The sequence below is a fragment of the Trichocoleus sp. FACHB-591 genome (assembly GCF_014695845.1).
In the GTDB taxonomy this organism is placed as follows: Bacteria; Cyanobacteriota; Cyanobacteriia; order FACHB-46; family FACHB-46; genus Trichocoleus.
The window spans coordinates 1-56,663 of sequence record NZ_JACJPA010000110.1; the positions used below are offsets into that span (position 1 = coordinate 1).

The 56,663-nt window shown below is 49.9% G+C and carries 56 protein-coding genes, 2 tRNA genes, 1 other RNA gene and 1 riboswitch (1 of these 60 running past the window's edge); of the genes, 28 read left to right on the top strand and 31 right to left on the bottom strand.

All coding sequences use genetic code 11. The features are described 5' to 3' along the window. Positions 1–239 precede the first annotated feature (239 nt). Entirely contained in the window at positions 240–575 is a 336-nt protein-coding gene (locus tag H6F90_RS23380; protein ID WP_190434141.1) for a DUF2605 domain-containing protein, read from the top strand. 146 nt (positions 576–721) lie between these two features. Then, entirely contained in the window at positions 722–1,045 is a 324-nt protein-coding gene (locus H6F90_RS23385) for a DUF2973 domain-containing protein (protein WP_190434139.1), read from the top strand. Between the two features lie 29 nt (positions 1,046–1,074). Here H6F90_RS23385 and H6F90_RS23390 read toward each other — a convergent pair whose 3' ends face one another. Continuing rightward, positions 1,075–1,482 (bottom strand): hypothetical protein, encoded by a 408-nt coding sequence (locus H6F90_RS23390; protein WP_190434138.1) that lies wholly within the window; start codon positions 1,480–1,482, stop codon positions 1,075–1,077. Positions 1,483–1,780: 298 nt separating this feature from the next. Between H6F90_RS23390 and H6F90_RS23395 the strand changes: the two genes are divergently transcribed. Then, entirely contained in the window at positions 1,781–2,383 is a 603-nt protein-coding gene (locus tag H6F90_RS23395) for a thioredoxin family protein (protein WP_190554535.1), read from the top strand. 40 nt (positions 2,384–2,423) lie between these two features. On the opposite strand, the gene H6F90_RS23400 is transcribed toward H6F90_RS23395, so the two are convergent. The 8 genes from H6F90_RS23400 to H6F90_RS23435 all read right to left on the bottom strand — a co-directional run bounded on the left by H6F90_RS23400 (position 2,424) and on the right by H6F90_RS23435 (position 10,874). Continuing rightward, positions 2,424–3,233, bottom strand: coding sequence for an FHA domain-containing protein (locus tag H6F90_RS23400; RefSeq protein WP_190554536.1), 810 nt, complete (start codon positions 3,231–3,233; stop codon positions 2,424–2,426). 352 nt (positions 3,234–3,585) lie between these two features. Next, positions 3,586–4,461: an alpha/beta fold hydrolase gene (locus H6F90_RS23405; protein ID WP_190554537.1), complete on the bottom strand. Its 876-nt coding sequence runs from the start codon at positions 4,459–4,461 to the stop codon at positions 3,586–3,588. A 154-nt stretch (positions 4,462–4,615) separates the two neighbouring features. After that, positions 4,616–4,960, bottom strand: a complete 345-nt coding sequence (locus H6F90_RS23410) for a DUF1815 family protein (RefSeq protein ID WP_190434131.1) — start codon at positions 4,958–4,960, stop codon at positions 4,616–4,618. A gap of 429 nt (positions 4,961–5,389) precedes the next feature. Next, positions 5,390–5,602, bottom strand: a complete 213-nt coding sequence (locus H6F90_RS23415; protein ID WP_190434128.1) for a DUF2839 domain-containing protein — start codon at positions 5,600–5,602, stop codon at positions 5,390–5,392. 120 nt (positions 5,603–5,722) lie between these two features. Then, positions 5,723–7,330 carry an ATP-dependent DNA helicase gene (locus H6F90_RS23420; RefSeq protein WP_190554538.1) on the bottom strand — a complete coding sequence of 536 codons (1,608 nt, stop codon included), beginning with the start codon at positions 7,328–7,330 and terminating at the stop codon, positions 5,723–5,725. A 166-nt stretch (positions 7,331–7,496) separates the two neighbouring features. Then, on the bottom strand, positions 7,497–8,378 hold the full coding sequence (locus H6F90_RS23425; protein WP_199296125.1) for a hypothetical protein: 882 nt from the start codon (positions 8,376–8,378) through the stop codon (positions 7,497–7,499). A 105-nt stretch (positions 8,379–8,483) separates the two neighbouring features. Next, on the bottom strand, positions 8,484–9,083 hold the full coding sequence (locus H6F90_RS23430; RefSeq protein WP_190434124.1) for a DUF1517 domain-containing protein: 600 nt from the start codon (positions 9,081–9,083) through the stop codon (positions 8,484–8,486). A gap of 201 nt (positions 9,084–9,284) precedes the next feature. Continuing rightward, positions 9,285–10,874 (bottom strand): pentapeptide repeat-containing protein, encoded by a 1,590-nt coding sequence (locus tag H6F90_RS23435; protein WP_190554539.1) that lies wholly within the window; start codon positions 10,872–10,874, stop codon positions 9,285–9,287. A gap of 120 nt (positions 10,875–10,994) precedes the next feature. On the opposite strand from H6F90_RS23435, the gene H6F90_RS23440 reads away from it, so the two are divergent. After that, positions 10,995–11,834, top strand: coding sequence for a prephenate/arogenate dehydrogenase (locus H6F90_RS23440; protein ID WP_190554540.1), 840 nt, complete (start codon positions 10,995–10,997; stop codon positions 11,832–11,834). Between the two features lie 5 nt (positions 11,835–11,839). On the opposite strand, the gene H6F90_RS23445 is transcribed toward H6F90_RS23440, so the two are convergent. After that, positions 11,840–12,289, bottom strand: coding sequence for a hypothetical protein (locus tag H6F90_RS23445; RefSeq protein ID WP_190554541.1), 450 nt, complete (start codon positions 12,287–12,289; stop codon positions 11,840–11,842). A 69-nt stretch (positions 12,290–12,358) separates the two neighbouring features. Then, the gene (locus H6F90_RS23450) at positions 12,359–12,937 is read right to left on the bottom strand and encodes a peroxiredoxin (RefSeq protein WP_190554542.1); all 579 of its coding nucleotides are present in this window, start codon (positions 12,935–12,937) and stop codon (positions 12,359–12,361) included. 263 nt (positions 12,938–13,200) lie between these two features. On the opposite strand from H6F90_RS23450, the gene H6F90_RS23455 reads away from it, so the two are divergent. Next, on the top strand, positions 13,201–14,739 hold the full coding sequence (locus H6F90_RS23455) for a DUF697 domain-containing protein (RefSeq protein ID WP_190554543.1): 1,539 nt from the start codon (positions 13,201–13,203) through the stop codon (positions 14,737–14,739). A 4-nt stretch (positions 14,740–14,743) separates the two neighbouring features. Here the strand turns inward: H6F90_RS23455 and H6F90_RS23460 are convergent, their stop codons facing one another. The 3 genes from H6F90_RS23460 to H6F90_RS23470 form a co-directional block, all read right to left on the bottom strand. Beyond that, a complete protein-coding gene (locus H6F90_RS23460) occupies positions 14,744–15,853 on the bottom strand; it encodes an S-(hydroxymethyl)glutathione dehydrogenase/class III alcohol dehydrogenase (RefSeq protein WP_190554544.1) in 1,110 nt (369 codons plus the stop codon). A 40-nt stretch (positions 15,854–15,893) separates the two neighbouring features. Next, positions 15,894–16,253 carry a cupin domain-containing protein gene (locus H6F90_RS23465; RefSeq protein WP_190554545.1) on the bottom strand — a complete coding sequence of 120 codons (360 nt, stop codon included), beginning with the start codon at positions 16,251–16,253 and terminating at the stop codon, positions 15,894–15,896. A gap of 106 nt (positions 16,254–16,359) precedes the next feature. Then, a complete protein-coding gene (locus tag H6F90_RS23470) occupies positions 16,360–16,680 on the bottom strand; it encodes a hypothetical protein (protein ID WP_190554546.1) in 321 nt (106 codons plus the stop codon). A gap of 203 nt (positions 16,681–16,883) precedes the next feature. Between H6F90_RS23470 and H6F90_RS23475 the strand changes: the two genes are divergently transcribed. From H6F90_RS23475 to sipA, 10 genes are all read left to right on the top strand, one after another. Then, on the top strand, positions 16,884–17,837 hold the full coding sequence (locus H6F90_RS23475) for a DMT family transporter (protein WP_190554547.1): 954 nt from the start codon (positions 16,884–16,886) through the stop codon (positions 17,835–17,837). A 102-nt stretch (positions 17,838–17,939) separates the two neighbouring features. Continuing rightward, entirely contained in the window at positions 17,940–18,575 is a 636-nt protein-coding gene (locus H6F90_RS23480) for a peroxiredoxin (RefSeq protein ID WP_190434103.1), read from the top strand. 151 nt (positions 18,576–18,726) lie between these two features. Further along, the gene (locus H6F90_RS23485; protein ID WP_190554548.1) at positions 18,727–19,716 is read left to right on the top strand and encodes a cysteine synthase A; all 990 of its coding nucleotides are present in this window, start codon (positions 18,727–18,729) and stop codon (positions 19,714–19,716) included. A gap of 223 nt (positions 19,717–19,939) precedes the next feature. Then, positions 19,940–20,416, top strand: coding sequence for a tryptophan-rich sensory protein (locus H6F90_RS23490; protein ID WP_190554549.1), 477 nt, complete (start codon positions 19,940–19,942; stop codon positions 20,414–20,416). A 127-nt stretch (positions 20,417–20,543) separates the two neighbouring features. After that, positions 20,544–21,017, top strand: a complete 474-nt coding sequence (locus tag H6F90_RS23495; RefSeq protein WP_190434095.1) for a TspO/MBR family protein — start codon at positions 20,544–20,546, stop codon at positions 21,015–21,017. A 143-nt stretch (positions 21,018–21,160) separates the two neighbouring features. Beyond that, complete coding sequence (locus H6F90_RS23500) at positions 21,161–21,586, top strand: peptidylprolyl isomerase (RefSeq protein ID WP_190554550.1); 426 nt, start codon at positions 21,161–21,163, stop codon at positions 21,584–21,586. A 301-nt stretch (positions 21,587–21,887) separates the two neighbouring features. Next, positions 21,888–22,051: riboswitch (cobalamin riboswitch) on the top strand. 33 nt (positions 22,052–22,084) lie between these two features. Next, positions 22,085–23,158, top strand: a complete 1,074-nt coding sequence (locus tag H6F90_RS23505) for a sirohydrochlorin chelatase (RefSeq protein ID WP_190554551.1) — start codon at positions 22,085–22,087, stop codon at positions 23,156–23,158. A 61-nt stretch (positions 23,159–23,219) separates the two neighbouring features. Beyond that, the gene (locus tag H6F90_RS23510) at positions 23,220–24,503 is read left to right on the top strand and encodes a glycoside hydrolase family 10 protein (protein ID WP_190554552.1); all 1,284 of its coding nucleotides are present in this window, start codon (positions 23,220–23,222) and stop codon (positions 24,501–24,503) included. Beyond that, positions 24,504–25,118, top strand: a complete 615-nt coding sequence (locus H6F90_RS23515; RefSeq protein ID WP_190554553.1) for a hypothetical protein — start codon at positions 24,504–24,506, stop codon at positions 25,116–25,118. 38 nt (positions 25,119–25,156) lie between these two features. Beyond that, positions 25,157–25,456 (top strand): regulatory protein SipA, encoded by a 300-nt coding sequence (gene sipA / locus H6F90_RS23520; protein WP_190554554.1) that lies wholly within the window; start codon positions 25,157–25,159, stop codon positions 25,454–25,456. 62 nt (positions 25,457–25,518) lie between these two features. Here the strand turns inward: sipA and H6F90_RS23525 are convergent, their stop codons facing one another. From H6F90_RS23525 to H6F90_RS23540, 4 genes are all read right to left on the bottom strand, one after another. Beyond that, the gene (locus tag H6F90_RS23525; RefSeq protein ID WP_370588076.1) at positions 25,519–26,838 is read right to left on the bottom strand and encodes a M16 family metallopeptidase; all 1,320 of its coding nucleotides are present in this window, start codon (positions 26,836–26,838) and stop codon (positions 25,519–25,521) included. Positions 26,839–26,954: 116 nt separating this feature from the next. Continuing rightward, positions 26,955–28,211 carry a pitrilysin family protein gene (locus tag H6F90_RS23530; RefSeq protein WP_199296126.1) on the bottom strand — a complete coding sequence of 419 codons (1,257 nt, stop codon included), beginning with the start codon at positions 28,209–28,211 and terminating at the stop codon, positions 26,955–26,957. 194 nt (positions 28,212–28,405) lie between these two features. Beyond that, a non-coding RNA gene (gene ssrS / locus H6F90_RS23535) (6S RNA) lies at positions 28,406–28,593 on the bottom strand. Between the two features lie 64 nt (positions 28,594–28,657). Next, positions 28,658–29,827 (bottom strand): 5-(carboxyamino)imidazole ribonucleotide synthase, encoded by a 1,170-nt coding sequence (locus H6F90_RS23540; RefSeq protein WP_199296127.1) that lies wholly within the window; start codon positions 29,825–29,827, stop codon positions 28,658–28,660. A gap of 181 nt (positions 29,828–30,008) precedes the next feature. Between H6F90_RS23540 and H6F90_RS23545 the strand changes: the two genes are divergently transcribed. Continuing rightward, the gene (locus H6F90_RS23545; RefSeq protein WP_190554556.1) at positions 30,009–30,869 is read left to right on the top strand and encodes an FkbM family methyltransferase; all 861 of its coding nucleotides are present in this window, start codon (positions 30,009–30,011) and stop codon (positions 30,867–30,869) included. A 114-nt stretch (positions 30,870–30,983) separates the two neighbouring features. On the opposite strand, the gene H6F90_RS23550 is transcribed toward H6F90_RS23545, so the two are convergent. After that, the gene (locus H6F90_RS23550; protein WP_190554557.1) at positions 30,984–31,478 is read right to left on the bottom strand and encodes a pentapeptide repeat-containing protein; all 495 of its coding nucleotides are present in this window, start codon (positions 31,476–31,478) and stop codon (positions 30,984–30,986) included. Between the two features lie 66 nt (positions 31,479–31,544). Between H6F90_RS23550 and H6F90_RS23555 the strand changes: the two genes are divergently transcribed. Beyond that, the gene (locus H6F90_RS23555; RefSeq protein ID WP_190434076.1) at positions 31,545–31,892 is read left to right on the top strand and encodes a phage holin family protein; all 348 of its coding nucleotides are present in this window, start codon (positions 31,545–31,547) and stop codon (positions 31,890–31,892) included. Here H6F90_RS23555 and cobJ read toward each other — a convergent pair. Together cobJ and H6F90_RS23565 are read right to left on the bottom strand one after the other, a co-directional pair. Then, positions 31,876–33,855 (bottom strand): precorrin-3B C(17)-methyltransferase, encoded by a 1,980-nt coding sequence (gene cobJ, locus H6F90_RS23560; protein ID WP_242024608.1) that lies wholly within the window; start codon positions 33,853–33,855, stop codon positions 31,876–31,878. The two genes, H6F90_RS23555 and cobJ, sit on opposite strands and share 17 nt — an antisense overlap. A 107-nt stretch (positions 33,856–33,962) precedes the next feature. Then, positions 33,963–35,567, bottom strand: a complete 1,605-nt coding sequence (locus H6F90_RS23565; RefSeq protein WP_190554558.1) for an NAD(P)H-quinone oxidoreductase subunit N — start codon at positions 35,565–35,567, stop codon at positions 33,963–33,965. Positions 35,568–36,214: 647 nt separating this feature from the next. Between H6F90_RS23565 and topA the strand changes: the two genes are divergently transcribed. Further along, positions 36,215–38,938, top strand: a complete 2,724-nt coding sequence (topA, locus tag H6F90_RS23570; RefSeq protein ID WP_190554559.1) for a type I DNA topoisomerase — start codon at positions 36,215–36,217, stop codon at positions 38,936–38,938. A 58-nt stretch (positions 38,939–38,996) separates the two neighbouring features. On the opposite strand, the gene ald is transcribed toward topA, so the two are convergent. Next, positions 38,997–40,085 (bottom strand): alanine dehydrogenase, encoded by a 1,089-nt coding sequence (gene ald, locus H6F90_RS23575; protein WP_190554560.1) that lies wholly within the window; start codon positions 40,083–40,085, stop codon positions 38,997–38,999. A 286-nt stretch (positions 40,086–40,371) separates the two neighbouring features. Here ald and H6F90_RS23580 point away from each other — a divergent pair, with 286 nt between their 5' ends. The 4 genes from H6F90_RS23580 to H6F90_RS23595 all read left to right on the top strand — a co-directional run bounded on the left by H6F90_RS23580 (position 40,372) and on the right by H6F90_RS23595 (position 42,613). Then, complete coding sequence (locus tag H6F90_RS23580; RefSeq protein WP_190434067.1) at positions 40,372–40,542, top strand: chlorophyll a/b-binding protein; 171 nt, start codon at positions 40,372–40,374, stop codon at positions 40,540–40,542. Between the two features lie 299 nt (positions 40,543–40,841). Next, positions 40,842–41,138, top strand: a complete 297-nt coding sequence (locus H6F90_RS23585; RefSeq protein WP_190554561.1) for a hypothetical protein — start codon at positions 40,842–40,844, stop codon at positions 41,136–41,138. A 184-nt stretch (positions 41,139–41,322) separates the two neighbouring features. Continuing rightward, positions 41,323–41,535: a hypothetical protein gene (locus H6F90_RS23590; RefSeq protein WP_190554562.1), complete on the top strand. Its 213-nt coding sequence runs from the start codon at positions 41,323–41,325 to the stop codon at positions 41,533–41,535. Further along, on the top strand, positions 41,516–42,613 hold the full coding sequence (locus H6F90_RS23595; RefSeq protein ID WP_190554563.1) for a WD40 repeat domain-containing protein: 1,098 nt from the start codon (positions 41,516–41,518) through the stop codon (positions 42,611–42,613). Before H6F90_RS23590 ends, H6F90_RS23595 begins: the two co-directional genes overlap by 20 nt. A gap of 258 nt (positions 42,614–42,871) precedes the next feature. On the opposite strand, the gene H6F90_RS23600 is transcribed toward H6F90_RS23595, so the two are convergent. The 3 genes from H6F90_RS23600 to murA form a co-directional block, all read right to left on the bottom strand. Then, positions 42,872–42,953, bottom strand: a tRNA-Leu gene (locus H6F90_RS23600). Then, on the bottom strand, positions 42,932–43,969 hold the full coding sequence (locus H6F90_RS23605; RefSeq protein ID WP_370588077.1) for a M48 family metallopeptidase: 1,038 nt from the start codon (positions 43,967–43,969) through the stop codon (positions 42,932–42,934). The genes H6F90_RS23600 and H6F90_RS23605 overlap by 22 nt, the downstream gene beginning before the upstream one ends. 22 nt (positions 43,970–43,991) lie before the next feature. Continuing rightward, complete coding sequence (gene murA / locus H6F90_RS23610; RefSeq protein ID WP_370588086.1) at positions 43,992–45,383, bottom strand: UDP-N-acetylglucosamine 1-carboxyvinyltransferase; 1,392 nt, start codon at positions 45,381–45,383, stop codon at positions 43,992–43,994. Between the two features lie 195 nt (positions 45,384–45,578). On the opposite strand from murA, the gene H6F90_RS23615 reads away from it, so the two are divergent. Both H6F90_RS23615 and H6F90_RS23620 read left to right on the top strand, forming a co-directional pair. Further along, positions 45,579–45,662 (top strand) — tRNA-Leu (locus H6F90_RS23615). A gap of 330 nt (positions 45,663–45,992) precedes the next feature. Further along, positions 45,993–46,796, top strand: a complete 804-nt coding sequence (locus H6F90_RS23620; protein ID WP_190554564.1) for an RNA methyltransferase — start codon at positions 45,993–45,995, stop codon at positions 46,794–46,796. 30 nt (positions 46,797–46,826) lie between these two features. On the opposite strand, the gene H6F90_RS23625 is transcribed toward H6F90_RS23620, so the two are convergent. Then, entirely contained in the window at positions 46,827–47,072 is a 246-nt protein-coding gene (locus tag H6F90_RS23625; RefSeq protein ID WP_190554565.1) for a hypothetical protein, read from the bottom strand. A gap of 386 nt (positions 47,073–47,458) precedes the next feature. Here H6F90_RS23625 and lpdA point away from each other — a divergent pair, with 386 nt between their 5' ends. From lpdA to H6F90_RS23645, 4 genes are all read left to right on the top strand, one after another. Continuing rightward, positions 47,459–48,892, top strand: coding sequence for a dihydrolipoyl dehydrogenase (lpdA, locus tag H6F90_RS23630; RefSeq protein ID WP_190554566.1), 1,434 nt, complete (start codon positions 47,459–47,461; stop codon positions 48,890–48,892). A 96-nt stretch (positions 48,893–48,988) separates the two neighbouring features. Further along, positions 48,989–49,906: an indole-3-glycerol phosphate synthase TrpC gene (trpC, locus tag H6F90_RS23635; RefSeq protein WP_190554567.1), complete on the top strand. Its 918-nt coding sequence runs from the start codon at positions 48,989–48,991 to the stop codon at positions 49,904–49,906. Between the two features lie 166 nt (positions 49,907–50,072). Beyond that, positions 50,073–50,324, top strand: coding sequence for a DUF5340 domain-containing protein (locus H6F90_RS23640; RefSeq protein WP_190434051.1), 252 nt, complete (start codon positions 50,073–50,075; stop codon positions 50,322–50,324). A 177-nt stretch (positions 50,325–50,501) separates the two neighbouring features. Further along, complete coding sequence (locus H6F90_RS23645; RefSeq protein ID WP_190554568.1) at positions 50,502–51,737, top strand: hypothetical protein; 1,236 nt, start codon at positions 50,502–50,504, stop codon at positions 51,735–51,737. Between the two features lie 220 nt (positions 51,738–51,957). On the opposite strand, the gene H6F90_RS23650 is transcribed toward H6F90_RS23645, so the two are convergent. The 5 genes from H6F90_RS23650 to H6F90_RS23670 all read right to left on the bottom strand — a co-directional run. Beyond that, positions 51,958–52,149, bottom strand: a complete 192-nt coding sequence (locus H6F90_RS23650; protein WP_190434047.1) for a DUF2949 domain-containing protein — start codon at positions 52,147–52,149, stop codon at positions 51,958–51,960. Positions 52,150–52,733: 584 nt separating this feature from the next. Beyond that, positions 52,734–53,420, bottom strand: a complete 687-nt coding sequence (locus H6F90_RS23655) for a DUF192 domain-containing protein (protein WP_242024609.1) — start codon at positions 53,418–53,420, stop codon at positions 52,734–52,736. Beyond that, positions 53,401–54,096, bottom strand: a complete 696-nt coding sequence (gene nblR, locus H6F90_RS23660; protein WP_190434045.1) for a response regulator transcription factor NblR — start codon at positions 54,094–54,096, stop codon at positions 53,401–53,403. The genes H6F90_RS23655 and nblR overlap by 20 nt, the downstream gene beginning before the upstream one ends. A 279-nt stretch (positions 54,097–54,375) precedes the next feature. Beyond that, positions 54,376–55,293, bottom strand: coding sequence for an NAD(+) kinase (locus H6F90_RS23665; RefSeq protein ID WP_190554569.1), 918 nt, complete (start codon positions 55,291–55,293; stop codon positions 54,376–54,378). A gap of 402 nt (positions 55,294–55,695) precedes the next feature. Further along, positions 55,696–56,663 carry the 3' portion of an SDR family oxidoreductase gene (locus H6F90_RS23670; protein WP_190554570.1) on the bottom strand. Its footprint extends 22 nt past the window's final position, so the window shows 968 of its 990 coding nt (coding positions 23–990); the start codon falls outside the window, past its right edge; the stop codon is at positions 55,696–55,698.

Below are 56,663 nucleotides of genomic sequence, written 5' to 3' on the forward strand. Positions count from 1 at the left end.
GCAAAGCTTGCAGGCTTTGACGTTGGTAGGGAGTCGGCATCCCATCGAGCAAGTGATAGATTAGTTCTTGGGCGTGGGCAAGAATGTCCATTGTTCTTGCGGTCTATTAGTTTCACGCCCTTTCTGCCACCTTTTAAGCCTTGGTGCAAGATCTGAGGAAAGAAATTCCAAAAAATATTACAAAACGTAAATGAAATTAAGATTATTATGGTTAATAAGATAGAAATCTCTTTTCATACATGTTTAGTTCCAACTTGCCTGAACCGAATTTATTAAAAACTGTTCTACAACCGCTATTGGAAGACTTTCAATACTGGTTTGAGCGATCGCAAGTGCTGCTCGAAACAGAGGAAATTCGATTTTTAGGCGCAGAGAAGCAGGCTGATTTGCTAGCACGAGTCAAGCAGGCGCAACAGGAAGTTCGCACGACTCAAATGTTGCTTCAGGTGACAGGTGGTCAGGTGGGCGTAGAAACAACAGTCTTGATGCCGTGGCATCAGCTTGTCACTGAATGCTGGCAAACCACCATCCGTTTCCGTTTGGAACGCTCTGCTGGCTACGAAGGAGTAGATTAAGCTGCAAAAAATCTGAGAAACTATTGGCAATGAAGCTCAACATTGCCTGGGACCAACTGCTGTCTGCTCCACTTTCCAGCTTGGTTCCATTTCGAGCAAAATTTGCGAACTTGCTGGTGAGCTATTAGGCTGGGAGGACCAAAATTATGTTGCACCTGCTTTACGTTATTGCTTTTACCATTCTGGCGTTTTTGGCGATCGCGAATCTAATTCGCAACATGCTGACCCTAGGAATGGAATCTCAACGGAGTTATGCTCCTGCCGGATGGTCTGCTGGCAATGGTGCAGCGACTTCACGGCCTCGACCTGTACCACACCCAGAGTTTCTAGATGATGCGGGCAACGTGATCAACGAGCCGCTACTGGTCATGCGTTCTATGTCTGTAGAGGATGCCCGTGAGCATTTAGATGCACTTTATGATTCTTCCCCTGGCAACAGCAATAGTGGCGACACTCGGGAAGAGAGTTAGAAACCAGGAACCACCCTAACCCAGCTTTTTTAGGCAGCCCTAAAGCGAGGATGGGTTTTCAAAACGCTTGGTTCAAATCGCTGTACCCACTGCACAAAGGACTCCGTCATGGTGCTGGTGGGTTCTGCTTGCTGAATTAACAAAGCCATGTAGCGAGCTGGCTGCTTCACCACAACGGCACAACAGTCAGGCCCTTGAATGACCGCATGATGGAATCCTTCTAGCTGGAGCGAAGACATCAGCAGCGATCGCAAGCCAAGGGCTTGAAAAATAGTCTGCACCCAACTCATATTGCTGCTCTCTCCAGCCGTAAAATATTCCTTGGGTAGACCGTTTAAGTCAAAAATGGCCGCCCCAACAATACTGTTGCTGTAAGCAGCATATTCATCTTGATCCGGTGGGGTCGGTTTGGCTCCAGATGCAGGATTGGAAGACATAGTGAGCTCACTTGGGCGATCGGTGACTGAAACTGAAAGACAAAATCAACAGCAACAATTTCAGGATGCCCCTTAATTGAGTTGTAACGGTGGGCTTGGAAGCGCGGCGAACTACCTCTGCACTTCGCGCCTAAGCTTAGGTTACAAAATTTGGCTCTGTTGAGACGACCGTAAAATTGCTCACTTCCAATTTTGACACTGTAGCAGTTCGGTGAGCCTGCCTAAGTTTTTAATCAATCAGTTGCCCTGCGTGGTTCAGTTACACTAAGAGCATCTAGCAATCCTTACATATCCTGCAATGGCGGCGAATTTACCTGATCCTACTGGTACTTCCCCAGCAAAGCCGAACTCCACAGTCGGTACCCGCATTCGAAATTTACTCATTGTTCTAGTCGCGATCGCTCTGAGCGTTGCTGTTTTCTTTGGGTTGCAAACTCAAACCACCTCAGTTTCACTCAATAGCTTGGCCGAGGAAGCAACTCCCCTAGAAGTAGCCCTCAAAAATGGCAAGCCAACCTTAATGGAGTTCTACGCCAATTGGTGCACGAGTTGCCAGGCGATGGCTCCAGAAATTAATGCTCTAGAGCAGCGATATCAAGGCCAAGTTAACTTTGTCATGCTCAACGTAGACAACACGAAGTGGCTGCCAGAAGTCTTGCACTATCGGGTAGATGGCATTCCCCATTTCGTGTTCCTCAACCAGGATGGTCAAGCCATTGCCAACGCCATTGGAGAGCAACCTCGTACGATCATGGCCGCTAACTTAGAAGCCCTAGTTGCAGGATCTTCACTGCCTTATGCTCAAGCTAGCGGTCAAGTTTCAGCTTTTAGCACAGCAGTCAAACCAACTAAACCTGCTGGTGATGATCCTCGCAGTCATGGCAGTCAAGTTGTAAACTAACTGATTTAGCGCATATTCCTAGAATCTCGCTTGGCAGCCTCTAGTTGCAGTCGCTGAGCTTTGGCTTTTGGCTGAGCAACTGCTCTAGCAGGCTGGCAGGCTGGGGTGGATTTTGTATAGGCTCTGTAACAACCTCTGTTGGTTCGTAGTCAGACCAATGGGATTGCAGAAAGCGGGAGGTTTCGTGTACTTCGGGTGGCAAAGGCTTTTCCCAGTTTTCTGAGTGAATCTCTGCTTCTGGTTCGGTCTTTGTAATCTTAGCTTCACCATCGTGAGTACAACGTGTCGCTAGCTGCTCTAGAACCTGCGATGGCACAGAGCCTAAGGTCTGAGACGCATGACAGATAAAGAATGTAAACGTCAAACTGCCCAGACGGACGCGATCGCCTTCTTTGAGCAAGGCGCAGTGCCAGATGCGTTCACCATTGATGAAAGAACCATTAGTACTATCGAGATCGATTAAATAGAACCCTTGGCCTGCCACATATTGAATGACAGCATGACGCCGAGATAAGCGCTCATCCCGAATTGGTATTGCGGCATGGCGATCGCGTCCAATAATCCAAAGCTGTTGTGGCTGAAGTAAGGCTTGAGTATTTCCTTGAATTAAGTTCGTTACTAAATGAACCTGATCATCACTCACCACCCCCTGAACATATTGGAGCGTGACTTGATAGGGATGGCTCTTACCAGAGTTCTCCAGTTCTAAAATCTCATTGAGCAAATCACGATGATGCTCATAAAGCTTGAGAAAAACCCGATATAAGCCTAAACGTTGTTCTAACTCTGCCTCGGTGAAAGGGGTCATCATTCCCAAGGATTGTGCAGCCCAAGAGCGTGGATCAATCATAGTTGGCTGTAGAAATTTAGACAGCGCACAACGTAACCTGTCGCCTTATAGAGTTACAAGGTGACGTTCGAAATATAACCAGCCGAAATGTAGGTAGGCTGCAAAATTCATGTCAGATCGGGTCTAACTATTTAGTGCTGATTCTCACAGCAGTAGAATTTTGCATTAAAGACGCGCTTAGTAAAATTGTCCTCGTGGCTGAATCAGCCCTTAGTAAAAATTACACCTTAGTCTCTAGATTAGAACGCCTAACAGCCCGAGATAACCGCAGTATTACTTAGTTCTCATTAGTCACGGCTTTAGAGAAAACTCTGGAAGACTTAGTTTTACGGAGACATCCTGCTTAAAAAGCTTAAGACTGTTGCAGAAAGCTCAAAAGCTCCCGGTTCACAGTTTGGGGTGCTTCTTGTTGAATCCAATGTCCACAGTGAGGAACGAACTTCAGCTTGAAGGGTCCTACCATAAACGCCTCTAGCCCTTCAGTCAGCTTTGAACCCAATAATGCATCTTCTTCGCCCCACAAGATCAAGGTAGGCACCGTGATTAGCTCAGGTGATTGCCAACTACGCAACAAACTCTGCCAGGAAAAGAGCTGACGATGATATTTTAGGGCAGCTGCCAGCACTCCAGGTTTGCTTAAAGCTGCTTCATACATTTGGGTGTCTTCTGCTGTGAAAGCTCCCTTGCGGATGGCCTGCCCTCGGAAGAAATCCTGCACAAAATTTTTCAGATTTTGCTGAATCACCCACTCTGGTAAACCAGGCACTTGAAAGGCGAAAAAATACCAGCTTCGCCGCATTTGATCCAAGTTACTCGCTAACTCTTGGATAAAGCGTTGCGGATGAGGTGCATTCAAAATTGCTAGGCGATCGAGATAGTGAGGAAAACGTTGCGCCAAATGGCAAGCAATTACTCCGCCCCAATCATGGCCCACAACATGCGCCCGGACATAACCTAAATTCTCTATCAACCCCTGGATGTCAGCGCTCAGGGTATCGAGGTCATAGCCATGCTCTGGCTTATCAGAATCGTTATAGCCTCTGAGATCAGGTACCACGACTTTGAAATGACGGGCTAACACAGGAATTTGGTACCGCCAAGAATACCAAAACTCTGGAAAACCGTGCAGTAAAACTACAAGGTCTCCTTCTCCTTGCGTCACACAATGGAGTCGAATGCGGTTTGTCTCCACAAATTGATGATGCCAACCAGAGTCTTCAACTGTCATGTCAAATCAGCACCTTTTCTGCATACCAGCATGGCTAACCTTGGGGTAGGAAGCCACTCTGAATTATGCCTCTAATTTGGCTTGGCAGTTGATCGATGACTGCAAGGTTAAGGCCAGTTATTCTTGTGCTCAAGTCTCAAGCGATCGCGCAGTCCTAGACTTCTTGAGCCACAGTCGGACGGTATTCTGCTGGCTTGATTTGATATTTCACTAGATTAGCCAACTCTTGCAACTGACTAATGGCTTCAGCACCCTCTAGCTTCATCAATTCCCGGTCGTCCCGCATTTCGGTCCAGGTAATCCCGTAGTCAGAAACCAAAAATCGGATTAAATGATTATCTCTCAAGCTCACCATGAAGGAGGCACTATTCATTTGCCCACCACAGGTGTAGCAAGAAGCTAGGTAGCCTCGATTTTCGAGTACAGTAGCCAGGGCTTGTAAGCTCATAACCAAGTCCTGGACAAATTGACGGTGTTGTTCTGCAAGTCTTAGAAACACGTTCGTCCTCCAATCACCACACCTCATTCTAGACCTTTTTATACTTTCTTAAGAATTTTGATTTTCCTAAGAAGTCAATCTTCAGGTGTTGGGATCTCTACTGTTCAGAATGCCCAGTTCTTTTAGTAAAGTTTGCGCTCCCAACATCACCTGCTCAGGTTAACGGACGGCTTCATTTGAGGAAGTATCCAGTACAACAGTTAGATGAACTCTTTCATAGTGAATCAAGCTCAAACAATAAGATTCCGCCTTTGGACTGACTTAAATTACAAGTAGTTTTAAGGCGGAATGTATACAAAGCTTGCAATTTGAACACAATCTCAATCATTGATTTGAGATTCATATAGTCCTGATTTGCAATCTGTATCAATGGACAAAGATTGTGCTTGAAAACACATTAATTACGTGGTTTGAACTAACTAAGATTGCTTAGTTAACTTGCCACCATCCCAAGCTAGGCCCAATAAAACGAACCGTTATCCAGTAGGCAACTAGCAGTCCAATCCCCACCCAAGCGCCTTGAGAACTCCATTTGACGAATTGTTCGGATTGCTTTTTTGTAAATGAGAATTTAGAGAGGATACTCGGTTCTTGACCGTATTTTTCTCCCAATGCTTCTTTGCGACGCTTTGAATCACCCATGACTCTAGAGGTAAATATTGACGAATAATTTGATCGTAGTCTTTACACTCAGGATACGACCCAGTTGGCGTTTCAAAGCTGAGGCATCTACAAATCTTCTTACCCCGAATGGGTAAAGGATTAGTCCAAAACCGAATAGTCAGATTGGTTAAACAAGCCTGGATCGAGATAGTTGATCCGAGCTAAAGGGCTGAGGGCAGCAAGGACTTGATGACCATAGCTGCGATGTAAAACTCGATTATCTAGCAGCGCAACCACCCCCTGACACTCCCTCACAGGCGCGATCGCCCGCTGCAATTCACTCAGCGCCGTGGGCAAGAGGTAGAGCCGAAACCAATCTTGCCGCAGGCGTTTGTAGTAAGCTACTCGACCTGCCACCAGCGGGTGCTCTAGAGAGGGAATCGGTAGGGTTGCGATCGCCAAAAGATGCGGTGCAGGTAAAACATGCTGGTACTGCCGCCAAAATTCCCAGCCTGTGACTAAGATGCCGTTGTCATCCAGACAAGTCTTCTCCACCTGAACTCTGGAGCCAAACTCTCCTGCTAACACCGAGCCGACTTGGGCCTTTAAAGGTACATCCCCCACTATCAGCACTGTTAAGCCTGGAGCAGTGAGGCTAATATTCAACAAAGCTCGCACTTCCTGGAGCAACGCTGTCTGAAATTGAGGTGTGTTGGGCATCGGGAGCCCATCTGGTAAATAAAGCTGAACTAACTCACTTTGGCGATCGGGAGCAAATTTCAGACAGGTTAAATCTTTCAGACCCAGCCGTTGGCGGTAAATCGTTGCCTCTGCCTCTAAATCGAGCGCACCACCAATTAAAACCACAGGCTGTTGAGGCCAAATTTTCTCTAAGACGGGGGCAACATCAACTGGGCCACAGTGCAAGGAAAATTGCCCGTGCTGCCGTGCGATCGTCGCCCAAATGAGCTGATCAGGGCTCTGCAATCGCTGCCAAAAATAGCTCCAAGCGTCAGGCAGAGTCGGTAAAGCCGCAGGGGGATTCAGTTCGGTAACGAGACTAGACGGCTCACCAGATGCCTTTGCCTCCTGAACTGGAGCTTGCCCAGCGCCGAGTTGCCTGAAGAGATCGTGCAATATTTCTCGTTCTTCTGACTCAACCAAGTAGCATTCGTAGGGATTGGCAGGATGCTGAAAGATAGCTCTCGTTAGCTGAACTCGCACATCTCGAATGGCTTCTGCTCGCTCAGGACGAGCCAGCATTAAGTCATTCCAGTGACTCAGCTCTAGGCGGGCTGTCAATTGGCTCTGCGCCCAAGCTTCCAAATCATCTACACCGTCCACGATGGTAGGAATGCCTTGAGGAAAGCGACTTTGATCGGTTAAGCGATCGCTGAGCCACTCTTCGGGTGTGGTTAAGAGTAATCCTTGAAACTCTGGCCCAGGCCAGCGATCGCCAGTCAAAATTGGTTTATGGGTTTGAATCCACTGCCGAAGTCGTGGAATCTCAACCATGAGTAGGCGTTGCTGTACTTCTTCTGGCACCGCCAATACGGCTGAACCTGGCCAAATGAGTAAGGGCACCAAATAACTTAGGCGGTAGCGTCCGTGGCTACCGGAAGGAGCACCTGCTTGGATCAAGGCACTACGACCAAGTCTTAACGCTCGCGCCACCAAACGTCCCATCGTCAAGTGATGGGGCCAGTAGGGCTCACCTTGTTCTCGGAGGAAAGCACGGAGTTGCTGGTGGACTTCTACTTCAATCACAAGCCAGGAGCGTTAGATTACCGCGTGACCTTTATTCTGACATAGGCGCTAAAAATCCCTGCTGGTTCTAAAGTTACCGCAGGGATTTTTGCAACGTGATGCTTGATCAATTATGACAACTGTTAGCCAAGACAGGGGCTTTTAGGCAGGTTTGTTTGAACCCGGATTAGCGCCGTCGGCTACCTGAGCGCGATCGCCGTACTCCAGTAGAGCGACTGCTGCCAAAACCACCAGAACCCCGGTTGACTCTAGGCTGCGATCGCCCAGATTGGCGGAGAGTACTGGAACCATATCCAGAACCAGTAGAGCGATTGCCAGAGGTAGAAGGTCGCCGTACCGTACTGGGTTGACCAGAAGTAGGAGTTCTCAAACGGCCCGTAGTCCGCAAAGTTTGACGGTTGCGCACAGCGGGAGGTGGAGTTTGATAACGCGATTGGTAGCTGTTCACAGCTTGGCCGTAAGTATCGCCATATCCACCGAATCCCCTTAAACCGCCTGGTTGGTAGACGGGTGGCACATAGTAACGCGGGGTGAACAAGAGATTACCAACGACCTGTCCTGCCAAAGCTCCCGCAAAAGGCGTCCAGAAACTCGATTGCTGACGCACAACCACTGTTTCTTGTCTGCCAGTCTGAGGATCGGTTTGATTCTCGACCACGTTGTGAACGTACTCAATTTTGAAATCTTCTGCCACATGGAGGGACGCTTTGCCCCCATCAACTTTTAGATAGTTTTGCTGTTTGGAGGAAACCTCAGCCTCGGTGAGGCGAGCCATCTGCAAATCGGGGGTCCGAAAAACGGCAGGCACTCCGGGCTGTGTATTGAGCAAGACCAAGCTATATTCGCCGTTAGCGTCGTTATAGGTTGCCTGCTGTACAGGATACTGACCACTGGGTATGCGAGTGGGTGCGGTCGAAGCACTCACGCTAGGAGCTGGAGACTGAACTGATGGAGTTTCACCACAAGCTAGCGTGGTCCAACACAACGCCACAGCCGTAACTAAAATTACAAATCGACGAAACATAGGTGGGTGAATTACTGTATTCATTTCAAGATTGATTTTATGAACCATCCAGCATTGTGGCTAAATGGCATGGGATGGATTTAGCGGATGAGGCCATCTCCTGCAACTGGCAGCTATTACCCATGGTCCCTAGAGGGGGACTAACTCTGCGAAGTTGAGTAATAGTTGATCTGAGGTCAGTTCATCACCAAGTTGAGCAGGTGAGAAATGCACCTGGATGGCTCGCAGATTGCCCTGGTAATGTAGATTAATCAGCGCTTTTAAGGCTGCTGTCATTGCTTCCATACTAGCGAGATCGGTTTCCAATTCAGGGACTTCCCCTGTAAAAGCGACCGTGATCATCACCACCAAGTTGCGCGTGACAGGTAAGGTTAATGGCTCCACTTCTGGAGATTGGCTTAGATCTGGCTCGCTGAGGTAACGCTGGGCTGAATCTGTGAACAAGTCGGTAACAAAGTCTCCCGCTTCTCCTTCATTCCAAAACACATCCCCTTCGTTAGCAGCAGTTTGCCAGTAGAGGTCGTTTTGCAACAAAGTTTGGCAGACTTCAACCAATCCCTCTCCTAAGACTTGCAAATCACCATCCGAGTCCATTGCCTGCCGAGCGGCACGATTGAGCACACCTAGGACCGGGGCAACTTCTTGCCCTGCTAAATGCAGCATGAGCCGACAAACAACAAACCGAGTGCGTCCACTCATTTGGCTAAAGCGATCGCGCCAAGAACTCATGGTTGACCTCGCTGCTAAAGACAACTAGTACAGGTTACAGCCTGCCTATCGCTTACTTTAGTAGTCATCAGTTTTCAGACTCTCTACCTTAGGGTAAACGTGGGCAGCATTCCTATTTTCTAGCAAGGTTTGGCCCCAAAGCTCTACCCCAGAAATCCGTCCCTACAGAGCCGCATTCAGAGATCCATTTCTAGCAGGCAGCTAACGATCCAGGTAATAGAATCCTCGGAGAAAATCGATCACAACACTTACGGGCAGTAGAGTTGGCTTATTGGCAGTGGCGCTCTGCAACCCAGCTTTAGCGAAGCTAGAAGGACTCATGAAGCGTTTGCCAAACATGGGGTGGTAGTAGGCGGTAAGGGTGCGATCGCTGGAATTAGTCAGAATAGTTTGAGTAGGCGCAGCAAAAAAGTTGGTTTCTCTCTCTAAGGCTGGCTTTTCGGCAGGCGTTGGTTCTTGGCTGGGTAAAGGTGGCGACATCCGAATCTTTTCGGTTTGCTGGCTGATTTGGGTCAAGGCGGCGCTGAGCTGCTCTAGCCGCTCTAGTTCCTTGACGCTCAACTCTTGAGTGCCTTGCGATCGCACCATATTCAGCAGCCCCAGGATTTGCTGTCGCACTGTTTTGGCATCTTGAAACGGCAAAATTGCGACATAGGCGATCGCAAACAACTGTTCATCACCGTTGAGGCCAAAGGTCAGCGTAGTGCGCCGCCGACCGACATCAATGCTGGGAGGAGAGCCTAACGTTTTGCAGTGCTGGGCAATTTGGTGATAGGCCGCAGCCAAGGCCAAGTGCCCTGCTGAGCTGAGCGGCGCGTCGATAACCACCTGCACCGTGGGCGGGGTCGATTTGAAAAATTTCTTGTGTTCTTCAGCGGCAAAGCGATGAATTTGGCTCTGATCACCTGTTGGGCTCAGGTCAATCCACTCACAGGTAATTCCTTCGGTTTTAATGCCAAAACGGGATACTGCATGCACTCTGGCTCCGGTTAGAGTGGCACCTGTTAAGTCCGCGCCGATCCAATCAGCCCGAATTAAGTTCACTTGGCTCAGGTCTGCGTAGACCAAGCTGGTGTTCATCAAATTGGTGTTGCTCAGATCCGCCCGACTCAGATCAGCGCCACTGAGTTTGGCCCCGCTCAAGTCGGCTCCATGCAATTTAGCGCCACTGAGATCGGCCCAGCGTAGATTTGCACCGCTGAGGTCAGCACCGCTGAGATTGGCCTGATTCAGGTTAGCTTGCCGCAGCTCCGCCCCACTTAAATTCGCACCACTGAGGTCTGCCTTACTCAGATCCGCACCTTGTAAGTTCGCTTGCTCTAAAGTAGCCCCTGTGAGAGAAGCACTTCTCAAATCAGCTGAGCTGAGGTTGGCCCGGAGCAATGTGGCCTGACGCAATTTAGCTTCGCGTAGATTCGCCTCACTCAGATTTGCTCGACTTAAGTTCACACCACTCAGGTCTGCTAACACCAACTCCGCCCGCACCAGCGCTGCTTGCGTCAAGTTGGCCCCACTTAAGTCAGCCCGAATTAAATTGGCGACATTGAGGTTAGCGCCGCTCAAGTCAGCCTTGGTCAAATTCGCGCCACTGAGCCTAGCCACATTCAATTTGGTTCGACTCAGGTTAGCTTCACTCAAATTCGCGCCACTGAGATTTGATACACTCAAGTTCGCTTGACTCAAGTTCGCTTTGCTCAGGTTGACGCCACTGAGATTCGCCTCACGTAAGTCAGCCGCTATAAATTCTCTAGTCCCCGCTCCGTATTTTTTTAGGAGTTCCTCTGCGTTCATCAAGATTTCCTTTTAGAGATCCAAAAATGATGGAGATAGGCGGCATCTAGTCATGGTTGAGCTACGTGAGCCTGAGTAGCTGGTTGAGTCAGTAAGCACTGAATATTGGCAGGATAGCAGATGAATATTGGGATTGTTGGACTGGGCTTAATCGGGGGCTCGTTGGGGCTAGATTTGCGATCGCGTGGGTACCAGGTTTTGGGGGTGAGTCGTCAAGAGCACACTTGCCAGCGAGCCATCGCCAGGGAAGCCGTCGATGATGCCAGTGTCAACTTAACGCTCTTGGCTGCTGCCGATGTGGTTTTTATTTGTACCCCTCTCTCTGCGATCGAATCAACCGTCATCCAGCTGATCCCACACCTGGCTGCGACCACGATTCTAACGGATGTTGGCTCGGTCAAAACCTCCGTGGTGGATAGCATCACTCCACGCTGGTCCAACTTTGTTGGTGGGCATCCCATGGCAGGGACCGCAGAGAATGGCATTGAGGCAGCCCAATCCGACTTGTTTGCTGGAAAACCCTACGTCCTAACGCCGACAGCCAGCACCCCACCCGTGGCGATTGAAACGCTGGAACTGCTAGTGCGATCGCTGGGTGCTCACCTCTACCACTGTCGGCCTGAAGATCATGATCGGGCTGTGGCTTGGATCTCTCATTTACCTGTGATGGTCAGCTCTAGCTTAATCGCAGCTTGCATGAGTGAGACAGACCCTACCACCCTAGAACTTGCCGAAGCTTTAGCCAGCTCTGGCTTTAAGGATACAAGCCGCGTTGGGGGAGGAAATCCAGAGCTGGGTTTGATGATGGCACGCTATAACCGCTCAGCTTTGTTGCGATCGCTAGCCGCTTACCGAGACCAACTCGATCAAATTATGGCGGCTGTGGAGCAAGAAAACTGGGATGGTTTGGTAGACCAACTAAAGCAAACTCAGCAAGGGCGATCGCGCTTCGTAAAGTGAGAAGTTTAAGACTTCCCGCGCATCACTTCTCGACCCAGCATAAATAGCCCTGCCACTCCTAACCCCACAAACCAGATGTAAGGCTGCCAATAGTAGGTCATTTGTTCAGCAGGGCCGAACTCTGGGCAAACCCACTTAATGTAGAGCCACAGCAAGGCCAACGATGTGGCACCAGAGCCGACAAAGAATAGCCCTACTCGCAGACGAGCAGGTTGTAGCTCTGTTGCACTTGGTAAGCTCCACAGACGAGCCGTTGGTTCAGCGTTAATGGGTTCTGAGGCGATCGCTGCGGGTGAGTCAGCGGCAATCTCTAAGCTGGGTGGGGCAGGAGCTAGTTCTAGGGGGGGTAGCAGATCAATAGTTTGCGGTAGCGGTGGCTCAGCAAACTCTGGCGGCTCAGCAAAGTCCCAGGATTTTGGTGAAGAAGCGGAGGCAGGGTGAGATTCCAAGCTCATGGAGCAGCTTCCTGCATGAAACAAGATTGCTTTCTATGGTAGGACACTCTGCTAACCTCCCTGCCTGATTTAGGTTGCGGATGAAACGGATGAAACCGTCGTGGCTTGCAGCTCCTTCAAACGAGCGAGCACTTCGCTGCTGTGGACAGCAGGATTCACACCTGTGAAACGCTCCCGCAAAACTCCTTCAGGATCAACGATGAAGGTATGCCGCGCTGAGAGGAAGCCTAACCAAGAACCGTAAGCTTTGCTCACACTGCCATCTGCATCCGCCAAGAGCGGAAACTTTAAGCCTTCGGAGTCACAGAACTCTGCGTGAGAATCGACAGAATCAGCACTCACCCCCAAAATTTCGGTATTTTTGGCCGAGTACTTTGGTAGATCCTGCTGGAAGCGACGAGCTTCCAAGGTGCAACCAGAGGTAAAGTCCTTGGGATAGAAGTAGACAACCACCCACTTACCTCGATAGTCAGCGAGCGAAATTGCTCCATCTCCCGTATTGGTCGGCAAGGTAAATTCTGGCGCAGGTCGGTTGAGTTCTGGCAACTTGCCACCGAGCGCATGGGCTGCTGGTACTAGATTAAAGACCGCCAATATGGCGAGAACGTAAGCGAAGAGAGCACCGAGCAACGTACGACGAGAGATCATGGTCAAGATGTAGGGCTGTACTTAACACAAGTTTACATATTTCTCAGGTATCTTAGCCTCTGTTTAGAGGTAGTCCCAGGATCTTCACAAAAAGTTCGCGATCGCCTCCTCATTGCTAGAACGCTCTTTAAAGTACCTACATCTTGATTGGTCTAAACGGATAACTCTCTGTTCGCCCTGCTCGACACTTAACAGAACTGGCTACGATGAAATTAGGCGTTTATTGTCCTTAAAGAAAGCGCTGATTTCCCTGGAGGTTCACTTTGGATAGTTCTCGGCCTCAATTTGATCCTGATGCCAATTTAGTTGCCGCTGACCAAACCAGTGGGGATTGGCAGCAGACCAACTTGGACGCAGAACTGGAAAATGCCATCTTTAGCTTTGAAGACATTCAGGCAGAACTCAATTACAAGCAAGCCCAAGATGCCCTACGCGAGATTGTGGGTCATCTGGATTTAACACCGCAAGAACGCGCTGGCCTAGAGCCAGAAATTCAAGGTCTAGAGCGCATGCTGGATAAGCTAGACCGTTCTGTGGTACATATCGCTGTGTTTGGTATGGTGGGGCGGGGTAAGTCTTCTTTACTCAATGCCTTACTCGGTCAAGACCTCTTTGAGGTTGGCCCCATTCATGGGGTGACGCAGGTGATTCAGAGCGCGGATTGGAGCCTGCGAAGAGAGGCGGTAGCAGGAAGCGATCGCGACATTATTCGGGTAGCGTTGCCAGGAGTAGGCGATTCTCGGATTGAGCTGATTGATACTCCCGGCATTGATGAAGTGGATGGTGAAAAGCGTGAAGCTTTGGCGCGTCAAGTGGCAAAACAGGCAGATTTGATTCTGTTTTTAGTCGCGGGTGACATGACTAAAGTGGAGTACGAAGCGCTCTCAGAATTGCGGGAAGCCAGCAAGCCAATTCTGTTGGTATTTAACAAAATTGACCAATATCCCGACGCCGATCGCACCGCAATCTATCAAAAAATTCGAGACGAACGAGTTAAAGAATTGCTCTCGCCAGAAGAGATTGTGATGGCAGCGGCTTCTCCCCTAATTGCCAAAGCTGTACGTCACCCAGATGGCAAAATGACCGCTCAACTGAGCCGAGGCATTCCGGAAGTTGGCGAGTTGAAGCTCAAAATTTTGGAGATTCTGCACCGAGAAGGCAAATCTCTGGTGGCCCTGAACACCATGCTCTATGCCGATGATGTTAATGAGCAACTGGTGCAGCGGAAGATGGAAATCCGCGATCGCAGTGCCAACCAAATTATTTGGAATGGAGTCATGACCAAAGCGGTGGCGATCGCCCTCAACCCCATCACGGTCATTGATGTGTTGGGGAGTGCGGCCATTGATGTAGCGTTGATTCTGACGCTATCGAAGCTTTACGGCATCTCTATGACTCAGAAAAACGCCATTAATTTGTTGCAAAAAATTGCGCTGACAATGGGTGGCATCAGTGCCAGTGAGCTTCTGGTGACGTTTGGATTGAGTTCTCTGAAAGGGCTGTTGGGTGCTTCGGTTCCAGCCACTGGAGGACTGGCGATCGCGCCCTATCTCTCTGTTGCCGTTACGCAGGCAGGCGTAGCAGGCGTTTCCACCTACGGAATTGGTCACATTACCAAAGCCTACCTCGCCAATGGAGCCACCTGGGGACCAGAAGGCCCAAAAGCAGTCGTGACCCGGATTTTGGCTTCTCTGGACGAAGAATCAATTCTGGGTCGCATCAAAGATGAATTGCGGGCCAAGCTGGATCTGTCTACCAAACGAGCGCAAGCTAAGGCCAATTCTTCAGAAGAGCAAGTTTAAATCGCTAAAACGTCACGACAGTCCGAATTGCCTCACCTTTGTGCATCAGGTCGAAGGCTTCGTTGATTTGCTCGACTGGCATCACATTAGTGATCAGATCATCAATGTTGATTTTGCCGTCCATGTACCAATCCACAATCTTGGGTACATCGGTGCGGCCTCTGGCTCCCCCAAACGCAGAGCCTTTCCAGACACGACCAGTCACCAGTTGAAATGGTCTTGTGCTGATTTCTTGGCCTGCTCCTGCCACCCCGATGATGATGCTGACACCCCAACCTTTATGGCAACACTCTAGAGCTTGGCGCATGACGTTGACGTTGCCGATGCACTCAAAGCTGTAATCCGCTCCGCCTTTGGTCAGCTCTACTAGGTGAGCTACCAGATCGCCCTCCACTTCTTTAGGGTTGACGAAGTGGGTCATGCCCAATTTTTCAGCTAAGGCGCGTTTTGTGGGGTTGATGTCCACACCCACAATCATGTTGGCTCCCACCATCCGGGCACCCTGGATCACATTGAGACCAATGCCACCCAATCCAAATACCACGACATTAGCTCCTGGTTCTACCTTGGCGGTGTAGAGCACTGCACCAATCCCGGTGGTGACACCACAGCCGATGTAGCAAACTTTGTCGAAGGGGGCATCTTCACGAATTTTGGCCACGGCAATCTCAGGCAGCACCGTGTAGTTGGCGAAGGTAGAGGTGCCCATGTAGTGGTGAATCATCTTGCCGCCGATCGAGAAGCGACTGGTGCCATTGGGCATTAAACCTCGGCCTTGCGTGCCTCGAATGGCTTGGCACAGGTTGGTTTTGAGGCTGAGGCAATACTCGCAATTGCGGCATTCAGGCGTATAGAGTGGAATCACATGATCGCCAGGTTTTACCGAAGTGACTCCTGAGCCAACTTCCACCACCACACCAGCACCTTCGTGTCCCAAAATGGCTGGAAACAAGCCTTCTGGGTCAGCACCAGAAAGCGTAAAGGCATCAGTGTGACAAATTCCTGTCGCTTTGATTTCGACTAGCACTTCCCCTGCTTGGGGGCCTTCTAGCTGTACCGTTTCAATACTCAACGGCTTCCCAGCTTCAAAGGCAACTGCGGCTTTTACGTCCATGACACGGCTCCTAACATTGCTCTCTCAGACATACTCTGGCTTAATAGACGGTTTCGTCTTCTTTGCGCCATGCGGGATCGACAATACAGATAAACACAAGCGGTTCGCTGCCAGTGTTGCGAATAAACTGCTTAGCGTCGGGTGGAATATAAACGGCATCCCCCGGTTCCACCATTTGGGTTTCGTCTCCAATGTGCATCTCTCCTCGACCGCTGAGAATGTAGTAGACCTCAGAGGTAGTGAGAGAATGAGGCGTGGAGGTTTCCCCGACTGGAACGATCGCATGGGCGAGGCTGTAGCGTAAATCGATCGCTTGCTTGTCGGGATGTAGGAGTTCTCGCAGTAGGGTACTGTCGCCAGCTACAAATTCTTCGCAGTCGTAGAGTTTTCGTACTAACATTCCTAAGTCTCACGCGATCGCTGGCAACGATTGTAAAGTACCAGAGCTATGATCGAACGCTCAGACAATGAGGAGCGATCGCTCTCATAACCTTTAGAAGCAATCCTTAGTAATGAGAAACGGGTAGGGGCTGAGTAGTCGGTTCGTAGTCAGGGCAGTAGATCGCATCTTCAGAGAGGGCTGTGGCGGGATGCACAGTGCATTTGAGGTGATAGTCTCCGGTGAAAAACTCACAGTTGGCACAAGGGATTTGGTGCATGCGCTTGGCACTCGTCACACCATCTCGCACCGCTGACCAAGTGTTCCAACTCACTAAAACAACTAGACCCCAAGCCGTAATAAAGCAAACAGGAATCAGAATTGGCTGAATAACCTGAATCAGGAAATACAGCAGTTGCAATAGGCTAATCAAGAGGGTGTCAAACATAAGAAGTACTGCTGCCACCGATTAGTTTTAAGTACCAATCGATCGCAGGAAATGCAAGTGGTTTGTAAAAGTTTTTGAGACATCTCCCCTTCTGGCCGTGTCGGTTAGTAGAGCTGTCTTAATTTCAAAATTAGCAATCGCTAAACTAGAAAGCCTGTGCCGTTGGATGCATCTGTTTTTATCTGGTTTTTATCTGGGGATTTATGCCACTGCACCATAGTTCGGGTCGCTGGCGCTTGGGCTTAGCGTTGTCCTTGCTGACCGTATTGCTTTGGGGAGTGCTACCAGTGGCGCTAATGGTGACGTTGCAGGTTTTGGATGTATACACCGTCACTTGGTTCCGTTTCCTAGTTTCCTTTGGGCTGCTAGCGCTATATTTGGCAAGCCGTAAGCAGTTGCCCAACTTGGAAAAGCTGCGATCGCCCGGATTATGGAAATTATTGGCGATCGCGACTGTATTTCTGGCGATCAACTATTTGCTGTTTCTACAAGGGCTGGCTCAAACTTCACCTGCTAATGCCCAAGTGCTAATTCAGTTGGCTCCGGTGTCGATGGGTTTAGGGGCTTTGTGGGTGTTTAAGGAGCGTTACAGTTTGCGCCAGTGGACAGGTTTAGCTCTGCTGACACTGGGATTTTCCTTGTTTTTTCATGAGCAATTGCAAGCACTCGTGACTAGCTCGGCTCAATACTTGGGTGGGAGTGGTTTGTTGGTTTTGGCTGCGATCGCTTGGGCGGTTTATGCCTTAGCTCAAAAGCAATTGCTCCAGACCTTGCCGTCAGCCACGATTATGATGGCGATTTATGGCGGGGCCACGCTTCTGTTTACGCCGACGGCTGCCCCGCAGAAACTTCTCAGTTTGGATACATTTCATTGGATTGCCTTGCTCTTTTGCGCGTTAAATACTTTGATTGCTTATGGTGCCTTTGCAGAAGCGCTGGATCATTGGGAGGCCTCTAGAGTTAGTGCGGTTCTCTCGCTCACTCCAGTTGTGACCATTGGCACTATGTTAGGATTGCCTGTCTTCTGGCCGACCCTAATTGCCCCGGAGCAATTGACTATTTTAGGGATTGTGGGGGCGATTTTTGTGGTGTCAGGGTCTTTTGCGATCGCCCTAGGTCAAAGACCAAAGACAGACCCATCCGCAGTAAAATCATAAAAAGATCTAAACTCCGAGCGGAAAACCGGAGTTTTATGTCATGATCACAAGTTAGAATATTTGCTTCTGACTCGCATACTTAGACCACAGGAAATCTCGGTTATGGTTCTCCAACTTGGTGACGTAGTTCCCAACTTTACGCAGCAATCCAGTGAAGGCGAAATCAACTTCTATGACTGGGCTGGCGATAGCTGGGTTGTTTTCTTCTCTCACCCTGCTGACTACACGCCAGTTTGCACCACCGAACTTGGCGAAGTTGCTAAGCTCAAGCCTGAATTCGACAAGCGCAACGCTAAAGTGATCGCGCTAAGTGTTGATGATGCTGAGTCCCACAAAGGCTGGATCGGTGACATCAACGAAATTCAGAACACCACGGTTAACTACCCAATCTTGGCAGACGACGACAAGAAGGTGTCTGATCTGTACGGCATGATTCACCCCAATGCCAATGCCAAGTTGACGGTTCGCACCGTATTCGTGATCGATCCTCAAAGAAAACTGCGTTTGACGATCACCTATCCCCCCAGCACTGGCCGTAACTTCCAAGAAATTTTGCGGGTCATCGACTCTCTGCAACTGACCGACAACTACAGCGTTGCCACTCCTGTGAACTGGAAAGATGGCGATGATGTTGTAGTCGTACCTTCTATCCCCACCGAAGAAGCGAAGCAGAAGTTCCCCAAAGGTGTGACCGAAATCAGACCTTACCTCCGCATGACCCCCCAACCCGACAAATAAGCGGCTCGCGGTCAAATTAATTTCTGTAGGGTGGGCATTGCCCACCTTATTTTTTGGGGAATTTTGGCTGAGGCGATCGCCGCACTAAAACCGCAATCCTGTCACGTCTATGAGTCAAAATTTTTAAAGGGAAGCAATAGGTAAATTGAGCATGGATATTAAAAACGGATTTGTCGGCAGCGTCGGCAACACCCCCTTAATTCGGTTGCACAGCTTCAGCGAAGAAACAGGGTGCGAAATTTTAGGCAAGGCCGAGTTCCTTAACCCAGGTGGCTCTGTGAAAGACCGGGCCGCGCTATACATGATTGAGGATGCCGAACGCAAAGGGTTGCTCAAGCCTGGTGGCACCGTGGTAGAAGGCACCGCAGGCAACACCGGGATCGGGTTGGCGCATATCTGCAATGCCAAGGGTTACAAGTGCCTGATCATCATCCCTGACACCCAATCTCAAGAAAAAATTGACACGCTACGAACTTTAGGCGCTGAGGTGCGTCCTGTTCCTGCCGTACCTTACAAAGACCCCAACAACTACGTCAGGCTTTCTGGCCGCATTGCAGAAGAGATGGAGAATGCCATCTGGGCGAACCAGTTCGATAACTTAGCCAATCGCCTGGCGCACTACCATACGACTGGGCCAGAGATTTGGGCGCAAACTGAGGGCAAAGTTGATGCTTGGATTACCTCGACTGGCACAGGTGGAACTTATGCTGGGGTGGCAATGTTTCTCAAGGAAAAGAACCCCAACATCAGAGCGGTATTAGCTGACCCAATGGGTAGCGGTCTCTACAGCTATGTCAAGACAGGCGAAATCAGCTCAGAAGGGAGTTCCATTACTGAAGGTATTGGCAACAGCCGCGTTACAGCCAATATGGAAGGCGCACCCGCCGATGATGCCATTCGCATCCATGACCAAGAGTGTGTAGAAGTGGTGTATCGTCTGCTGCGAGAAGAAGGCTTATTTTTGGGCGGCTCCAGCGGAATTAACGTCGCTGCGTCAGTGGCACTGGCAAAACAAATGGGGCCCGGACATACCATTGTGACTATTTTGTGTGATAGTGGCTCCCGGTATCAATCACGGTTGTTCAATCTGGATTGGCTCGCTCAAAAAGGATTATCTCCAGAAGCGATCGCCACTGCCTAAACTATCTCCCGCCAGCCTCCTTCTATCACTTCGATGCGCTACCCGCTCTCAAGCTATAGCAACAGCCATATTGGCTAGGGGTATATTCGCCAGGGATATTTATGGGTGGCATGTGCCATCAGGTTCCCACCCACGACTGAGTAAGCTTCCGCTTGGACTTGCGACCATAAACATAAGCTGACGGATTGAGTCAGTGGAGCGGGTCAGCATAGGAGGCAAAGACATGGTGGAATCTTGGATGATTATTGGTGGCATCACCTTTTTGGTGGCTTTAGGAGCAGCTTGGATCAGACCCCGTGATACCGTCTGGGCGGTAGAGTTACAGCGTCCTTTGTGGCTCTTTTTTGAGCCTCTGATTCCGGTGATTTGGACTTTTGTGTTTAGTTGTGGGGCTGCTTCTGCCTATTTAGTGTGGGAAAAGAATCCAGGTAGCTTGCAAATGTGGCTCCTAATGGCGCTGTACCTGCTGCTAGAAGTAATTACTGTTGCTTACATTCCACTTACTCTCAGGCTGCGAAATATTAAAGCTGGTGTGGTTTTAGGCGGTATTGGTGTGGTTTTAGGAGTTTTCCTCGCTAGCTCCATTTTGTCGATTTCGGGTTTGGCAGTGCTTTTGCTCTTGCCTTACTTGATTTGGAGTCCGATTGGCACCTATGCCACATTGGAAATGATGCGGCTCAACCCTGAGGCAGCACACTAATCTTTCCGCTGGTCGATTACGGTTGACCTAATGCCCTGACACAATCGCTTCATAACTTATCTTTGCTCAGAACTGTCAGATCTGATTTGAGCCAAGTGCAGCGTGTGGCCCAGAGGAAGCTAAAAGCATGATCAAGTCTTGGATGGTAATTGCAGCCGTAACCTTTTTAGTGGCAATCGGCGGTAGTGTGATTCGGCCCCGTGATGTGAAATGGTTTCGGCGCTTACGTCGTCCAAGCTGGCTCACCTTTGAACCTGCCATTCCAGTGATTTGGGCGGTGGTTTTTGTCTGTGGCGCATGGTCTGCCTACAACATTTGGGAGCGAGACCCTGGCAGCTCAAAAACCTGGTTTCTCATGGGTTTCTATCTGCTATTGGAAATCGTGACAATTGTCTACCAGCCTCTGACATTATGGCTGCGTAACCTCACCATCGGCACATTCATTGGTGGTACTGGAGCGGTTCTAGGTTGGATTCTGGCAGCGGTAGTTGCACCCGTTTCGGCTACTGCCGCTGCCCTCCTCATTCCCTATTTAATCTGGAGCCCGATTGGTACCTATGCGACTTGGGAGTTGGCAAAGCTGAATCCAGAATCTGCTTAAACTTTTGCTTAGATAACTCAGTCAAGGGGTAGTTGGGGCCACGGCTGGTGGAGCGAAATGTAGCGATCGCGACTTTTGTTCTAAGCTGGATGAGATGAATTGGCTGGCAGACGCAATCAGCCTCGGCTTATTAAGGAGAGACCATGACTCGCGCCATAATGAAAACCGCCAAAGGCACCATCAACCTAGAGCTGTTTGAGCAGGATGCGCCTAACACGGTGAAGAATTTTGTTGATCTTGCCAATAAAGGGTTTTACGACGGGCTGACCTTTCACCGCGTAATTTCTGACTTCATGATTCAGGGTGGCTGTCCTCAAGGCACAGGCACCGGAGGTCCAGGATACAAAATCAACTGCGAAACGGCTGGCAACCCCAACAAGCACCAAGCAGGCAGCCTGTCGATGGCTCACGCTGGCAAAGATACTGGGGGAAGTCAATTCTTTATTTGCCACTCGCCTCAGCCTCACCTCGATGGCAAGCACACTGTGTTTGGCAAAACGGAAAATATGGATGTCGTGAATGCGATTCGTAAAGACGACAAAATCCTGTCCGTCAGGATCGAATCCTAGGTAAATCTTAGGTAGAAGTAGTGTCGCGATCGCCTCATGGCTTATCCAAGGAGCGATCGCCCAAGTTCCAAGCAATTCGCAAACACCTAAGCCCCCATATAATAGCTACTCGAATAGCCAAACCAAACCGTGCCCTAAAACCAACTTCTGGAGGAGGTCTGGAGGACGCAGCCGTCCTTCAGTGGGGGTTTGAGGGCAAGCGCCCCTAAGGGTTTGGTTCTAGTACATATGCCTGCACACCCAACTAAAAGATCATCGAGCGATCGCCCTCAACCCCCTCCCCCGCATACAGTCCCAAGAACAGATGGGATAAGATAACGAAGCACACGTGAACAGTAGCCAGATAGGGAAAATCCGGTGCGAGTCCGGTGCTGTGCCGCAGCTGTCAATGGAGCTGAAAATTCGGATTTAGTAGAGTGTCAGCTCTCCTCAGCCAGAACGCCTATCTGTTACCACTTCACTCACTTCCTGCGTCGCACGGGAAAGAGGATTTGACTCATGTTAACTACCAATTCAACCCTGTTGAATACAATCGATGCTGCTGCTCCAGCGGCACAACTACCGCCTCTGCCCATGCAGCGACCTTTACTGCTGATTGGGCATGGCAGCCGCGATGAAGATGGACGGCGGAGCTTTCTCGAATTTGCCGCAGCGTACCAATCTCTAGATACCTCCCGCCCCGCAGTTCCTTGCTTCCTCGAACTCACCGCTCCCTCCATTCAAGAAGGCGTTGATCAGTGCGTGGAACAGGGCTACACCGAATTTTCCGTTTTGCCAATTTTGCTCTTTGCCGCACGACATAACAAATTTGATGTCACCAACGAACTCGATCGCGCTCGTCAGCGGCATCCCCAAGTCAAGTTCCACTACGGGCGGCACTTTGGCATTACTCCCGGCATTCTAGACCTGTGGCGATCGCGCCTAGCCGAACTCGACCAACCCCAATGGAACCCCCAAGGCATTGAGCGCAAAGATACCGTCCTGCTGTTTGTGGGGCGTGGAGCCAGCGACCCAGATGCCAACGGTGATGTTTACAAAATGGCTCGGATTCTCTGGGAAGGCAGCGGCTATAGCACCGTCGAAACCTGCTTTATTGGCATCACCCATCCCCGCTTAGAAGAAGGCTTCCGTCGCGCCCGCCTATACGAACCCAAGCGAATTATCGTCCTGCCTTACTTCTTGTTTACTGGGTTGCTGATGAAGAAGATCTTTGACATCACCACACAGCAACAAGAACTGCATCCCGACATCTCCATGACCTGCTTGCCAGAAATGGGCTTGCATCCGCAACTCTTCTCCATTTTGCGGGAACGAGAAATTGAAACCCAACTGGGCCAAGTGCAGATGAACTGCGAGATGTGTAAGTTTCGCTTAGCGGCTGTCGCTAATGGTGGCGGTCATGGTCACGGGCATGATCATGGGCATGGTCACGATCACGGCCATAGTCATGAGCAAGCTCACGGGCACGATCACGGCCACGGCCACGGGCATGGTCACGGGCACGACCATCCTGTTGTTGACCCCTACGCCGAACCCGCTCAATATCACGAGAGAATTTGGCAAGTTCCCTAAAGACCTAGAGCCACTAAAGCGATCGCCAGCTAGACTCTAGAAGGTTGGTTAATGCAACAGGATGGACAAGAAGTTTCAGACTGGACTAGTCTGCTTACTCTCTTTGATGTTGGTGGTTGTGCTTTTGGTCGTGCCAGCACAGCAATCTAAGCCACCAGCGGCCCCAGCATTAACCGAGTTACGCGGAGTCTGGCTGACCAACGTGGCAAGTGCGGTCCTGTTTCGGCCTGGGGGAGTTCAGCGAGCCTTCAAGCAGCTATCTCAGCTCCACTTCAATACGGTTTACCCCGTCGTCTGGAATCGGGGACATACCCTGTATCCCAGCTTTGTGCTCAAGCGGAGCATTGGGCGATCGCAAGACCCCATGCTAACGAGTCTGCGTTTAGGCAAAGATGTCTTAGCGGAGATGGTTCAGCAGGGCCATCAACAGGGACTCAGGATCATTCCTTGGTTTGAGTACGGCTTTATGGCTCCCGCTGGCTCGGCGTTAGTGCAGCAGCACCCCGATTGGCTCACCAGCCGTCAAGATGGCACCACAGCCATTCGCTCAGATTGGGAGCAATTAGCTTTACCCAATGCTACAAAGTCGCGATCGCCATCCTGGTTGGAATTCGCTCAGCAGAAACTGCGGCAGCCGTTTGGCATCAGTCGAGTTTGGCTGAACCCGCTGCATCCAGAGGTGCAAGCCCTAATGGTAGATCTGATTGTAGAAGTCGTGACTCGCTACGATGTCGCTGGGATTCAATTGGATGACCACTTTGGGTTGCCAGTAGATTTTGGTTACGACGCTTTTACGGTTGAGCTTTACCAGCAAGAACATGGGGGTAAACCGCCTCCTGATAACCCGCTAGACCCAGAATGGATGCGCTGGCGAGCGAATAAAATTACCGCTTTGATGGAGCAGATTTTTCGCGCTGTGAAGGTGGTGCGGCCCTACTGCTTAATCACGCTATCCCCCAACTCTCAAGGATTTTCCTACAGAACCTACCTGCAAGATTGGCAAACCTGGGTGCGGCAGGGCTGGATTGAAGAACTGGTTTTACAGGTCTATCGCCAAAGGTTGTCTACTTTTGTGGCGGAACTAAAGCAACCTGCAGTGCAGTTCGCGCGTCAACGGATTCCAGTCGCGATTGGCATTCACACAGGCTCTTGGGGGCAGCCCGTCAACATGCAGCAGATTCAGGAACAAGTCCAGGCTGCGCGTGAGCAAGGGTTTGATGGTGTCTCCTTTTTTTACTGGGAGAGCTTGTGGAGCTATATTGCGCCTGAATCGCCTCAGATGCGGCGGCAAGGATTCAAAACTTTGTTTGTTGCGCCCGCTCAACCCCCCAGGACAAATCGCTAGATGGGTCATTCAACTCCCGCTCTATTTTTAGCCCAGCCTGGACAAAGGTTAGCCTACCGCTTTTGCCTGCAATGGATAGGCGGCAATATTTTAGGATTTTTGATTAGCCTTTATTGGTTAGAAGTGGGCGAAAGAGCCGCTTTGCAAGGCTTGGAAGGCGCGATCGGCGGTACTGTAATTGGTTTAGCGCAGTGGCTAGTGTTGCGACGCTGGTGTCCTCAAGCAGGCTGGTGGATCTTGTCTAGTACCCTCTGCTGGACTGTTTTAGGAGCTAGCAAGTTAGGGGCTTTGGGCTGGGTCGTGCCGCAAACCCACTCAGATTTGTTGCGATTGTTCTACGGGTTGGTAGATGGCATGAAGATGGGAGCCATACTCGGAGTGAGTCAATGGCTGGTGTTGCGGCAATGTTTTGCGGATGCAAAAGCCTGGATATTCGTCAGTGTCTTAGCTTGGGCGATCGCGCTTGGCAGTGGTTGGGTGATCGGTGGCTGGCTGCACACGATCACAGGTTTGTTTTTAGGGGAGGTGATTGGGTTAGCCTTAGTTTGGCTACTGATGGCGCTGATGACTGGAGTGGGCTTGGCTCAGTTGCTCCGAGATGCAGCAATCAAGTAACCTAACCCATTGGGGAATCACCAGGACTAGAAGAAGTTATGTCTAAAGAATTTGCTGTTGGCGATCGCGTCCGGGTAGTGACGATGCCACCCTATGTCAAGACAGCCGACCCCATGCCGATGTTGCGACCCCCCAACGTGATTCAGTTAGGGGAAGAAGGCACGATTTTGGATCGTCGCCCCGGCGGTTACTGGAGCATCCACTTTAGCGGCGGCAAGTTTCTGCTCGATAGCCAGTACATTGAATCTGCTGATGCAACTGCTAACAACGCTGAAGCTCTAGAAGCCGAAGTGATTGAGTCATCGCACACAGAAACCCTGCCTCCCACTATTGAATAAATCAGCAGGAGCGCTTTGAATCAGCTCCCCCTCCCTAGAGGGGAGGGGCTGGGGGTTAGGTTTTAAAGTGTCACCGGAACCGCGATCGCATTGACGGACGCGGCTGGCCCCACTAAAGAAACGTAAGGCTGAGTGAAGTGGCGGTAGGCGGCTTGTTGAGCAGCTTCTGGCGTGACTACGGCGATCGCTTTCTGGAACTGAGCATCAAACTCTACACCCAGCCCTAAGGTTTCGTACCAACCCAAAACTTGGGCGATTTGGGAGTTGGTTTGCTTACCGAGGGCGTATTGCCCCAACAATTTATTCTTGGCAGTCTGCAATTCTGCTTCATTCAGCGGAGCGTCACAGAGGCGCTGAACCTCGTACTGCAATCCTTCTAGGGCAGTAGCCGTATTGTCGGGAGCGGTGCCCATATAGGTAACAAACTGGGATTGGCCTAAGCGCGTCGGGTAGAAAGCAGACACCTCATAAGCTAAACCGCGTTTTTCCCGCAGCTCCACAAACAGGCGACTGGAGAGACCGTTGCCCAAATAAGTATTGAGCAGCTTCAAGGCAATGTAGTCGAGGGCGGCTTCTTCTGTGCTGGCTTGGCTCTTGGCTGCGGGAGCGAGGTAGCCCAGCATAATAATCGATTGCTGGGTTTCTTGGGCCGTAACTACCTGCTGCGGCTCTACGGGCACCACAGGTAGCGTCAGGGCAGGAATAGAACTGTCTGGCGCTTGCCAATCTCCAAAGACTTCCTGAATCTGAGCGATCGCGGCTTCTGGTGTGATGCGTCCCACCAAGCTAATCACGATATTGTCAGGGCGAAAATAAGTTTGGTGATATTGCTGCAAGTCGCTGCGACTAAGTTGCGCGACGCTCGCTGCGGTACCAATGGCAGACAAGGCGTAGGGATGGTCTTGGTACATCGCTTGCCGCAGTTGCTCCATTGCCACGGCAAACGGTTGCTCTTGCTGAGAGCGAATGCTTTGCAAGGTGAGGCGACGCTCCAGCTCTACCTCGGACTCAGGGAATGTGGGCGATCGCAGCAGTTGCCCTGCCAACTCCAATATCTCCACGAAGTCACTGGAAACGGTCTTTAAGCTCATCAAGAAGTAGTCAGTGGCTGCATCCGTGCTGAGGCCTGCACCCACCGATTCCACGCGCTCGGCAATTTCCAAAGAAGACAGCTGATCGGTACCTTTCGTTAGGACTGAAGCGACCAAATGAGATAACCCAGCTTGCTCAGGACGCTCCCAAATACTTCCGGCTCGAATGAAAATCCGAGCAGCAATAATATCGGCGGCAGGGTTCTCTACAGCGAGGATAACCATGCCATTCTCTAGCACTGTGCGATGAACTTGGCGGTTTTGCAGGAAAGGGGTCACACTTTGATCCACGAGCAAACTGATCCTTACTATGCTGGTTTGACTAAGTTTTGGCTGTTTTGATTCTGGCTAAACCGCGTAAATCGCCCCATCTAGTATCTCAACAAAACGTTACGGATTTGCTTCTGCTAGTCTAGCGGTCGCAGGATAGTGGCTGCATAGTGATAAGGAGAGAGATATTGGCTGGCAAGATGTTGCAACTCTTCTGGCTGAAAGGCTTGAATCCTTTGAGGATAAGTGACCGCAACTTGAGCTTTAGCGATCGTGTTGTAGTAGCCGTAAAGCCCTGCTAATTGCCCTGGCGTTTCGGTAGAGAAGGCATAGTCATTACACAGTAAACGCTTACAGCGAGCCAGTTCCTGATCCCGAACCGGAGTGGTTAATAGTTCGGAGAGGCGATCGCAAATAATCGCTTCCACTCGCTCCAAATTTTCTGTGTCTAACCAGACGTTAATTGTGAATAGACTGGACTCCCGTTGCAGCGAAAAACCGCTTTGAATGGCTTGCACCAGATTGCGTTCTTCGCGTAACTCCCGCACTAAACGCGAGGATCGACCATCAGCGAGCAAAACCGACAATAAATCCAAGCCGTAGGCATGCTGGAGTTGATCGACACCGGGGCCAATCCAAGCCATCATCAAGCGGCTTTGCTCTAGGCGAGGTAAGCCCAACTCTTGACGACGAATTCCTACAATCGGCGGTTCTGCTTCAATTTCACCAATGGGGCATTCGGTGCGATCGCTAAATTCACCAAAGGCTTGGCTGACCAGTTCCGTGGCGGCAGTTACATCCAAACCCCCAACGATCGCCACCGTCATATTTTCGGGCTGATAGTGGTTACGGTGAAAGCGGCGCATCGCTTCGGGCGAGTTTTGCAACAGATGGTCTTCTGTCCCCAAAACCGAGCGGCCATAAGGGTGGCGTTGATACACGCTCTCCATCAGAGCTTGGAAACCAATCCAGTCAGGGTCGTCGTAGGCTTGGCGAATTTCTTCTAGCACCACATCGCGTTCGCGGTCAAACTCCTCATTGGGAATCGCGGCATGCAGCACCAATTCGGCTAAATGGGGCAGCGTATCGGGCAGATGTTCGGCAGCGGTAGTAATGAAATAGTGAGCGTAATCATGGCTGGTCGCCGCATTGCTCACTCCACCTCGACTTTCTATTGCGTGGTCAAAGTGACCAGGAGCGAGGCGATCGGTGCCCTTAAAAATCATGTGTTCTAGAAAGTGCGCCATCCCAGACCAGGGTTCTGGCTCCGCGATCGCACCTGCTTGGACCCAGACATCTACGACGGCAACAGGCGTGGCAGCAATTTCTTGGTGAATTACCGTCAACCCATTGTCCAGCTGAAAAACATTGGCGGGAAAGTTTGAACCGACCAAAAGCTGTGACAACCTTGCTTACTTAAATCAAACTCGAAGTGAATTCGAATTAGACCATCGTAGCGCCTCATGCCCTCCAGTTTCGAAAAGCTTGATACAAATTTGTGCCTACTGCTACGAAGTCACAACAAGCCACACCAAATAAAAATTCCCCTGCCTGAAGAGACAAGGGAATTTTTTTCAAATATTTAGTTGGGCTCCCCGCAACGCCGTCTTACCTCAGTTTTTGACCTGGAATAAATCCAGGTGGGTACCTTAGCTCTAGTTTTAAGTTTCCGAGTACATGCTCGGTCTACTGCCACTAGACGCTTAAATCAGTTCCCGTATTAGCGAAGCATAGATCATAAAACATTATTGGCAGTCACCAACGTCGCAGCAGAACCTCTCACCTATTTTAGCCGCCTTGGGCGAGAACGACCAAGTTTTAACAAACGTATCTGGAAACCTTAACGCTGATACCAAATGGCTTCAACTTCTTGAGCGATCGCCAGAGCCTGCTCTCTAGGTGCCGTCTGAGCGGATAACAACACAGTGACATGACCTAATTTGCGGCCCGGACGAGATTCAGTTTTGCCGTACCAATGTACGTGGGCCTGAGGAATTTTCTCGATTTGCTGACGTTTCTCTAAATAATCGCTATGGGACTGTTCGTATCCCAATAAATTCACCATCACAGCCCCATCACTGCTTAAGCTAGGGTTGCCCAGTGCTAGACCACAAACGGCTCTTAGATGTTGCTCAAACTGGGAAGTAGCGCAGGCATCCAAGCTGAAATGACCAGAGTTATGAGTGCGAGGAGCAATTTCGTTCACCAAGATTTTGCCGTCAGCGGTGAGAAACAGCTCGATGCCAAAAACTCCGACCGCTTGCAAACTGTTGAGTAAGGTACGGGCGATCGCTTCAGCCTCAACTTGCACACTCTCAGGAATATCGGCAGGAGCCAGGACGCGCCGACAAACTTGGTTTTCTTGCTGAGTTTCCACCACCGGATAAACCGCGACTTCACCGCTGGTGCCACGCGCCGCAATCACTGCTAGTTCTCGCTCAAAGGGTACAAAGGCTTCAAGTAAAACGGGAGAGCGATCGAGTTTTTGCCAAATATCTTCTAACTCAGCTTGAGCGTGAATGATAAACGTCCCCTGACCGTCGTACCCGTGGCGACGCGCTTTCAGAACCAACGGAAAGCCCAACTGTTCTAGAGCAGTGTCATCGATTTGGTGTTCTAAAGCCACGAACTTAGGAGTCGGCAAGCCCAAGTCGCGTAGGTAAGAGCGCTGATGATATTTGTCTAGCAGCGGCACCAAAGTCGTCAACCGAGGCCGAAAGCGGGTTCCTTGGGCTTCCAACTGGGCCAATGCTTCTAAATCGACAAACTCGTTCTCAAAGGTAATTACATCGCAACGAGTTGCTAACTCTCCGGTGGCGTTTGCATCGGCCACCGCAGCCAAAACGGTATCAGCCGCGATCGCTACAGCAGGGTCAGTGTCATGAGGGGTTTGGACCACTAACTGTACCCCTAATTTCTTGGCGGCTCCTGCCATCATCCAAGCCAGCTGGCCTCCACCAATCACGCCCACTCGTTGCACTGGCTGAGATCCCGACTGATAAGCAGACATAGGTTCTGAAACGTTGGAAGATAAACAGTCAGGGGTGGGCGGTGAAACCATGAGCGTGCCGAGTTTAAGGTAGCAATCCGCTATATTACGCTAAAATCAGCCACTCTTAGCGTCAACTACAGTCACTCAATTCAAGATAGTTAAACCTGGCTTCCTCGGTTCTATAAGGCAACGATGTCCCATGCCACAAATTCTGATTCTTCTCTACAGTCAATCACTTCAAATATTGGTCAAATTATTTGTCAAGTTGACGGGTAGAGGTGGCGGAAAATTCGTTCGATTTCTACCGAAATCTCAGCAGCATTTAGTCAAAAACTACGCGGGAAATTTCCAGTTGCAGGTAGATACGACCTACCCCATTGAGGCATCGGTTTGGTTAGCAAGTACTTATGACCCTACTACCACTCGATTCCTACAACAAGTGCTCCGAGTAGATGATGTTTTTCTCGATATTGGCGCGAACTGTGGTGCCATTACGTTAGTCGCCGCTAGCATCATTGAAACAGGTAAAATCTATGCTTTTGAACCAGGTCCAATCATTCGATCGCGCCTCCAAACCAATCTAGATCTGAACCCTAGCTTGAAAGATATTGTTCAGGTTGTACCGCTAGGTTTAGGTCAGCAGCGATGTCAGCTTTCCTATTTTGAAGATCAAACTTATCGAGGCAATGGTGGGTTATTTCAAAACGACCAAGGCACAACCGTGGAAGTTTTGCCTCTGGATGAATGGGTGGCGCAAGAAAAACCAAAAAAAGTAGATGTGATTAAGCTAGATGTTGAGGGGATGGAGTATGACGTACTGCTGGGTAGTAAAACAGTTTTAACGTCTTACCACCCAATTATTTACTTTGAAACACTGCCTGGTTTCTTTGGCAATAAGCCCTACAGCATCCGCACAATTTATGAGTTTTTAACGAGCTTAGGGTATGTAATTGTCGGCCCTAGAAAGCCTTATGCTCCTATTTCTTTGGATGGACCCTATCCCGCTAATTCAGTTGCGATTCATCCTACCCAAATGTACCGCCTAGAGCAATCGAATTAGATATCCTGTAGGGCGCTGTGAGCGCTAGTCTCACCTACCGTATTGAGCAAAAATTTGTGCGATTGATGCCTGTGAGTTCATGCGTTACGGCTACGCCTAACACATGCTACCGATCTATTGGCAACCTAAAGAATCGCGAGTGGCTGTGCCTGTGGTTGGGTTCACACCACTAGCTTGCTCACACAATTTTTTGACCTGAGCGCCATCCAGCAAAGCATCACTAAAATCAGCTCCAGTAATGTCGGTGTCCTCAAAAGTAGAGCGGAACAAAATGGCATCTGTCAAAACTGCATCTTTGAGGCTAGCCCGCTTGAAAGTGACTTGATCCATCATGGCGCTGCTCAAGTTAGCATTTTGCAAATTAGTTTCAGTCATTACCGAGGCACTAAATACCGCACCCCGCAAGTTAGCATTCACAAAGTTAGCAGTCGCGAGATTGGTGTTGGAAAATTCGGCCACCTGCAAGTTTTGGCCCGAAAAATCTCGTCCACGCAACTCCGCATTGCTGTAGGACGGAGGTGGGGCATATTGGCTGAGGGCGATCGCGCTTAGCTGCCCGCTCCAAACCAGAAACGCCAATACAAATGCAGCGAGATACCGAAAGATCATAAAAATTTCGATGTCACATCAATGTCAAACCTATAGTTAGTAGAGTAGTCGCATTCAGGCAAGTTTATGCCCCAATTTCTCTTAACTTGGTTGGTGACAGCCTTAGCGCTGCTAGTGACAGCTTATTTCGTCCCCGGTTTTGTGTTGACAGGGTTTGTGGCAGCAGCGATCGCGGCGGTGGTTTTGGGCTTAGTCAATGCGATCGTGCGACCGATTTTGCTGTTCTTCACCTTGCCGTTGACAATTTTGACGCTGGGGTTGTTTTTGTTTGTGGTCAATGCTCTCTCCATCTGGATCGTGGCCGCTCTGACCCCCGGTTTTGACATCACTGGTTTTATTCCCGCGCTGTTCGGCTCCATTGTCCTGACGATCGCCACCACTGTATTAGGTTGGTTTGCTAGGGCGATTGATTAGGTTCTGCATCGGGTGTAAACCCTAAGTAGCCACGTGGAGTAATCATCCAGTCGGCATAGGTGCGAGTGCTAGCATTGCCAATTAAAACTGTGGTCAGCATATCAATCGGTGCTTCTAGCAGTTCGCCTAGCGTTGTGAGCGTAATTTGCTCATCTTCGCGGTAGGCCGATCGCACCAAAGCGACTGGGGTACTAGGATCACGGTGCTGCAAGAAAATTTGTTGGGCGATCGCGATCTGCTCGGTACGGGTTTTTGAGCGCGGGTTATAGAGAGCGGTAACAAAATCCGCTTGGGCCGCAGCATTTAAGCGCTTTTCAATCATGACCCAAGGCGTCAGCAAGTCGCTAAGGCTGATGGCGCAAAAATCGTGCATTAAGGGTGTGCCCACCCGCGAGGCAGCGGCTTGGAGAGCGGTAATCCCCGGAAACACTCGCACCGCTGGCGTTTTACCGTCCCAATCTTGGGCGCGCAGTTCCTCTAAAACCAGGCCTGCCATGCCATAAATGCCAGAATCTCCCGACGAAATTACAGCGACGGTTAAGCCCCAGTTTGCCAATTCGATCGCCCGCTGTGCCCGTTGACGTTCCTGAGTGATCGGCAAAGCTTCCACAATTTGCCCTAGACGCAGCAACGGCTTGACAAGGTCTACATACAGCGAATATCCAATCACTACATCCGCTTGGGCGATCGCAGTTTGGGCAGCTGGAGTAATTTGTTCTAGTTGTCCGGGACCAATCCCGACTAGCCACAATTTTCCGCTGCGGCCTGTATATTCTTGCTCAGCCTGAGCGATCGCGATCGTCACTGCTCCTGGTTGATCTGCTGCCCGAATAATTTGTTTAGTAACCCTTAGGGACACCGCTTGCTGCTCTGTTTCTAGGTCAGGTGCAGAGAGGGCAGGCACAAGACCGGCCCCTACGAGAGCGGCGGCTTCAGCGACGCTAGGGGTGCCCACTTCGGCGGCAACTACTTCTGAGGGAGTCGGCACTGGCACTGATTTTAGTTGCTCGGCAGAGAAACAACGCAGAGGCCACTGGCGATCGCGACACAGCTCGACCAAACCCACTTCATCGGCTTTGAGGTCTAGCGTTGCGATTCCAGCGATCGCGGCTTCGGCCAACTGGTGAGCTTGGCAAAGTTGCTGAATCGCGCTTTCGATCAACTGGCGAGGGGTGCCTCGTTCACAGCCAATTCCTACCCATAGAACTTTCGGATGCCATTGGACTTCTGGCATATCGGACTCTGAAGTGAATTGCCGCTCGGACGCACTAATCCAAACCCTAGCTTTCGGAGTAGCTGGTTGAATTGGAGCCGTCGCAGTCTCTTCCGACTCATTGAATTGAAATGGATGCTCCGAGGGTAGGTGATGTTGCCAGAGAGCGGTTCCTGCTTCTTGAATTACTTGCACCGAGTCTTGACGAGCGATCGCGGCACTCACGCCTGTCCAATCTCCTTCGCCTTTCTGCCAACCAAACGGCACGCCTAAAACATCGATTCCCGGTAGCTGTAAACGGTTGGCGGCACCTGTCAAGACTGGAGTGGCGTTGATTTGTAAGGCGATCGCTTGGGTCAGGCGATCGGCTCCTCCTTGATGCCCACTGCATAAGCTAATGACAAATTGCCCCGCTTCGTCTACCACCACCACGGCTGGATCAGTAGACTTGTGCTGCAACAAAGGCGCAATCAAGCGCACCACTGCACCTGTGGCTAGACAAAACACAAACCCTTGGTACTGCGACCACAACTGAGCCACCCGTTCTTTGAGCGAACCAGAATAAATCTTCGAGTCAAGATTTTGGGCTTGAGCTAATTCGCCTAAAGATTCTGGCACCCAGAGGGTGATGGGCTGAGTTTGGCACAGGGCCGCTAGTTTTTTGAGGCCAGCGGGAGTCGTGGCGATCGCGGCCAACGGTTGAAAGTCTTGAAACGGTGAAGAACTCAAAGTGTTGTTAGTCGTAGTCAAAATTAAAAAGGAAATGGCAAAAAATTAGGGGAATAAAAACCGCCCAACAACAAAGTTAGGCGGTGATTGAAACAAACCGAAGCACTGTCTAGCGCCAGTCTGCCAGGTTAAAAACCAGTGTTAGTTTTTGCGACGGGCACCTGACTTGACAGGACAGGTTTGATGTAGCCTGTCACACCCTGGGTGCTGCCAGGAGTATTAGAAATGGCCGATTGCAGAATTTGAGAATGGGTGACCGAGTCATTAGCCAGCGTAAACAGAGGATTGGAGAGGATTCCAGCTAGAGAGGTGGCAACCAAGGACAGCACAAGACCCACTTGCAGAGGTCGCATTCCAGGCAAGTTCCAGGTGATGGCAGGGTAGTTCTTGACCACATCCGACATTTCCTGAGGTTCTTTCACCACCATCATCCGCACCACGCGAATGTAGTAGTAGATCGAGATCACGGTTGTGACCAAGCCTGCCAAAACTAATCCGTAAGCCCCAGCGCGCCAGCCTGCCCAGAACAGGTAAAGCTTACCAAAGAAGCCAGCCAAGGGAGGAATGCCACCCAACGATAGCAAACAGACACTCAGCCCCAAAGTGAGTAACGGATCTTTTTGGTACAAACCAGAGTATTCGCTGATTTGGTCGGTGCCAGTACGGAGGGAGAACAGAATCACGCAGGTGAAAGCTCCCAAGTTCATGAACAGGTAGACCAGCAGGTAGAACACCATACTGGCGTAACCCGCATCAGTCCCAGAAACCAAACCGATCATGACGAAACCTGCTTGCCCAATGGAGGAGTAGGCGAGCATCCGCTTCATGCTAGTTTGCGCCAAGGCTACGACGTTGCCTAAGACCATACTAAGGATGGCGAGCGCGGTGAAGACAAACTTCCACTCGTGGGTCAGCATTGGGAAAGCCGTTACCAAGAGCCGAATTGCTAGGGCAAAGCCAGCCGCCTTAGAGCCGACCGACAGAAAGGCCACCACTGGAGTGGGTGAACCTTCGTAAACGTCGGGAGTCCATTGGTGGAAGGGCACCGCCGCGATTTTGAAAGCGATCCCGGCAATCGCAAACACCAAAGCAATCACCAGACCGATCGACTGACCTGTGGGATCAGTCACGATATGAGCCGCGATCTCAGTTAGGCGAGTTTCACCCCCCGACAATCCATACAGCAATGACACGCCGTAGAGGAAAATTGCCGAGCTAGAAGCACCAATCAGCAAATATTTCAGGGCCGCTTCGTTAGAGCGGGGATCGCGCTTCATGTACCCAGTGAGTAGATAGGAAGCGATACTGAGCGTTTCTAGGGAGACAAATACCATCACCAACTCGTCTGCACCAGAGAGGAACATGCCCCCTACTGTTGCGGTGAGCAGAATGGTAATAAATTCTGCTAGAGAGGTGCCCGATTGCTCCACGTAGCGGATCGACATCAGGATGGTCACAGCGGCAGACAGCGCAATGATGCCCCGGAAGACGACACTCAGGGCATCGCCGTTAAAACCGCCCAGGAAAGAAATCGGGTCGGTGATTTCCCATTGAAAGTAGAGAGCAGCCGTAGCACTGAGCAGCCCCGCGATCGCTAAATAAGGAGTCCAGCGGGAGGCAGCACGTCCAGCAATCAAGTCACCGACCAGCACCGAGAGCAGCGTCACGATGACAATACCCTCTGGTACGATCGTCCCCGCATTCAACTGGGCTGCAAGATTAGCAAAATCCATAGGGGTTCGACAGACTAAACAGCACTAAAGAACAATAAAAAGTCAGGCCAGTGAGTCATCCATTGATGCTTTCCAGCAGTTGAACCACCCTCAAGCAGTAATTTGGGCCTTTAACCTGTGATCTTATCGCGCTATCTTCGCGCTTACGCTTATTTTGAATCAGTATTTGTTCCTAGACCAACGGCTACCAGCTCAAAGCGATCGCAGTTAAAGTTTTAACATTTGTTCATAAACTCCAAGAACGCCAGAATTTTTGCCCCTAGCTGGCTCTGTTGCTAAAGGGTGAATGTAAGACTAGCTTGGCTTTCTAGCTCGTCTGCCTTCTGATCCGGCTAACTTCCCGACTCAACTTTGCTTGTGTCTTGCTCAGGGAGATAACTGCAAAAAATTTTGTCAAAACTGAGGATTCCACCCATATTGGTTATAAGTAGAGATCAAGGCATGCTGAATGTCTCCTCTCCTTGATTTTCTTTTTAAGGGAGTCTTCTTTTAGGATGAAGCGATCGCAGTGCAGTTACGTTAATTTGTCTAGCTAGTCTCCCAGTTTTGCCATCAATTTTGCTACCTAGTCTTGACATCCCTGTCAAAATCTTCCATGTCTAAGACTGCCTAGCTCGCTACCACTTTGCCTGAAGTTAAACGATCCCATGTCAACCCTGGTCATTGTCGAATCTCCTACCAAAGCACGCACCATTCGCAACTACCTGCCCGCAGGCTACCGAGTGGAGGCGTCAATGGGACATGTGCGCGATCTGCCGCAATCGGCGAGCGAAATCCCCGCGAACGTCAAGGAAGAAAAATGGGCAAAGCTAGGGGTGAATATTGAGTCAGAATTTGAGCCGCTTTATGTAGTGCCCAAAGACAAGAAAAAAATAGTCAAGGCGCTCAAAGATGCGCTCAAAGATGCTGACGAGCTGATACTGGCGACAGACGAAGACCGCGAAGGGGAAAGCATTAGCTGGCATCTGCTGCAACTTTTGCAGCCTAAAGTTCCGATCAAGCGCATGGTGTTCCACGAGATCACCCAAGAAGCGATCAAAGAAGCGCTGAAAAACTGTCGCACTGTAGATGAGAAGCTAGTTCGGGCGCAAGAAACACGACGTATTTTAGACCGCTTGGTGGGCTATACCCTCTCGCCGCTGCTGTGGAAGAAAATTGCCTGGGGCTTGTCAGCTGGACGGGTTCAGTCTGTAGCAGTGCGGCTACTCGTACGACGGGAGCGGCAGCGTCGGGCTTTCCATCAAGGTACTTACTGGGATCTCAAAGCCACCCTAGAAAAAGATAAAAGTGCGTTTGAAGCCCGCTTGGTGACGCTGCGAGGTCAGCGTTTGGCGACAGGCAGTGACTTTGACGAGGCGACAGGCCAAATTGCGGCAGGTCGTAATGTCCTCTTGCTCAATGAAGCGGAAGCCAGAGCGCTGCAAGAGCAAATCACTAATAAGGCTTGGACCGTTTCTAATATCGAAGAACGGCCTGTCACTCGCAAACCTGCACCACCTTTTACCACCTCGACGCTGCAACAAGAATCCAACCGCAAACTTCGCCTCTCAGCGAGAGATACAATGCGCGTGGCCCAAAGCCTTTACGAGCAAGGCTTTATCACTTACATGCGAACCGACTCGGTGAACTTGTCGCAACAGGCGATCGAGGCAGCTCGGACTTGTGTAGAGAACATGTATGGTGCAGCCTATCTCAGCCCTGAACCTCGCAAGTACTCCACCAAGAGCAAAGGTGCCCAGGAAGCCCACGAAGCCATTCGTCCCGCTGGCAGCAGCTTCCGCACTCCTCAAGAAACAGGGTTAAAAGGAGCAGAATTTCAGCTGTATGACTTGATCTGGAAGCGTACCGTTGCCACCCAAATGGCTGAAGCACGGCAGACCCATATCACCGTACAAATTCAAGTCGAAGAAGCAGGATTTCGAGCTAGCGGTAAGCGCATTGACTTTCCTGGTTTCTTCCGCGCTTATGTGGAAGGCTCTGATGACCCCGATGCGGCGATCGAGGATCGGGAAGTGATTCTGCCTGCGCTCAAGGTGGGTGACAAGCCATCGTGCAAGGCTTTAGAGGCGATCGGTCACGAAACTCAGCCTCCTGCTCGCTATACCGAAGCTTCCTTGGTAAAAACCTTAGAAAGCGAAGGGATCGGGCGGCCCAGTACCTACGCCAGTATCATCGGCACCATTATTGACCGAGGCTATGCCCAAATGGTCAGTAATGCTCTAGTGCCGACATTCACCGCCTTCGCTGTTACCACTTTATTGGAAAATCACTTCCCCGATTTGGTTGATACCAGCTTCACGGCTCGCATGGAGCAAACCTTAGATGAAATTTCTACAGGTGAGGTGAAGTGGTTACCCTACCTCAAGGAGTTTTATTTAGGGAAAGCGGGTTTGGAGACTCAAGTCAAAGAACGGGAAAGCCAAATTGATCCCACCGAGGCGCGCACAATTGAGCTAGAAGATCTGGCTGCCAAAATCCGCATTGGTCGTTACGGGGCTTATTTAGAAACTGAGAAAGACGATGCCATCGTTAAAGCCACGATTCCACAGGATTTGACTCCGGCGGACCTTGACCCTGCCCAGGTGGAAGTGCTGCTGCGCCAAAAAACTGAAGGCCCCGATAAGTTAGGGCTACACCCAGACACCGGAGAACCGATTTATTTACGGATTGGACCGTTTGGCCCCTATGTCCAACTGGGAGACTTGGGGGAGACCAATGTCGAGCCGAAGCGTGCTTCGCTGCCTAAAGGTGTAGGCATGGATGATGTCACGCTAGAAATGGCCGTGGGACTGCTGTCTCTGCCCCGGACCTTGGGAATTCACCCTGAAACGAATGGCAAAATTCAGGCAGGACTAGGACGCTTTGGCCCCTATGTACTGCATGACCAAGGTAAGGAAGGCAAAGAGTATCGCTCCTTGAAAGCGGGAGACGATGTGCTGGCTATTGAGCTAGACCGCGCTTTGGAGTTGCTGGCAGAACCAAAGGCAGGTCGTCGAGGCGCTCGGAGCAAATCGAAAGAACCATTGCGATCGCTCGGTGCCCACCCTGCTGATGAAGAGCCAATCAATATTTATGATGGCCCCTATGGTCCTTACATCAAGCATGGCAAAACCAATGTCTCGGTGCCCGAAGACCAAGCGGTGGAGTCAATCACGCTAGAGGCGGCTTTAGAGCTATTGGGCACAAAGGAGTCCACTAGCAAATCAGGGCGTAAGTCTACCAAAGCAGCTAGCGGCACCAAGAAATCTGCCACCAAGGCGGCAACGGCTAAGAGTGAAACCGCCGCTAGCAAAACTAAAACTCGCAAAACCACTACGAAAAAATCAGGTACCAGTAGCACTAAGAAGAAAACCTCAACTTTGGAAAGCTAGCTTAGGAATAGGAGGGAAGTGGAGTCATGCGATCGCCCTCCTATCCCTCGTCAATTTTTCAGTGAGCTAAATCAGGAAATACTTCCTGTACAGCGGGATGCACTAACCGCTGATTTTGCACACTAACTCCCTTGGCTAAAACTGCATCGGAGTCCAACGCAGATAGACCGTAACTGGCTAGCTTCAGGACGTAGGGTAAGGTGCTGTTATTGAGAGCTTGAGTCGCTGTCCAGGGCACTGCTCCAGGCATATTCGGCACGCCGTAATGTACCACACCTGCCTCGACATAGGTAGGGTGACTATGGGATGTGGGTCGCATCGTTTCAATACAGCCACCTTGATCGACGGCCACATCCACGATCACTGAACCAGGTCGCATTTTGGCAACTAAAGACTGACCCACCAAAATCGGGGCTCGGCGACCAGGTACTAACACGGCCCCGATCAGCAGGTCGGCTTCTGGTACGACTGTCTCGATTTGTAAGGAGTTGCTGTAGAGCAGTTCCACGCGGGAACCAAATAAAGTTTCTAAATAAGCTAAACGGTCTACATTCAAATCTAAAATTTGGACCTGAGCCCCCATCCCGACGGCAATCCGGGCTGCTTCTGTGCCTACCACTCCACCGCCTAATATCACCACTTTGCCAGGTCGCACTCCAGGCACGCCACCTAAAAGTACGCCCCGTCCCCCTTGTTGACGCTCTAAAAATCGAGAGCCAAACTGCACCGATAGCCGCCCAGCAATAATGCTCATGGGAGTCAGCAAAGGCAATTTTTTATCTGGAGTCTCTACGGTTTCGTAGGCAATCGCAGTTACCCCAGAACTAATCAGATGCTCAGTTAGTTCGCGATCGGCAGCCAAATGCAAGTAGGTAAACAGGAGTTGGTCTTTTTGCAAAAACTGATATTCCGGTGCCAAGGGTTCTTTCACCTTAATCACCAACTCTCGATTCCAAGCAGTCTCAGCATTGGGAACAATTTTTGCTCCTACTTGAACATAATCAGCATCGCTAAAGCCTGCGCCGATGCCAGCCTCAGTCTCGACAAAAACGCTATGCCCGTTGTCTACTAGAACGCGAGCACTGCTCGGACTCAACCCCACTCGGAACTCTTGGTCTTTTGTTTCCTTGGGAACGCCGATTTCCATACGAAACCTCTGAATGCCCTATGCTTCTAGCTTAAGCTGGTTGTAAAAGTAGCTAGAGAGCAAAGCCCTAGCGAAGTTGAGCGATCGCCCTTAGCTGGCCATCCAAAAGGATGAGTTGACGAAGAGACAGTCCTCCTTAAAATAGATGAAAGAGATAAAGAATTGTAAATGCCATCAATAGAACCCAAAAGTTCTGACTTAAGACGTACCTCTTGAGTGGGATTTTCTTAGTGCTGCTTTACCCTTTGTCTGAATTAATAGAACTGTCGTCAATTTTTCTAAAGCAATGACTCAACTACAACCCACCACAACGCCCAAGTTAGCTGAACCTAAAGTCGGGTTTACAGAATATGCCGAACGTTTGAATGGCCGAGCTGCCATGCTGGGTTTCGCGATCGCCGTTGCCATCGAGTACGTGACTGGACAAGGCGTTTTAACTTGGCTAGGGCTGAGATAAAACCACAACTTTGCCAGTTCTTCCGGGGCGCTTGCCGCTGACTGAATAGACAACGTCACAGAGATCAAAAAATGTTCGCTCGGATGAGGAAGAACTGGAAAGTTTACCGTGAAGAGATGATGAAGGGTAGTGTAAGTACCTAAGGCCTAGATGTGTTTTTTCTATAATTCTCCATAAGTTGTGGGATGAGTTTAAATTAGAAATAAGCAGTCCCATTAAACGGATTACGTAACTTTCTAACTGTTTTGTTTCTTTAAAACTCTAAAATTCTTGATACGTTGAGCCAGAGAAATACTGTGATGAATGCTGTGTGGCCTCGGTTTTTAAGGGCAGCTTATCGTAAGGAGCCCATCTCTAGCTTTGTAATTACGGTTGGCGCTGTAGATGCAGCGATTGGCGGTCTCGATAGCCGCTGGTCTCTATTTAGCTTTGGTCTGGGAACCGTGGGACTTGCGATCGCCCTGCGGTGGTGGTTGATGCACCGCCAACAAGAAGACCAACCAGAACAAGTACCGCAATATTACTTACCCCCTCGCTCCTCACGACCGCAGATGCCCGTGCTATCGGTTTCTAAGAAGAATCCACCACCTCACTAAATTGATTTCTCAGTTAGGTCTCAGTTAGAGCTATTCCATACCATTTAGCTTACTCATGCTAACTGCGGAACGTTCTGAGGCGAGTTACCGTCTTTTTGACCGTTCAGTGCTTCATCGCTTGGCTTTCATTAAGCGAGCTCAACCCTAAAGTTCGAGCTGAATTGAAATCCAAGAAATTTCGAGCGTGCCTGAGCAAGAGCAACTGCCTTACGTTGAAGTCAAGCAGTGCTTGCAGACTGGGTTGGCTGCGATCGCTCAACAAATGGAAACTCTCAAAACCTTGAAAGTTGAAGCGCCAGGAATTCTTTCCGTTTGGGAAGACACCCTTCAGCCCTTTGCCTCACTCAAACAATCTGCCCTAAATATTCAGTCGAACTATGAAATACCCATCTCCTAGCTTTCCTCTGCGTGTATTTCTTCATAAGCGGTTGGCATTTTTGGGAGCCGTGGGCATCGGGGTAGTCTGCTCTCTACAAATCGCTCATGTGAGCCAAGCGCTGTCTACACCCTCTGTAACCAAGGTAGACGTAGCCGCTACTGTGACAGGTTCGTCTACCCCAGGCGGTTGGAAGCAGCCCCAGCTAGTCCGCACCTTGAAAGGGCATAAAGGAGCTGTAGATTCTCTGCTGTTTGCTTCTGACGGTCGAACCCTGTTTAGTGGCGGTAGCTACAACGACGCCAGAATTAAAGTGTGGAATCTCCAGCGCGGTCGAGAAGCAATGACGTTGCGAGTCCATCAAACGATGGTGGCAGCGCTAGCTATGACGCCAGACGGTCAAACGCTGGTCAGTGGTGGCACTGACTATATTCTGAATCTCTGGAATCTAAAGACGAAACAATCGAGCCGAATTTTCCTAGATCACACGAGCCATGTTCTGGCACTAGCGATTAGCCCCGATGGTAAAACTTTAGTCAGTGGCGGCTTAGATGGCATTAAACTTTGGGATTTACAAAGACAACGTCCACTGTCCACGCTCGAAGACGAGCGACATGAAGTACATGCCTTAGCGATTAGCCCTTCTGGGCAATACCTAGCTAGTGGGGAGGACAACGGCGTTGTGAAGCTGTGGGACTTAGCTAGTGGGCAGCTCCTACAAACTCTTCCAGGCCATACAGGGGTTGTTAATTCTCTAACCTTTACACCTGATGGCACCTCGCTAGTTAGCGCCAGCCGAGATGCCACGATTAAAGTGTGGAATTCCGAAACGGGAGAGTTGCTCCAAACGTTGGCAGGTCATACTAATTGGGTCATGGATGTTGAAGTAAACCCAAATGGTAGAGTTTTAGCCAGTGCAGGGCGAGATGCTGTCAGACTTTGGAATCTAGAGACGGGGGAATTGATTAATACCTTGACTGAGCATGCAGATTGGGTGCAGTCTGTTGCCTTCAGTCCGGATGGTCAAACTCTAGCTAGTGGTGGCTCTGATACGTTGATTCAAGTGTGGCAAGATGGAGTTTTACCACCTGTTAAGTAGGCAGAACGAGCCATTAAGCTAGTCCTTAGGCACATAAAAAACAGGGAAGAGAGTTTGATGTCTCTTCCCTGTTTTTTTTGTTAGTTTGCTCTTTGGCATCATTTTGCTCTTTGAGCTTTCGCCGCAGCACTTGCATCTGCTTTTTGCGTTGTCTCTAACGAGCCGAACCGCCTTTACCCTTGGAGTTCCGGCCTTCACGGCGCGGTGACTCCCATCGTTTCAGACGTTGAGCCATATTTGGTACTTAGTGAAATGATATGGGCGGGGAGAGACTCGAACTCTCACGGCCGAAGCCGCCACATTTTGAGTGTGGTGCGTCTACCAATTCCGCCATCCGCCCTTGGATGAAGCTTCACTATTATACTCATTTTTTCCGTTTTGCAACAGGGTTTGGTAAGTTTTACTTCCAGCCCAGCGATCGATCTCCCGCGCGCGAATTACAGGGACCGGATGAGTCAGAGGTGCAACTTGAGCCTGCTTCAGCAACTCACCCAGATCACTGTTACTAACGTCATCGTAAGAACGCGCCTGAGATAGAAAAGCCTCTAGGTTTAACTTAGATGCCAAGGTCGGCGATCCCCCAGTCAGTTTCATCAGCAGGGAAGCCACCACCTTCGGGTCTTGCGTGACTAAGAGAGCGGCGCGATCGCAAGTAAATTCCGCACAACGGACCCATTCCAAGATCTGGGACTGCAAGGTTTGGGCAATCATTCCGCCTAACGTTGGCAGTTGTCCTGCTGCCAGCACCATGATGTTGGCTAGGGTTAAGTAAACCCCGTGGTCACATTTCAAGTGCCCTAACTCGTGAGCAATCACCGCTTGAATTTCTTCGGGATTCAGTAGCTCCAGCAAAGAGGTATGAACTACGATAAAGGGCTGTCTACCGCGAATCGCAAATGTATAAGCATTGGGGACAGGATGTTGCCGAATGTAGAGCTGAGGCAACTCCAGGTCAAGAATTTTGCAAGCTTCAATTAGCAGTTGATGTAAGTGCGGCAGTTGTTGGTCACTGACCAAAATGCTGGAGGCAATATTGTCGAGGTAAAAAACTTGTTCGGCTAGTGGCCCCAGCAAACTCCGAATCATCAAGTCCAGCCCAGGCAACTGCTTAAGGGCTTGGGTTGCTTCTAGATCGAGAGGATGACGGAATTGATCCGCCTTCAAGCCAATTAAAGGAGTCTTTGCAGGAGACATGCTGGGGCAGCCATGAGAAGTGAGGTCAAGACAAGCATCGAGGCAAATCGCATTGCAAAGACGAGTTGCGGGGCGATCGCTTACCACCGATACATAGCTAGTATAACGAGATTGCTCCTGGCCTGCGGGTACAAGCCAGGAGCAATCAGGCTCAAGCCTCACTCAGTGCGATTGTGGCTAGAAATTAGTTAGGCGCGATCGGTGTGAGTGGAGCCGTCTCCACCTCTGTAGTCGAGTCTCCTTGAAGGCGCTGCAACTTCACCCCTAGTTTTTGGAGCTTCGTGTCGAGGTTTTCATAGCCGCGATCCAAGTGGTGTAATCCTTGAATCGTGGTTTTACCCTCTGCGGCCAAAGCAGCCACAACCAAAGCAGCTGATGCTCTTAAATCGGTTGCGACCACAGGAGCTCCAGAGAGCGTCGGGACTCCCCGAATCACGGCGTGATTGCCCTTCACCCGAATATCAGCTCCCATCCGATTCAGCTCAGCCACATGGCGCAGGCGGTTTTCAAACACCGTTTCAGTGACGATGCTGTCGCCCTCACTGACGGTCAGCAAAGCCATAAATTGAGCTTGCATATCCGTAGGAAAACCTGGATAGGGTAGGGTCTCAATATCAGTAGCAGTCAGGCCATGCCCCGGAGCGATCCGCAAACAGTTAGGTGACTCTGGAGTGATCAAAGCCCCGATCGCCCGCAACTTAGCAATGGCAGCCGTCAAATGGTCAGGAATAACCGGAGAGAGGCTTATTTCAGATTGTGTGATAGCTCCTGCCACTAGAAAAGTAGCCGCCTCAACGCGATCTGGAATAATGGCGTAGTCGGCTGAGTGCAAACTTGGCACCCCTGAGATCACGATGGTTTTCGTGCCTGCGCCTTGGATCTTGGCTCCCATAGCGCGGCAGAAGTTAGCCAAATCGATCACTTCGGGTTCTTGAGCAGCATTCTCTAGGATGGTTTCGCCATCCGCTAGGGTAGCAGCCATCATCAGCGTTTCGGTTGCACCAACGCTGGGATAATCTAAATAGATTTTGGCTCCCTTAAGGCGGCGGCTAGGGCCTCTGACGTAGGCATTGACTGTGCCATGCTCTATGTGAACATCAGCTCCCATCGCTTGCAGACCTCGGACATGCAGGTCTACTGGACGAGCACCGATCGCGCAGCCACCGGGCAAAGGAACGCGGGCCACGCCTAAGCGAGCTAAAACGGGGCCAATGACGAAGAAGCTAGCTCTCAGTTGGCTAACCAGCTCATAAGGAGCGGTTGATTGGCCAATGTAGCTCGCATTGATATCGAGAACATCGCCCTGTCTCGTCAGCTTGACACCCAAGGATGCCAAAATCTCCCCCATCCGAGAGACATCTGCCAGAGAGGGAACGTTACGAAGACGGCAGTCTTGGGGACAGAGCAGGGCACCCGCCATCACAACGAGGGCGGAGTTTTTGGCACCGCTAATAGTGACATGTCCTTTGAGCGAAGATTTACCCCAAATCTGAAGTACTGACTTGTCTTCTTCAGGTGAAGAATGGGTTTCTGGCAGTCCGTGAGAGGGAGTTATGGGCCTATCCTCCGAGTCAATTTATACTTTTAGAACTTACAAATTTGGTTTCGATTCTACCGGAAAGATTCCAGATGTCCAGAACTCCGATCTCAAGCGATGAAACAGTTTAGCTTGAACGAGCACTTTAACCTAAAAGAGATTGGCTCTGAGAAAGTTGACAAAGCTTCTGGATTTCACTACATTGGTAGATCGCAGTCCGTAGCTGCACCATAAGCGGAACTGGCGGAATTGGTAGACGCGCTAGATTCAGGTTCTAGTGTCTGCAAAGACTTCCGGGTTCAAGTCCCGGGTTCCGCATCTAAAAGCCAGTCATCTCGGCCTGAAAGGGTTACTTCAATCTACATAATTTTTAAGAGCAAACCTCGTGAGAAATCAAGCGGTTTGCTTTTTTATTCTTCCCCGAAGCTGCTTTGGGTAACTGAGGCTTTGGTCAGATCTACTTATGGTTCCTTTGCTGATTGTAAGAATATTTAAATAACCGGAGAATTACAGATTCTAATTCAAGGTTCGAAATCTAGGCGCGAAACAAGAAAGCCGTCCTGAAGACAGTGCGGGATCTTGGAGTTTTGTCCGCTCAGCAGTAGAGTGAAGCTGCTTCAACGCTACGTTATTCTGTGGCACAGAATTATGTTGACCAGTCTGCAAAATCCTCTCGTTAAGCAACTTCGTAAGTTACACCGGGCTAGAGATCGCCGAGAACAGCAACTGTTTTTGCTGGAAGGTACTCACTTACTAGAAGAGGCTTGTGCCGTGAATTATCCGCTGGCGACCCTTTGTTGCACTCCAGAGTGGCAAGCCAATCATGAGCAGTTATGGCGGCACGTTAGTCAAACCGCCCAGCGCATAGAACTGGTGAGTCCTGAGGTACTGAAGGCGATCGCGACGACCGTAGAGCCTGACGGTGTAATTGTAACGGCACCACGTAAACCAGAGCAGCATCAACTGCCAGAAATTGCTAGTTTGGGTCTGGTGCTAGAAACCATTCAAGATCCAGGCAACCTGGGCACTATGATTCGGGCTACCGCCGCCGCAGGAGCAGAAGGTTTGTGGCTCAGTGCTGACAGTGTGGATCTTGATCACCCTAAGGTACTGCGAGCCAGCGCCGGACAATGGTTCCGTCTGCCGATGGCTGTCAGCACAGATTTGCAAACGGTCATTGCTGATTACCAAGCCCAAGGCATGCAGGTTGTAGCCACTCTGCCAGATGCAGCTCTAACCTACTGGGAAGCCGATCTGCGGCAACCTACTTTGATCTTGCTGGGTAATGAAGGCGCAGGGCTATCTAAAGGAGTAGCAGCTCTAGCGGACCAACGGGTCAAAATTCCTCTCTATCCGGGGGTAGAGTCGTTGAACGTGGCGATCGCTGCTGCCCTAATGCTGTATGAAGCCCAACGACAACGAGGCTTTAATCCTGAAGCTCTTTCCAGTTAAGTAGATGAGAGGCAAGCTCAATGAGCGGCTTTAGCTCGAGCGTCGCGCCTCGATAAATTGTTCGATATCAGCGACTGCGGCTTCCCAATCAGCCAGAGCGGGCCGAGTTGGAGTCGCCTTAGAGTTGCTATTAGGCACCGGAGCCACCTTTTCGGGCTGAGGCTGAGCCGTTGTAGGTGGTCTGCCATCGGCTTGCAATGTTTTTTGCAACTGATCAAGTGATTCAGCAAAGGCTTGGGCGGCGGCGCGACGAACCTCGTTCTGATGCTGCTCCATTAGCTGGACTCCAAAAATTCAGAATCTAGGACTCAGACTGCTTGCCATCCTGGCTTTTAAAACGGCAGGGGGTCAAGCGTTAAAAGACGTAGAAAAGACAATAAATATGGTTGAGCCAGCGTTCTATTTGTAATTTAACTGAGGTCAAGCGACCGAGACTCTAGAAGTTGGCTGCTATCAGGGTGCCCAATTTCGTCGCGATCGCAGCATTACCCTGATTTATGGTTGAGCTTGCTGTGCGGCTTTGAGTGGGTGTTGTCTAATCAACCAAATCTAGTTGAAAATTGAATTAAGGATAAAGACAAAACGCTAAAACCAAGCCTTTAACTTTTTGGGCTTCGGGCATTGCGGTATGGTAGGAAGGTTTGCCTTTCCAGGAGAGCAAAGTGAGTCAGGGATTTGATTACGATTTAGTTATTCTCGGCGCAGGAGTTGGAGGACATGGAGCAGCACTGCATGCAGTGAGCTGTGGTTTGAAAACTGCCATCGTCGAAGCGGCTGATATGGGCGGTACCTGTGTCAATCGTGGTTGCATCCCCTCCAAAGCTCTTCTGGCAGCTTCGGGGCGGGTACGGGAATTGCGCAACGCTCATCACCTCAAGGCAATGGGGATTCAAGTCGGTGAGGTTGAGTTTGATCGCCAAGCGATCGCCGACCACGCTAACAATTTAGTCAGCAAAATTCGAGGCGACCTCACCAACAGCCTCAAGCGCTTGGGCGTAGATGTGATTCAAGGGTGGGGCAAGGTAGCTGGCTCCCAGAAAGTCTCGATTGAAACTCCGACTGGTGAAAGAGTAGTCACGGCTCAAGATGTGATTTTGGCTCCTGGCTCTGTGCCTTGGGTTCCGCCTGGGGTAGAAGTGGATGGCAAAACCGTGTTTACCAGCGATGACGCTGTCAGACTGGAATCCTTGCCAGCTTGGGTTGCCATTATTGGCAGCGGCTACATTGGTTTAGAGTTTTCCGATGTTTACTCAGCTCTAGGTGCAGAAATTACTCTGATTGAGGCGCTAGATCAACTAATGCCTGGGTTTGATCCAGATATTGCCAAACTGGCGCAACGGGTGCTGATTGCTCCCCGCGACATTGAGACTAAAGTTGGCATGCTGGCGAAGCGAGTGATTCCTGGTTCGCCAGTGGTGATTGAGCTGGCCGATGCCAAAACCAAGGAAGTGGTTGAAGTGCTGGAAGTAGATGCTTGCTTGGTCGCAACCGGGCGAATCCCTGCAACGCAAAATTTAGGCTTGGAAGCAGTGGGCTTAGAACTCGATCGCCGTGGCTTTATTCCAGTCGATGATCGGATGGCGGTGCTAGTGGATGGCCAACCTGTGGCTCATCTGTGGGCGATCGGCGATGCTACAGGCAAGATGCAACTAGCCCATGCCGCTTCGGCTCAGGGAGTTGTCGCGGTTGAAAATATTTGTGGTCGCGATCGCCAGGTGGACTACCACAGCATTCCTGCGGCTGCCTTTACCCATCCTGAAATTAGCTTTGTCGGCATGACAGAACCTACAGCGAAAGCCGTGGGAGAAGCAGAAGGGTTCAAAGTAGCAACTTCTAAGACCTACTTTAAGGGCAACTCCAAAGCTCTAGCAGAAGGCGAAACAGAAGGCGTTGCCAAGGTTATTTACCGCCAAGACACAGGCGAAGTCCTAGGTGTACATATCTTTGGCTTGCATGCTTCTGACCTGATTCAAGAAGCCGCCAACGCGATCGCTCAACGGCACTCCGTCAACGATCTTGCTCACATGGTGCATACTCATCCTACACTTTCCGAAGTGTTAGATGAAGCCTTCAAGCGAGCGGTAGCAGCTCACTAAAAGGTGGCCTAACCCCCAACCCCTTCCCTAGTAGGGAAGGGGAGCTAGATTCAAAGTTGTATTTCTCGTGTTTGGCTGTTGTTAAATTAATTTCCAATGCAAATTCGTCGTCGTTCTCCAAATCCCGCAATTGCAGTTCAAGAATTGCGCTATCAGGTTGCTGTACCGAATGCAGCTCCGCGCCACATTTTGGAGGAAATTGTTTGGCATAAGGAAGTCGAAGTAGACCAGATGCGGGAGAAGCAGCCTTTGTTGGAGCTGCAAAAGCAGGTTCTAAGCGTTACTCCTCCCCTTAATTTTGTGAAAGCAATACGTCAAAGTGCTACTCAACCCGCAGTAATTGCAGAGGTCAAGAAAGCATCTCCGAGTAAGGGCGTGTTGCGCGAAGATTTCGAGCCAGTGGCGATCGTCCAAGCCTATAAGGCGGGCGGAGCAACTTGCGTCTCGGTTCTAACAGATCAGAAATTTTTCCAAGGCAGTTTTGCCAATCTTTCCAAGGTCCGCGCTGCAATCGACCTGCCTCTACTCTGCAAAGACTTTATTATCTACCCGTACCAAATCTACCTAGCTCGGTGCCACGGCGCAGATGCGGTGCTACTCATTGCCTCAATTCTTTCGGATAAAGACTTACAGTACTTTGTCAAAATTACGAATGCCTTGAACATGACTGCTTTAATTGAGGTGCATACCTTAGAAGAGTTGGATCGAGTTCTGGCATTAACAGGTGTCACCCTGGTTGGCATTAACAACCGCAACTTAGAAAACTTCTCCGTTGATTTGCAAACCACTTGTCAAATCCTTGCAGCTCGCAAACAGCAACTTCAAGAGCGAGGTATTCTAGTGGTGAGTGAGTCAGGACTGCATCAGCCTGCTGATCTAAGCTTGGTTGCTGAAGCGGGGGCAAAAGCAGTTCTAATTGGCGAATCTTTAGTTAAGCAAAGCGATCCAGCGCAGGCTTTACGGCAGATGTTAGCATCATCCGCAGCTGTGCCAACCCCAGAAGCAGCTGTATAAATAAATCATTGGCTAAATCAGGAGAATGGCTTCGGTCTGGAATCGATGACAAAAACTTCTGATTTAGTGGCTGAATCTAAGAAGAGTGTTCTCACAGTATTCTCCAGCCCTATTTGCCTGACTAGGTAAGTAGAGTAACCCATTACTTTAAGGTAGATCAGCCTACATGGAGCCGATTCCTCTTCCTTCCCACGTTCATTATGAGTTGCTACTACAGCTGCTAGAAAGGCAAACGATGTTTGCTGTAAAACAAAGGTCACTTCAAAGTGATCAAGTCCACGAACTCATCAGCACTCTGCGTAAAGCACTGTCCCAGCAAAAGCGATTGGAAGAAAACTGTCAACGTGCTAACCAGCCGATTGAATATCGCTGGTCTCTCAATAATATAGAAGCAGAAAAAACGGCTCCATCTGAATAGTCTCAAGCGATCGCACGACCAAAGGCAATTAGCCGTTGACGCGAAACAGAGTTCTTTAAAACCGATCCTGCTTTGTTTCTGGAGACCTATGGTGCCTTGTTGCTGTAAAGGTTATTCTATTGGCTAGTTTGTCTTGCTGAGTCTGTGGGACAGTTATTAATGCTGGGGAGGTCCTGAGTGTCGGAACCGGACTTAGCTGCTGGTCATGAGTCAACTCCTAAAGAACTTCAACCCCAGTGGGAGCACGAGCGCCAAACCTTACTGGCTGAGCTGGAGCAACTACGATCGCTAGAGCACAATCACTTAGAGCGGATTTCCCTGCTAGAGCAAGCGCTCGACCAAGCGCTAACGTCTTTGAACGACCTCACGTTACAAATGAGGGACCAACAAGTCTTAGAAGACCAGTTAGCAACTACAGAAGAATTTTCCCATGTGCAGCAGCAGGCGATTACTAAGCTCAAGCTCCAGTTAACGCAGCAAGAGCAAATCTTAGAAGCTCGTATTGTCGAAGCTCAGGAGCAAAACCAAAGCTTTCAGGAACTCTTGGCAGCGACTGAGGCAATCGCCCAAACTCAGCAAGCGGAATTAGAGCGATTGCGAGTCCAAATTGTGCAGGACCGCTCTGAGATGCAGGTACAGCAAAAACGTTTAGAGAAGCAACTCTGCGATTTGCAAGGAGCCTCACAAGGCCAACAGCAGCATGTTTTAGAAATGGAAACTCAGGCATTAGCGGCCCGCACTCTGGCAGCGAGTCTAGAGGTGAAACTAGCTGAAGCGCAACAGCAAATCGAAAGCCTATATGCCAACCTAAGTCAGCGTCAGACAGCTTTTTCTGAGTTAGAGATGCAGTTAGATCAAGCGCATTTAGCTTTGGAGGAGCATCAACTATTGCTGCATCAGATGCAGCAGGCTCAAGCCCTCTTGGCCGAGCAGCACACAACCATTGCCACATTACAACAAGATTTAGTCACAGCTCACGGCAAGATCGAAGAACTAGAAACTCAGATGGCTAAACAGGTTATGCTGCAAGCTAAGCTGCAACAGGCAGGCCAAGAGCTGGAGGCAGAGCGCGATCGCTATCAATCACGGGTCTTAGGCTTAGAGCAACAAGCTGCCGAAATGCAAGAACAAATTCTCAAACAGGCTCGGCAAGCCAATGAATACGAGACTGCTGTTCAGCATTGGAAAGATCGGTGTGCCGGGAGCCAACGTCAGGCGCTGCAACTAAAAGAACAGCTAGCAAAGCGCTCAGAAGATTGCCTAGAAGATTTATCAGAGCTACTCACGGCAGAGCCAGAGCCAGAATTAGCTGAAACGTCAGAGCCGATGATTTCCAACCCGACCACTTCCTCTCAATTTGGTCGCGGTTTGAAGGTGGACCTACCTGCTTTCTTGGCTCGACGGCGGAGCTAAAAAACTTTTTGATCTAAGCTTCGTAAGCCTTCATTCCATAACAACACTAAAAAAGCGAGTCCGTGAACCCGCTTTTTTAGTGTTATTCAAAGTAGAAATTATCACTTGGGCTAAACAGTCTCGCCAGGAAGTTGGTTGATACAGCATCATGTCAGGGAGTAGGGGATTTTTGCTGAACCTTCACTCTCACAACCTACAGGGGTTGTGTTGCGGCAAGACTTTAAGCAGCCTCCATCCAATCGAAAATGCGCTCTAGTTGTTCTAAGGTGACTAAGCCATACTGCCAAAGAATCATTGGCAAAGGCCCTGGATCTTGCTCTCGGTGACGGAGGGCGATCGCGATCGAAGCAGCAGAGATCGATAAATCTTCTTGGAGGAAGCGAATAAAGCGTGAATACGTTGCGGGTGCCATAGTGACCTCAATTTGTTAAATCTAATTTTGTATGGTGAGAAATAAAGTTTTTGAAAACGAGTAGTCACTCTTTAATCTGTCCATTCCCCGAGCAGGGACTTTCTAGAAAGGAGACCAAATTGCTCCACGAGCCAAATTAGCTCCAAGGGTTGTTCTGTACCTTGAAACCAATCTTTGCTGGGTGAAGTTACCTTTACGATCCCCAGCCAGGGTGAATAGCTAACTAAGCTGATCAACAGCTTGGCTCGATAGGATTACTGAAATTTTCAGCAATCTAAAGGAGCAGGAAGGTTTCTGACTTTAAGCTTCTTAGCCTAAACGATTAGCCCTTAAACAGCTTCAACTTGCTTCTCTCACACCTACATCGCCCTCTGAGAGAGTACCTAAAAAATACTTGATTGTTGCTAGGTAAAGAGTAAAGAACTCGTATAGAACCTATGAACTTTGAGACAAGTATTTTTTACTTCATTAGGCTAGAAGAGCAAAAATAACAAATTCCTCAAACTTTGTATAGCGTATTATCTCTTGATGTAATGAAACTTCAATGATGATTGAATTGAGAGAATTTTTGTAACAATCCTGATCTAGGATTGCGTGGTTGGACGGGTATAGCCAGGCAGAAATTGTAGGTTGATGCGATCGCCTACCTTTAAACCCAGTTGAGCCGCTCGTCCACCCCGTAGCTCAATCACTTGGTCAATGATGATGTTAGGGCCAGGACCATAGGAAGGACAAGGATCAGCCTTACAGGGTGGGACTTGAGCCCGAATTGCTTTTACCTCACCATTACGCAAAAAAACCATATCCAACGGAATCAAGGTGTTTTTCATCCAAAAACCTACCGACCGGGGTGGATTGAAGGGGAATAGCATCCCACGATTTGCGGCCAATGCCGTCCGATACATCAAACCCATCGCTTGCTGCTGGCGAGTTTGAGCCACCTCTAACTGAATGACCTGCCCTTTAATTTTGGTTTGAGCGGCGATCGGCAATTGCTGGCCCATATTCTGCTTAACTTGACCTACGGTTGGCTGAATAGTAGGCTGACGCTGAGCTTGGCTTGTGGGTGCAACTGTAGAAGAGGGTGCTGCACAGGCTAACAACAAACTGCTTAAACCGATAAATATCAACTGCGACCCAAACTTCACGGCGCTGTATTCCTGCGGGAACTCATGAGAGGGAAATGTTGTTCGTTCTAGCTGAAGGCTTGTGAGGTGCGGCAGTCCCATACATAGCTTTAACTCGTTTGTCTTACGCTTCTCGAAGAACATAGCCAACACCTCTCACAGTCTGAATCAAACGCTTTTCACCCTCATCCTCGATCTTCAGTCGTAGGTAGCGGATGTAGACTTCAATGACGTTAGATTCTCCCAAAAAGTCGTAACCCCAGACATTCTCTAAAATTTGTTCACGGGTCAAAACTTCTCGTGGGTGCTCCATTAAATATTTGAGCAATTCAAATTCTTTCATGGTGAGTTCAATGGCTCGACCATTACGAAGGGCTCTACGAGTAGCTAAATCTAAGACTAATTCACCAAATCGTAGCTGCTCGGTGCTATGCGTGTCAGGTTGGAGATAAAGCCGCACTAACTTTAAAAATTCTTCTGTACGGTAAGGCTTAAGGAAGTAATCGTCTGCTCCTGCCTCTAAGCAGGCCACACGGTCATCTACCGCATCACGCGCCATTAACATGAGTACTGGCACCCTAGCCCCTGTATTCCGGAGATGATTGCATAGCTTTAAACCTGATTCTCCTGCCAGCATGCGATCGATCACAACAAGAGCGGGTTGCAATGCATGGGCTTGATGCAGGCCGCTGGTAGCGTCATGAACAACCACAGCTTCATAGCCAGATTCCTTTAAATCAATCATGACATGTTGAGCTAAAGCTTCATCTGGCTCAACTAGCAAAATGCAAGGACTGCGGTCAGAATTAAGAGTACTCATGACACCTGATGGGAGAGAAGTGAAGTAGAGAGCTTTGGTCTTCGTACCCCTAGGGGCTTCAACTAGCAATCAATACACTCACTAGGTTTGCTGATAGATGAAGCTGATAGATGAAATAGGCTTTGCCCAACTTCTACAAGTACCTACTCAATCAGCAGAAAGACTACACAATGCCAGGGCAACCTGCGAAGGAGTGAGTATTAATACTTTTAACGTGCTTCCCTTGTTGTAGCACGTCCGTCAGGTATCGACTCTCCACTATGTGGTTAGAACCGACGATTAAGGCAGTTCAACCGAGGTGGGTTTGGCGATGTGAGGCAGCCCCCAACCGAGCTTTTCTCTGAGTAAATGGAAGAACTCGGGCTGTTGCAAGCGGATGAAACGAGCTGAATACTGCGATCGCACCATCCGGACTCGGTCCTCTGGCAAGATATAACATCCTGCGTTGCCATCCACTACCATTACTAACCGATTCGGGTTGGCAGGAAAAATGGTTACAGGTTCGCTATCTGCGAAAACGAGGGCCCTAGAAGCTAAGGAATGGGGACAAATAGGAACTAACTGTAAAACTGGGACGCCTGGGGTAATGACAGGACCGCCCGCTGAGAGCGAATAAGCTGTAGATCCGGTGGGTGTGGAGACAATGATGCCATCTGCAGCAATATCTACCGGGGCGTGCCGACCAATTTCGATTTCAAAGTGGCACATACTGGTCAAAGGTTCTCGATGCATGACCATTTCATTCAGGCACAGAGCTTCCCACAACAAGCGATCGCTGCGAAAGACTTGAACCGAGAGCATCACCCGCTCTTCTACTTCATAGTCACCCGCTAAAACCAGCTCTAAGGCTTGTGGCAAATAATTTAAGTAGGTTTCAGTGAGAAACCCCATGTGTCCGGTGTTAACGGTCAGTAAGGGGATATGACAAGGAGCAATTTGTCGAAAAGCTGAGAGCACTGTACCATCGCCTCCCAAGACAATGGCAAAGTCCATCGTTTCATCAAACCCATCTGGAATCAGATGCTCAATCGGGGTATGACAGATCGGCCCTTCAGGCCCAGAGCACCCAAGAATTCCACCAGCGCCAGTAGTTGAGCAAACCTCCCAACCAGTTCCGGTGAGCTTGTCCTCTAGCTCCTCAGCCATGCGACAAGCAATAGGTTTGATGTCGTTGTAAATAATGCCGACTTTGGGCACGCTTAAAATCCAGCTTATAAGTCAATTTAAGGGGTTAGGAAGAAACTCAACTGCAACCATTATCTATGACCAGTGAGAGACTCAATCCATTGCAGGGCGGTGAATGGAACCTGTGATCTTTTACAAATCAAGATGTTGCAGGCGGCAGCTTTAAGAGCCAATAGGCAAAGCTAAAACTCGATCTTTAAGGACGGAGGGGCTAAGCTTTTGAGTTTTCCAATAGCTCTAATGGTACCAGGTTGGTCACCGTAGGAAGTAGACCTCTCAAGTAAGCCACTGCATCAGAGCAACCAGTTAAGTCGATAGCAATGGCTAAAACAATGATTGGTTAGGGCTTTCATACATTTTTTTATAGTCCAAATAACGGACTAAGAGCAATAGGCGCTGCTGCCCTGATGCCAGTTATTTGAAAAAGCCAGATTTGAAGGCTGTCTTTTTATTCGCTTGTTTAGTAGCTTGGGTTTGCTCGTAGTCCAATTCTTTTAGTTTTTTCAAGATGCGACTGAAGTAGTCTTGCAAGTAAACCTCTAGGGTTGTTGTCTCTTGAGGATCGATCCCAAAAGCACTGTAGGTCTCGTCCATCGAAGCTTTGAGCGGTTTTCCGGTTGCCAAAACTTCTGTAAAGGCTAAGCGATCGGCTAAATTCCAGCTCCACTGGAAGAAACGAGCGCTCCGCCGTACCGAGCGCAACAGACCCATCGGCATCCGAGTAATTTTTGCTTCTTTTCCAGACAGGCGCTCACAAAGCCGAATAATTTCGTAGCTGCCCCAAGCCCGTGAACCTACTATGGGAAACGCCTTCTTTTCGGTTTCTGGAGCGGAGAGGGCTCGGATCGCAAATTTGGCAATATCTTGAGTGTCCATGTAGGCAATGGGCGTGTCTTCTCCAGTCACCCAAACCGCCTGCTTTTCCAAGATTGGAATGGCGTATTGCCCAATTAATCCTTGCAAAAATCCGCAAGGCCGCAAAATTGTGTAGTTTAAGCCAGATTCAGCTAGAAATAGCTCGGTGCACCGCTTGATTTCCATCAATGGTACATCTGGGTACTGGTCAGCATTCAAAATTGAGAAAAAGATAAAACGCTGGACGCCAGCTGCTTGAGCCGCTTGAATTAAGGCTACTTTTCCTTCCCAATCGACTTGCTTGATACTCAGAGAATCGGTAGGACGACTAGTGGCTGCATCAATAACGGCTGTAACGTCTTTAAGCGTTGGAATGAGGCTCTCCGGTTCACACAAGTCTGCTTGGATGAGTTCTGCTCCCCACTCCTTCAAGAAAGCTGCCTTTCTGAGACTGCGAACTAAGCAACGAACTTGGTGTCCCTCATCAAGGGCCCGACGAGCTACTTGCCTTCCCAAGGTACCAGTGG

Bases quoted from the DNA above. Each gene is read 5' to 3' on its own strand.
- H6F90_RS23380 (WP_190434141.1), top strand. From the start codon at position 240: ATGTTTAGTTCCAACTTGCCTGAACCGAATTTATTAAAAACTGTTCTA.
- H6F90_RS23385 (WP_190434139.1), top strand. From the start codon at position 722: ATGTTGCACCTGCTTTACGTTATTGCTTTTACCATTCTGGCGTTTTTG.
- H6F90_RS23390 (WP_190434138.1), bottom strand. From the start codon at position 1,482: ATGTCTTCCAATCCTGCATCTGGAGCCAAACCGACCCCACCGGATCAA.
- H6F90_RS23395 (WP_190554535.1), top strand. From the start codon at position 1,781: ATGGCGGCGAATTTACCTGATCCTACTGGTACTTCCCCAGCAAAGCCG.
- H6F90_RS23400 (WP_190554536.1), bottom strand. From the start codon at position 3,233: ATGATTGATCCACGCTCTTGGGCTGCACAATCCTTGGGAATGATGACC.
- H6F90_RS23405 (WP_190554537.1), bottom strand. From the start codon at position 4,461: ATGACAGTTGAAGACTCTGGTTGGCATCATCAATTTGTGGAGACAAAC.
- H6F90_RS23415 (WP_190434128.1), bottom strand. From the start codon at position 5,602: ATGGGTGATTCAAAGCGTCGCAAAGAAGCATTGGGAGAAAAATACGGT.
- H6F90_RS23425 (WP_199296125.1), bottom strand. From the start codon at position 8,378: ATGAATACAGTAATTCACCCACCTATGTTTCGTCGATTTGTAATTTTA.
- H6F90_RS23430 (WP_190434124.1), bottom strand. From the start codon at position 9,083: ATGAGTTCTTGGCGCGATCGCTTTAGCCAAATGAGTGGACGCACTCGG.
- H6F90_RS23435 (WP_190554539.1), bottom strand. From the start codon at position 10,874: ATGAACGCAGAGGAACTCCTAAAAAAATACGGAGCGGGGACTAGAGAA.
- H6F90_RS23440 (WP_190554540.1), top strand. From the start codon at position 10,995: ATGAATATTGGGATTGTTGGACTGGGCTTAATCGGGGGCTCGTTGGGG.
- H6F90_RS23445 (WP_190554541.1), bottom strand. From the start codon at position 12,289: ATGAGCTTGGAATCTCACCCTGCCTCCGCTTCTTCACCAAAATCCTGG.
- H6F90_RS23450 (WP_190554542.1), bottom strand. From the start codon at position 12,937: ATGATCTCTCGTCGTACGTTGCTCGGTGCTCTCTTCGCTTACGTTCTC.
- H6F90_RS23460 (WP_190554544.1), bottom strand. From the start codon at position 15,853: ATGGACGTAAAAGCCGCAGTTGCCTTTGAAGCTGGGAAGCCGTTGAGT.
- H6F90_RS23465 (WP_190554545.1), bottom strand. From the start codon at position 16,253: ATGTTAGTACGAAAACTCTACGACTGCGAAGAATTTGTAGCTGGCGAC.
- H6F90_RS23470 (WP_190554546.1), bottom strand. From the start codon at position 16,680: ATGTTTGACACCCTCTTGATTAGCCTATTGCAACTGCTGTATTTCCTG.
- H6F90_RS23475 (WP_190554547.1), top strand. From the start codon at position 16,884: ATGCCACTGCACCATAGTTCGGGTCGCTGGCGCTTGGGCTTAGCGTTG.
- H6F90_RS23480 (WP_190434103.1), top strand. From the start codon at position 17,940: ATGGTTCTCCAACTTGGTGACGTAGTTCCCAACTTTACGCAGCAATCC.
- H6F90_RS23485 (WP_190554548.1), top strand. From the start codon at position 18,727: ATGGATATTAAAAACGGATTTGTCGGCAGCGTCGGCAACACCCCCTTA.
- H6F90_RS23490 (WP_190554549.1), top strand. From the start codon at position 19,940: ATGGTGGAATCTTGGATGATTATTGGTGGCATCACCTTTTTGGTGGCT.
- H6F90_RS23495 (WP_190434095.1), top strand. From the start codon at position 20,544: ATGATCAAGTCTTGGATGGTAATTGCAGCCGTAACCTTTTTAGTGGCA.
- H6F90_RS23500 (WP_190554550.1), top strand. From the start codon at position 21,161: ATGACTCGCGCCATAATGAAAACCGCCAAAGGCACCATCAACCTAGAG.
- H6F90_RS23505 (WP_190554551.1), top strand. From the start codon at position 22,085: ATGTTAACTACCAATTCAACCCTGTTGAATACAATCGATGCTGCTGCT.
- H6F90_RS23510 (WP_190554552.1), top strand. From the start codon at position 23,220: ATGGACAAGAAGTTTCAGACTGGACTAGTCTGCTTACTCTCTTTGATG.
- H6F90_RS23515 (WP_190554553.1), top strand. From the start codon at position 24,504: ATGGGTCATTCAACTCCCGCTCTATTTTTAGCCCAGCCTGGACAAAGG.
- sipA (WP_190554554.1), top strand. From the start codon at position 25,157: ATGTCTAAAGAATTTGCTGTTGGCGATCGCGTCCGGGTAGTGACGATG.
- H6F90_RS23540 (WP_199296127.1), bottom strand. From the start codon at position 29,827: ATGTCTGCTTATCAGTCGGGATCTCAGCCAGTGCAACGAGTGGGCGTG.
- H6F90_RS23545 (WP_190554556.1), top strand. From the start codon at position 30,009: ATGCCACAAATTCTGATTCTTCTCTACAGTCAATCACTTCAAATATTG.
- H6F90_RS23550 (WP_190554557.1), bottom strand. From the start codon at position 31,478: ATGATCTTTCGGTATCTCGCTGCATTTGTATTGGCGTTTCTGGTTTGG.
- H6F90_RS23555 (WP_190434076.1), top strand. From the start codon at position 31,545: ATGCCCCAATTTCTCTTAACTTGGTTGGTGACAGCCTTAGCGCTGCTA.
- H6F90_RS23565 (WP_190554558.1), bottom strand. From the start codon at position 35,567: ATGGATTTTGCTAATCTTGCAGCCCAGTTGAATGCGGGGACGATCGTA.
- topA (WP_190554559.1), top strand. From the start codon at position 36,215: ATGTCAACCCTGGTCATTGTCGAATCTCCTACCAAAGCACGCACCATT.
- ald (WP_190554560.1), bottom strand. From the start codon at position 40,085: ATGGAAATCGGCGTTCCCAAGGAAACAAAAGACCAAGAGTTCCGAGTG.
- H6F90_RS23580 (WP_190434067.1), top strand. From the start codon at position 40,372: ATGACTCAACTACAACCCACCACAACGCCCAAGTTAGCTGAACCTAAA.
- H6F90_RS23585 (WP_190554561.1), top strand. From the start codon at position 40,842: ATGAATGCTGTGTGGCCTCGGTTTTTAAGGGCAGCTTATCGTAAGGAG.
- H6F90_RS23595 (WP_190554563.1), top strand. From the start codon at position 41,516: ATGAAATACCCATCTCCTAGCTTTCCTCTGCGTGTATTTCTTCATAAG.
- H6F90_RS23620 (WP_190554564.1), top strand. From the start codon at position 45,993: ATGTTGACCAGTCTGCAAAATCCTCTCGTTAAGCAACTTCGTAAGTTA.
- H6F90_RS23625 (WP_190554565.1), bottom strand. From the start codon at position 47,072: ATGGAGCAGCATCAGAACGAGGTTCGTCGCGCCGCCGCCCAAGCCTTT.
- trpC (WP_190554567.1), top strand. From the start codon at position 48,989: ATGCAAATTCGTCGTCGTTCTCCAAATCCCGCAATTGCAGTTCAAGAA.
- H6F90_RS23640 (WP_190434051.1), top strand. From the start codon at position 50,073: ATGGAGCCGATTCCTCTTCCTTCCCACGTTCATTATGAGTTGCTACTA.
- H6F90_RS23650 (WP_190434047.1), bottom strand. From the start codon at position 52,149: ATGGCACCCGCAACGTATTCACGCTTTATTCGCTTCCTCCAAGAAGAT.
- H6F90_RS23655 (WP_242024609.1), bottom strand. From the start codon at position 53,420: ATGTTCTTCGAGAAGCGTAAGACAAACGAGTTAAAGCTATGTATGGGA.
- nblR (WP_190434045.1), bottom strand. From the start codon at position 54,096: ATGAGTACTCTTAATTCTGACCGCAGTCCTTGCATTTTGCTAGTTGAG.